The following is a 57,671-nucleotide window of genomic DNA, read 5'->3' on the forward strand; positions in this document are numbered from 1 at the left end:
TTGAACCTTCAGGCTGTCCGCTCGAATCTGGCGGAATCGCAGGAACACGCCCAGCGCGCACTGTCGGTGAAGGACGCGCAGGAATTCCTGGCCCTGCAAACGAGCTATGCCCAGCCGCTGACCGAAAAGCTGCTGTCGTACGGCCGTCATGTGTATGAAATCGCCTCGGCCACCCAGGCTGAGTTTGCGAAGGTCGCCGAAGCCCACTACGAAGAGCAGAACCGCAAGGTTCAATCGCTCGTCGACAACGTCGCGAAGAACGCACCGGCTGGCTCGGAAACCGCAGTTGCCGTGATCAAGTCGGCCATCAACGCCGCGAACACGACCTACGAAACGGTCCACAAGGCTACGAAGCAAGCCGTGGAAATGGCGGAAAGCAACTTCAACGCCGCCACCGCTGCTGCGAGCAAGGCTGCCGCCCAGGCGTCGCGCTCGGCTGCCGCTTCGGCCAAGAAGACGGTCTGAACGTTGCATATTGAACCGGTGCGCTCGCAGAAGCCGCGGCGCACCGTGCGCCGGACCTGAACGCTCCGGCATGCCGCCCGGCATGTCACTTGCCCGGTCGCCGACCGGGAATCTTTTTTTACGCTCCGGCGCCTCTCGTAGCACTCCCGCAGCACCGAGCGTTACCCCAAAAGCAAACGGCGCACTCCTCACGGAGTGCGCCGTTTCTTCGTGCGCGCCGCAACGAGCGGCGCGACACGAACTTACTTCTTCTGCGGCGGCAGGTCGGTGCAGACACCCTCATACAGTTCGGCAGCCATGCCGATCGACTCGCCCAGCGTCGGGTGCGGGTGGATCGTCTTGCCGATGTCGGTTGCGTCCGCGCCCATTTCCACGGCGAGGCACACTTCGCTGATGAGGTCACCCGCGTTCAGGCCGACGATACCGCCGCCGATCACGCGATGCGTCTCTTCGTCGAAGATCAGCTTGGTAAAGCCCTCGTCGCGGCCGTTAGCGATCGCGCGGCCCGAAGCGGCCCACGGGAACACCGCCTTGCCGTACTTGATGCCTTCGGCCTTGCACTGCTCTTCGGTCTTGCCGGCCCACGCCACTTCCGGATCGGTGTAGGCCACCGACGGAATCTGCAGTGCGTCGAAGTATGCCTTCTCGCCGTGCGCCGCTTCCGCCGCCACGTGGCCTTCATGCACGGCCTTGTGCGCGAGCATCGGCTGGCCGACCACATCGCCGATCGCGAAGATGTGCGGCACGTTGGTGCGCATCTGCTTGTCGACTTCGATGAAGCCGCGATCCGTCACCGCCACGCCGGCCTTGTCCGCGCCGATCTTCTTGCCGTTGGGCGAGCGACCCACGGCGACCAGCACGAGGTCGTAGCGCTGCGGTTCGGCCGGCGCCTTCTCACCCTCGAACGACACGTAAATGCCGTCGTCCTTCGCCTCGGCCTTCGTGGTCTTGGTCTTGAGCATGACGTTCGCGAAGCGCTTCGCGTTGTACTTTTCCCAGACCTTCACGAGATCGCGGTCCGCGCCGGCCATCAGGCCGTCGAGCATTTCCACGACGTCGATCTGCGCACCAAGCGTCGCGTAGACAGTCGCCATTTCCAGGCCGATGATGCCGCCGCCGATCACGAGCATCTTCTGCGGAATCTGACGCAGTTCCAGCGCGCCGGTCGAATCGACCACGCGCGGGTCTTCCGGCATGAACGGCAGCTTCACGGCTTGCGAGCCGGCAGCGATGATCGCCTGCTTGAACTTGACGATCCTCTTGCCGCTCTCGCCCACCACTTCCATGTGGTTCGGATCGAGGAACGCGCCCAGGCCCGTCACGACTTCGACCTTGCGCGCCTTCGCCATGCCGGCGAGGCCGCCCGTGAGCTTCTTGACGACGCCCGACTTGAAGTCGCGCAGCTTGTCCAGATCGATCTGCGGCTTGCCGAACGTGATGCCGTGCGAGCCGAGCGCTTCGGCTTCGTCGATCACGAGCGCGGTGTGCAGCAGCGCCTTCGACGGAATGCAACCCACGTTCAGGCACACGCCGCCGAGCGTCGAATAACGCTCGACCAGCACGGTCTTCATACCAAGGTCGGCGGAGCGGAACGCTGCCGAGTAGCCGCCGGGGCCGGCGCCAAGCACGAGCATGTCGCATTCGACGTCGGCGCTGCCGCTGAAGCTGCCGGCTTGCGGTGCCGGCGCTGCAGCTTTCGGCGCTTCGGCAGCCTTGGGCGCTTCAGCGGCCTTGGGCGCTTCGGCCTTCGGCGCAGGCGCGGCCGCGCCAACGGCGGCTTCGACCAGCGCGATCACCGTGCCTTGCGAAGCCTTGTCGCCGGCCTTGATCTTCACTTCCTTGACGGTGCCGGCGACGTCGCTGGGCACTTCCATCGTGGCCTTGTCCGACTCGAGCGAGAGCAGCGTCTGCTCTTTCTCGATGACGTCACCCGCCTTGATGTTGACTTCGATGACGTCGATGTCCTTGAAGTCGCCGATATCCGGCACTTTCACTTCGACGAGACTCATGGTGTCCCCTACCCCTAAAGGATGACCGGCCGCGCCTGCCGCAGCGCACACGTCATGAACGTGCGGCGCGGCGGCGCGAGCCGGTCAGATCGGTTTTACAGAATCACGCGGCGGAAATCGCCGAGGATCGAAGCGAGGTACGCGTTGAAGCGCGCGGCAGCTGCACCGTCGATCACGCGGTGATCGTACGAGAGCGACAGCGGCAGCGTGAGGCGCGGCACGAACTGCTTGCCGTCCCACACCGGCTTCATCGCGCTCTTCGACAGGCCGAGGATCGCCACTTCCGGCGCGTTGATGATCGGCGTGAAATGCGTGCCGCCGATGCCGCCGAGCGACGAGATCGAGAAACAGCCGCCTTGCATCTGGTCCGGCTTGAGCTTGCCTTCGCGCGCGAGCTTCGAGAGCTCGGCCATTTCCTTGGCGATGTCGACAAGACCCTTCTTGTCCGCGTCGCGGATCACCGGCACGACGAGGCCATTCGGCGTGTCGGCGGCGAAACCGATGTGGTAGTACTGCTTGAAGACGAGGTTGTCGCCGTCGAGGCTCGCATTGAACGCCGGGAACTTCTTGAGCGCGGCGACGCAGGCCTTGATGACGAACGCGAGCATCGTGAACTTCACGCCCGCCTTCTCGTTTTCCTTGTTCAGCTGCACACGCAGCGCTTCGAGGTCGGTGATGTCCGCTTCGTCGTTGTTCGTGACGTGCGGGATCATGACCCAGTTGCGGTGCAGGTTCGCGCCCGAGATCTTCTTGATGCGCGAGAGCGGTTGCGTGTCGATCGGGCCGAACTTCGTGAAGTCGACCTTCGGCCACGGCAGCAGGTTCAGGCCCGCGCCGCCGCCCGCCGGAGCGGCAGCAGCCGCAGCCGGTGCCGCCAGCGCGCCCGTCATCACGCCCTTCACGAACGCGGTGACGTCGTCCTGCGTGATGCGGCCCTTGGGGCCCGTGCCCGCCACGCGGCCAACATCCACGCCGAGCTCGCGCGCGAACTTGCGCACGGAAGGCGAAGCGTGGCTCGGACGGCGCGCGCCGCCTTCGCCTGCCGGAATGATCGGCGCCTGTGCGAGCGCCGACGGTGCGGCCGGCGCGGGCTTGGCCGGTGCGGCTTGCGGCGAGTCGGACGGTTGTTCGACCGGCGCTTTCTGCGCGGGTGCGGCGGCCGCAGCCGAAGCGCCTTCGGCTTCGACGATGACGATCTCGGTGCCTTCCGACACGTTATCGCCGACCTTGACCTTGATTTCCTTGACGACGCCAGCCACCGGGCTCGGCACGTCCATCGTCGCCTTGTCCGATTCGAGCGTGACGAGCGACTGCTCCTTCTCGACGCGGTCGCCAACCTTCACGCCGATCTCGATGACCGGTACGTCCTTGTAGTCGCCGATGTCGGGGACCTTGACGGACTGCACGCCGCCGCTCGCGGCAGCGGCGGGTGCGGCGGCCGGTGCGGGTGCGGCGGCCGGTGCGGGTGCAGCGGCGGGAGCCGGGGCAGCGGCAGCCGGTGCCGGGGCAGGCGCGGCAGCAGGAGCCGCAGCGGCGCCAGCGCCGTCGAGGACCAGCACGAGCGAGCCTTCCGACACGTTGTCGCCGACCTTGACCTTCACTTCCTTGACCGTGCCCGACGCCGGGCTCGGCACATCCATCGTTGCCTTGTCCGATTCGAGCGTGATGAGGGACTGCTCTTTTTCGACGGTATCGCCCGCCTTCACCAGCACCTCGATTACAGGAATGTCCTTGTAATCGCCGATGTCCGGCACCTTGACTTCGATCGCTTGACTCATTGTTAGTGTCTCCGGGGCCGCATACGACACGCCTCCCCGCTTCGGGGAGGCGCACATGCCATGCACAGGGGTGATGGGTTAGACGGTCATCGGGTTGGGTTTGGACGGATCGAGGTTGTACTTGGCGATGGCTTCGCCAACCACCTTGCGCTCGATCTTGCCTTCGTCCGCGAGCGCGTTGAGCGCCGCAACCGTGGTCCAGTAACGATCGACTTCGAAGAAGTGACGCAGCTTTTCGCGCGTGTCCGAGCGGCCGAAGCCGTCGGTGCCGAGCACCACGAACTTGCGCGGCACGAGACCACGGATCTGGTCGACCAGCGCACGCACGTAGTCGGTCGAGGCGATGACCGGACCTTGCGTGTCCTTGAGCAGCTTCTCGACGTGCGATTCGCGGCGCGGCTCGCTCGGGTGCAGCAGGTTCCAGCGTTCGACTTCGTGACCTTCACGTGCGAGTTCGGTGAAGCTCGGCACGCTCCAGAGGTCGGCTTCGACGCCCCAGTCGTTCTTCAGCAGGTCGGCCGCGGCAATCACTTCGTTGAAGATCGTGCCCGCGCCCATGAGCTGCACGCGCGGCGCCTTGGCGTTGTCGGCGCCCTTGCGGAACGCGTACATGCCCTTGATGATGTCGGCCGCCACGTGCTCGCCCTGCGGAATTGCCGGGTGCTCGTAGTTCTCGTTCATCACGGTGATGTAATAGAACACGTCTTCCTGCTCCTGCACCATGCGGCGCAGACCGTCCTGCATGATGACCGCGAGTTCATAGCCGAACGTCGGGTCGTAGTTCACGCAGTTCGGCACCGAAGCGGCCCACAGGAGCGAGTGGCCGTCTTCGTGCTGCAGACCTTCGCCGTTGAGCGTCGTGCGGCCAGCCGTGCCGCCCAGCAGGAAGCCGCGCGAACGCATGTCGCCCGCCGCCCACACCAGGTCGCCGATGCGCTGGAGGCCGAACATCGAATAGAAGATGTAGAACGGCACCATGATCTCGCCGTGCGTCGAGTACGACGTCGCGGCTGCGATCCAGTCACACATGCCGCCGGCTTCGTTGATGCCTTCCTGGAGAATCTGGCCCGTCTGCGATTCCTTGTAGAACATCAGCTGGTCGGAATCTTCCGGCACGTACTTCTGGCCTTCCTGGTTCCAGATACCGATCTGGCGGAACAGGCCTTCCATACCGAAGGTACGCGACTCGTCCGGCACGATCGGCACGACGCGCTTGCCGAGCGCCTTGTCCTTCAAGAGGATGTTCAGGATCCGCACGAACGCCATCGTCGTGGAGATCTCGCGGCCTTCGCCCGTGCCCTTGAGCAGCGGCTCGAACGCGTCGAGCGCCGGCACCGGCAGCGACTCGGCCTTCTGGCGGCGAGCCGGCAGGTAACCGCCGAGATCCATGCGCTTCTGGCGCATGTAATCCAGTTCCTTCGAACCCTCCTCGAACGTGAGGTACGGCACGTCGACGATCTGCTCGTCCGTGATCGGCAGGCGGAACTGGTCGCGGAACTTCTTGAGCTGATCCACCTGCATCTTCTTCTGCTGGTGGGTGATGTTCATGGCCTGGCCGGCTTCGCCCATGCCATAGCCCTTGATCGTCTTCGCGAGGATGAGGGTCGGCTGACCCTTCGCGTGCTGGGCTTGATGGAACGCCGCGTAGATCTTGTGCGGGTCGTGGCCGCCGCGGTTCAGGTTCCAGATGTCGTCGTCGGACCAGTCGGCGACGAGTGCCTTCAGCTCAGGCGTATTGAAGAAGTGTTCGCGAACAAACGCGCCCGACTCCGACTTGTACGTCTGGTATTCGCCGTCGACGACTTCCATCATGCGGCGCATCAGCGCGCCCGACTTGTCGCGTGCGAAGAGGGCGTCCCAGCGGCTGCCCCAGATGACCTTGATCACGTTCCAGCCGGCACCGCGGAACTCGCTTTCGAGTTCCTGGATGATCTTGCCGTTGCCGCGCACCGGGCCGTCCAGACGCTGCAGGTTGCAGTTGATGACGAACACGAGGTTGTCCAGGTGCTCGCGGCCGGCCATGCCGATCGCGCCGAGCGATTCCGGCTCGTCCGTCTCGCCGTCGCCGAGGAAGGCCCAGACCTTGCGGCCGTCGGTCTTGGCGATGCCGCGCGCCTGCAGGTACTTCATGAAGCGCGCCTGATAAATCGCCATGATCGGGCCGAGACCCATCGAGACGGTCGGGAACTGCCAGAAGTCCGGCATCAGCCACGGGTGCGGATACGACGAAATGCCGCCGCCGTCCACTTCCTGGCGGAAGTTGTCGAGCTGGTTCGCGCTCAGGCGGCCCAGCAGGAACGCGCGCGAGTAGACGCCCGGCGACGAGTGGCCCTGCACGAACACGAGGTCGCCGCCATGCTCAGCCGAGGGCGCGCGCCAGAAGTGGTTGTAGCCGACGTCGTAAAGCGTGGCCGCCGAGGCGAACGAAGCGATGTGGCCGCCCACGTTCGTGTGCTTGCCCGCACGCAGCACCATGGCCATGGCGTTCCAGCGCGTGTACGAGCGAATGCGGTGTTCGATGTCCTGGTCGCCCGGGTTCTGCACCTGATTGGCGACGGGGATCGTGTTGATGTACGGCGTGTTCGCCGAGAACGGCAGATGCTCGCCATGCACGCGGGCGAATTCGATCTGCTTTTCGATCAGGTAGTGGGCGCGATCAGGGCCGACCGTCGAAATCACGCCATCCAGCGCTTCGAGCCATTCGGCGGTTTCCTGGGGATCCTCGTCCTTGTCGGCGGCAACGTACTTGAGGACTTCGTCGGGTACAGCGGACATGCTCGTCTCCTGGATGTAGGGGAACGCTGTTGATCGGACCATGCGGGCGGCGACGCTTAAGACGTGACCGGGCCAACCGCAGCAGCTTCGGGGCGATTGTAATGACCCCCCTGACCATCGCGCAACAAAATTTTCGAATTGCGAGATGCAATTTTATAATGTGAAAAATTGCTGCAGCGCACGCTTAATCGTTCGTGCCCCTGTGCCGATAACGGCCAGTTTGCACCCGTTTATCGGCGATTTACGGCTTTTTTCACGGCATTTCGGCGTCTTACGCTGAGCTACAATCCTTGCCATGTTGACCGAACGGCTTTTCGCACGCTCGGCGCGGCCGCCCGGAACGCCCGGCGAGTCGTCGCCATCTCGCTGGCACCACGGACCCTGGTGGTCGAATTCCTATTTGCTGACGCCGCTCCTGTCGATCCTCGTGTTTTTGATCGTCATGAGCCTGATCTTGTGGAGCCTGAACCGCCGCGAGCAACAGCAGCAGGAAGACACGCTCTACCGCAACGTGGCGTGGGCCCAGCAGCAGATCCGGCTTTCCATGACAGGCGCGCAGGAGCAGCTGCAGGCGCTGGCTCGCGACCTGGCCGCGGGGCATAGCGACCCGCAGTATTTCCAGACGTCCACCACGGACATCATGCAGGGCCATCCCGAGATCCTCTATCTCAACTGGTACACGAGCCAGGAGGAGCCACGCTGGCCCAACACGGCGATGCCGGTATTCGGCCAGCGACTCGCGAAGCCGAACGACGCGCAAATGGACGAGGCCGTGAAGGCCGCATTCGCCGAGGCGCGCGCCACGCGCCGCCAGGTGTACTCGCCGCTCATTTACGACGACGTCGGTAACGGTTACATCACGCTGCAAACGCCGGTATACCGCGATCGGGAATTTCTTGGTTCGATCGCGGCCGTGTTCTCGGTCGAAGGCATCCTGAAGCACGACATCCCGCCCGAGCTGTCGGCCAAGTACAAGATCTCGATTCTCGACGCGAACAACCGCGAGCTCGCCACCACCTCGACGCGTCCGCGCCTGCCGCGCGACGTCTACTACGACCTGCCGCTCGATCCGCCGGGCCAGGGCGTTTCGGTGCGCGTGTACTCGTACCCGCAGATGACCAACTTCACGAACAACACGCTCGTGTGGCTGGTTGCCGGTCTGTCGTGTTTCGTGCTGTGGAGTCTCTGGAGCCTCTGGAAGCACACGCGCCAGCGTTTCGAGGCGCAGCAGGCGCTCTATGCGGAGGCGTTCTTCCGCCGCGCCATGGAAAATTCCGTGCTGATCGGCATGCGTGTGCTCGACATGCATGGGCGTATCACGCACGTGAACCCGGCGTTCTGCCGCATGACCGGCTGGGACGAAAGCGACCTCGTGGGCAAGAACGCACCGTTCCCCTACTGGCCGCGCGACGCCTACCCCGAAATGCAGCGCCAGCTCGACATGACGCTGCGCGGCAAGGCGCCCTCCTCAGGCTTCGAATTGCGCGTGCGCCGCAAGGACGGCTCGCAATTCCACGCGCGGCTTTACGTCTCGCCGCTCATCGACAGCTCGGGCCGCCAGACCGGCTGGATGTCGTCGATGACCGACATCACGGAACCGAAGCGCGCACGCGAAGAACTCGCCGCCGCGCACGAGCGCTTCACCACGGTGCTGGAAAGCCTCGACGCCGCCGTCTCGGTGCTCGCCGCCGACGAAGCCGAACTGTTGTTTGCGAACCGCTACTACCGCCACCTGTTCGGCATCCGCCCGGACGGCCATCTGGAACTCGCGGGCGGCGGCGGCTTCGATTCGGCCAGCGCTTCCTCGGACTCGATCGACATGGTCGACGCGTTCGCCGGCCTGCCCGCCACTGCGCTCACCGAAAGCACGGCGGACGCCCAGGAGGTGTACGTCGAGAGCATCCAGAAGTGGTTCGAAGTGCGCCGCCAGTACATCCAGTGGGTCGACGGCCACCTCGCACAGATGCAGATCGCGACCGACATCACCACGCGCAAGCAGGCGCAGGAACTGGCACGCCAGCAGGACGAAAAGCTCCAGTTCACGAGCCGCCTGATGACGATGGGCGAAATGGCCTCGTCGCTCGCGCACGAACTGAATCAGCCGCTCGCCGCCATCAACAACTATGCCTCGGGCACGGTCGCGCTTGTGAAGTCGGGCCGCGGCGCGCCCGAGAACCTGTTGCCCGCGCTCGAAAAAACGGCGCAGCAGGCCGTGCGCGCCGGCATGATCATCAAGCGCATCCGCGAATTCGTGAAGCGCTCCGAACCGAAGCGGCAGGCCGCGCGTGTGGCCGACATCGTCGCCGACGCGGTGGGTCTTGCCGAGATCGAGGCGCGCAAGCGCCGCATCCGCATCGTGACCGACATGCGCTCGCGCATGCCCGTGATCTACGTCGATCCGGTGCTGATCGAACAGGTGCTCGTCAATCTGCTGAAGAACGCAGCAGAAGCCATGGCCGATGCGCGGCCGAATGCGATCGACCCGGTGATCCGCGTGATCGTGAAGCGCGAAGGCGGCAACGTGTGCATCAGCGTCGTCGATCAGGGCCCGGGCGTGGACGAAGCCACGGCCGAGCGCCTCTTCGAACCCTTCTACAGCACCAAATCGGACGGCATGGGCATGGGCCTGAACATCTGCCGTTCCATCATTGAATCGCACCGCGGGCGTCTCTGGGTGGTCAACAACGTCGAATCCGACGGCCACATCAGCGGCGCAACGTTCCATTGCAGTCTGCCCATCGGCGAATCGGACACCCCCTCGCGGAACACCGACGAACCGACTCCACAAACCGTTACGGGAGAGCCATGAACAGCCCAGTCACCACCCAGGAAACCGTCTTTGTTGTCGATGACGACGAGGCCGTACGAGACTCCCTGCGATGGCTCCTCGAAGCGAACGGCTACCGCGTCCAGTGTTTCAATAGCGCGGAGGAGTTCCTCGAGGCCTACCAGCCGGCACAACAGGCCGGCCAGATCGCCTGCCTGATTCTCGACGTGCGTATGTCGGGCATGAGCGGTCTCGAATTGCAGGAACGTCTGATTGCCGAAAACGCCGCGCTGCCGACCATCTTCGTGACGGGCCACGGCGACGTGCCGATGGCCGTTTCGACCATGAAGAAGGGCGCGATGGACTTCATCGAGAAGCCCTTCGACGAAGCCGAACTGCGCAAGCTCGTGGAGCGCATGCTTGACAAGGCGCGCAACGAAAGCACGAACGTGCAGCAACAGCGCGCGGCCGCCGAACGCCTCGGCAAGCTCACGGCGCGCGAGCACCAGGTGCTCGAGCGCATTATCGCGGGCCGCCTGAACAAGCAAATCGCCGACGACCTTGGCATCAGCATCAAAACGGTGGAGGCGCACCGCGCCAACATCATGGAGAAGCTCAACGTCAACACGGTCGCCGACCTGCTGCGTCTCGCGCTCTCCAACAAGCCGCAACAGGCGCAGCAGTAAGCGCATCCTTCCCGGGCTGCATTGGCGCGCGCCTCAGCGCGCCAATGCAGCCCGCGGCGTCTCGCCGCGACCCTCCTTCTTCGCCCTTCGTCCGTTCAGGTCAGAGCCCGCCCTGCGCGCGGGTATAATGTCGGCCTTCGAATGGCGCCCGCCCTATGCCGCTCGCCCGCACCCCACGCGCGCCAGCGCTCGCGCGCCCACGAGCCCGCATTGCCCACTCTCGACCCCGACCGACCATGACTGCCACTATCATCGACGGCAACGCCCTCTCCAAGAAACTGCGCGCCGAAGTCGCCACGCGCGCCGCCGCCCTCACCGCCCGCGGCCATCAGCCGGGACTCGCCGTCGTGCTGGTCGGCGACAATCCGGCGAGCGAAGTCTACGTGCGCAACAAGGTCAAAGCCTGCGAAGACAACGGCCTCTACTCGTCGTACGACCGCTATCCCGAGTCGCTTTCCGAAGCCGACCTGCTCAAGCGCATCGACGAACTGAACCGCGACCCGAAGATCAACGGCATTCTCGTGCAGTTGCCGCTGCCCAAGCACATCGACAGCCATAAGGTCATCGAGGCGATCGCGCCCGAGAAGGATGTGGACGGCTTTCACGTCGCCAACGCGGGCGCGCTCATGACGGGCCAACCGCTCTTTCGCCCGTGCACGCCCTATGGCGTGATGAAGATGTTCGAGGAATACAAGATCCCGCTCGAAGGCGCGAACGCCGTGGTGATCGGCCGCTCGAACATCGTCGGCAAGCCCATGGCGCTGCTGCTGCTCGAAAAGGGCGCGACGGTCACGATCTGCCACAGCAAGACTCGCGACCTCGCGAAGCACACGCGCGACGCCGATGTCGTGGTCGCCGCGGTGGGCAAACGCAACGTGCTGACCGCCGACATGATCAAGCCCGGCGCCACCGTGATCGACGTGGGCATGAACCGCGACGACAACGGCAAGCTCTGCGGCGACGTCGATTTCGCGGGTCTGAAGGACGTGGCCGGCTTCATCACGCCGGTGCCGGGCGGCGTCGGCCCGATGACCATCACCATGCTGCTCGTGAACACGATCGAAGCGGCGGAGCGCGCGGCCGCAGCATAAGCATTGCGCGAGCGCGCGTTACAGCATGACGTTCTTATAGCGGCCCATTACGGGCCGCTTTCTTTTTGCGGCGCCGCCCGCGCGTGCCACGCACAGGCAGGGATTTCGCCGCCCTTGCGCCACATCTGTTAATTTGCTCGGATAAGCCGGTTGGAAAGTGCACTTGGCGCCCCAATAACCGAAGTATCGGGCACGCGCGCATGCCGCGCCCCGGTCCCCTAACCCGCGACAGACAGGAACAGGAAGCATCATGGCTACTACCCCCTCCGACAATCCGCTCCTCGATTTCACCGGCCTGCCGCGCTTTGGCGAAATCCGCCCCGAGCATGTGACGCCCGCGCTCGACGTGCTGCTCGCGAACGCAAAGGCCGCGGTGGAGCGCGCCGCGCAGCCCATGACGCCCTCGCAATGGAGCGACGTGGTCGAGCCGGTCGAGCGCGCCAGCGAGCCGCTTTCGCGCGCCTGGGGCGTGGTCGGTCACCTGAACGCCGTCGCCGACACACCCGAGCTGCGCGCCGCCCACGGCGAGAACCTGCCGCGCGTGACCGAATTCTGGTCGAGCGTCGGCCAGAATCTCGAACTGTTCAAGAAGTACAAGGCCATCACGAATCACAACTCGTTCGAACTGCTCTCGGGCGAGCGCAAGAAGATCCTCGACAACTCGCTGCGCGACTTCCGCCTCTCGGGCGCGGAGCTGCCCGAAGACCAGAAGCCGCGTTTCGCCGAACTGCAGGAGCGCCAGGCCGCGCTCGCCAAAGCCTTCTCCGACCACGTGCTCGACGCGACCAATGGCTACGCGTTCTACGCGACGAGCGAAGCCGATCTCGTGGGCCTGCCCGAAGACGTGATCGCCGCCGCGCGCGAAGCCGCCGAGCGCGAGAACAAGGAAGGCTGGAAATTCACGCTGCACTTCCCCTCGTACTTCCCGGTGCTGCAGTACTCGGAAAACCGCGCGATGCGCGAAACGATGTACCGTGCCTACGTCACGCGCGCATCGGAACTCGGTCCCGTCTACGGTGGCGGCAAGGCCGAATGGGACAACACGGCGATCATCGAGGAGCAACTGAAGCTGCGCGCCGAAGAAGCGAAGATGCTCGGCTACAACAACTTCGCTGAAGTCTCGCTCACGCCGAAGATGGCGGAAACGCCGGCCCAGGTGATGAGCTTCCTCGAAGACCTCGCCACGCGCGCGCGTCCGCACGCCGAAAAAGACTGGGAAGAGCTGCGCGAATTTGCCGCGAGCGAACTGGGCCTCGCGCAGATCGAACCGTGGGACATGGCGTTCGCCGCCGAGCGGCTGCGTCAGAAGCGCTACTCGTTCTCGGAGAACGAGGTGAAGCAGTATTTCCCGGAAGACTTCGTACTGCAGGGCCTGTTCAAGGTCACGGAAACGCTGTTCGGCGTGCGCATCCGTGCAGACAGCGCGCCGGTGTGGAATCCCGATGTGCGTTTCTTCCGCGTGGAAAACGCGGACGGCACGCTCGTCGCGCAGTTCTATCTCGATCTCTACGCGCGTGAAGGCAAGCGCGGCGGCGCATGGATGGACGACGCGCGCTCGCGCCGCAAGCTCGAAGGCAACGGCGTGCAAACGCCCGTCGCGTATCTCACGTGCAACTTCTCGGCGCCGGTGGGCGGCCGTCCCGCGTGCTTCACGCACGACGAAGTCATCACGCTCTTCCACGAGTTCGGCCACGGCCTGCACCACATGCTCACGCGTGTGGACGAACTGGGCGTATCGGGCATCAACGGCGTGGAGTGGGACGCCGTCGAACTGCCCTCGCAGTTCATGGAGAACTTCTGCTGGGAATGGGACGTGGTGCGCGAGATGAGCTCACACGTCGAAACCGCCAAGCCGCTGCCGCGCGAACTCTTCGACAAGATGCTCGCCGCGAAGAACTTCCAGAGCGGTCTCGGCACGCTGCGCCAGATCGTGTTCTCGATGTTCGACATGGCGCTGCACGTCGACTTCGACGCTTCGAAGGGCAAGAGCGCGAACGACCTGGCGCGCGAGATCAACGAGCGCTATCACGTCATTCCGCAGACTTCGTTCTCGCGTTGGCCGAACACGTTCAGCCATATCTTCGCGGGCGGCTATGCGGCCGGCTACTACAGCTACAAGTGGGCCGAAGTGCTTTCCGCCGACGCCTACGCAGCCTTCGAGGAAGCCGCGCAGGCCGCGAAGTCGAGCGTGCTCGACGAAGCGACCGGCACGCGCTACCGCAAGGAAATTCTCGAAGTGGGCGGCAGCCGCCCGGCGATGGAGTCGTTCAAGGCCTTCCGCGGCCGCGAGCCGAACATCGACGCGCTGCTGCGTCACAACGGCATGGAGCAGCCGCCGGCACAGTCATGATCACGTGACTCGCTCGTAAGCGATCCGAACTAAAACCGCGCATGGGTGTGCAACCCATGCGGTTTTTTGTTGCCTTTGCGTTTTATCGATGCAGCCTGAAATCGACGCTTTCCGGCCGCCCCTCGAGCGAAAGCGCCGCGCGCTGTGCAGGTTGCCGGCTCACCACCCTGCCCCGGCTCACGACTGCGAGCCGCGCTGCGCGCAACCGGATCGCCTCGATGGGGTCGCGCGCGTCGAGCACGACGAGGTTCGCCGCGCAACCGGGCGCCACGCCGTAGCCTTCAAGGCCAAGGATCGTCGCGGCATTCACGGTCACCGCGTCGAAGCAGGCGCGCGAGGCGTCGGTACCCGTCATCTGCGCGACGTGCAGACCCATATGCGCGACTTCGAGCATGTCGCCCGAGCCGAAGCTGTACCACGGGTCCATCACGCAATCGTGGCCGAACGCGACGGTCACGCCTGCCGCCATCAACTCAGGCACGCGCGTCATGCCGCGGCGCTTCGGATAGGTATCGGAGCGCCCTTGCAGCGTGATATTGATGAGCGGATTCGCAATCGCCGCGACACCGGATTCGCGCATGAGCGGAATCAGCTTGCTCACGTAATAGTTGTCCATCGAATGCATCGACGTGAGATGCGAGCCGGTCACGCGCCCGTGCAGGCCCAGGCGATGCGATTGGGCCGCGAGCGTTTCGATGTGGCGCGAAAGCGGGTCGTCGGATTCGTCGCAATGCATGTCCACGCGCAGGCCCTTTTCGGCGGCGAACTCGCAGAGCAGGCGCACCGATTCGGCACCGTCCGCCATCGTGCGCTCGAAGTGGGGAATGCCGCCGACCACGTCCACGCCCATCGCGATCGCGCGCTTGAGATTGTCGAATGCGCCGGGGCTGCGCAAGACGCCATCCTGCGGAAACGCCACGAGCTGGAGATCGAGATACGGCGCGACACGGCGCTTCACTTCGAGCAGCGCTTCGACCGCGAGCAGCCGCGCGTCGCACACATCGACGTGCGAGCGGATGGCGAGCAGCCCCCGCGCGACGGCCCAGTCGCAGTACTGAAGCGCGCGCTCGACGAGCGCCTCCTGCGTGAGATGCGGCTTGAGCTCGCCCCACAGCGCAATGCCTTCCAGTAGCGTGCCCGACGCATTCACGCGCGGCAGGCCATACGAGAGCGTGGCGTCCATGTGGAAATGCGCGTCGACGAACGGTGCGCTCACGAGCGCACCCTCGGCATCGATCTCCTCGCGCGCCGCCGCCGCGAGATGCGGTTCCACGGCGGCAATGCGCCCGCCGTCGATGCCGATATCCACCGTGGGATACCCAGCGGGATGGGCATGCGCGAGCACCGCGCGGCGAATGATCAGGTCCATCTGCGGCTCCTTGTTCTGGTCGGGCGGCGAGTGCCTTTCGCATCGATTCTAGCGACGCCAGAATAGCGCCGCCATCACCGTAACCGGCATGACCGGCGGCGCGGGGTCGCAAGCATGCGCTTTCGCGGTCCGCGTACTTAACAAACGTACTGTATGCGAGCCGCGCCCATGACCGTACCGCGTCGGATCGGCCTGAGCGTACCTGTACGGCGCGCCGGACGCGCCTATACTCGTGCGGACTGACTAGTCCAAGGGCGTGAGAGGAAAATCGATGAAGACGATCGGCGTGATCGGAGGAATGAGCTGGGAATCGTCGGCCGAGTACTACCGGCTGCTGAACCGCCATGCAAAAGCGCGACTGGGCGGGCATCACAATGCGCGCAGCCTGATGGTGACCGTGGACTTCGCGCAAGTCGAGGAGCTTCAGCGCGCGGGCGACTGGGACGCACTCGGCGTGCAGATGGCCGACGCCGCCCGCCAGCTCGAACGCGGCGGCGCGGACATCGTGCTGCTCGCGACGAACACCATGCACCGCGTATGCGCGGCGATCGAGGCGACAATCTCGATTCCGTTCCTGCATATCGCGGACCCGACCGGCCAGGCATTGCGCGCCGCCGGCGTCACGCGCGCGGCGCTGCTCGGCACGCGCTACACGATGGAGCAGGACTTCTATGTGGGACGGCTGCGCGCAGCACACGGTATTGAGGCGATCGTACCGAACGAACACGATCGCGCGGATGTGCATCGCATCATCTATGACGAGTTGTGTCACGGCAATGTGAATGCGCAATCGCGCCGTGTCTACAAGCGCGTCATAGAAGACCTCGCCGCGCGCGGCGCGCAGGCCGTCATTCTCGGCTGTACGGAAATCACGCTGCTGATTGGCCCGAAGGATTCGACCCTGCCGGTATTCGACACCACCGCGTTACATGCGCAGGCTGCGGTGGATTGGGCATTGGAGGCCTAACCGCACCCCTCGCATCGCGCCGGCTCAGTTCAGCCTGCTTCGCCTGGCGCATCATGACCCGCTGCGAGATGCGTGCGCGGAGGGAAAAAGAAGTCCCTCGGATGACGGCGCAAGCGACTCAACACATCGCCGAGCAGCCGGCGCGTTTCGCCAAAGGTGACGTTGCGCGCGCGCAGCGCGACCCACATCGCAAGACTGAAGCTCACGAACAGGTTAATCGTGCCGATCGCCCAGGTTCCCGCCATGGCGCCCAGGAGCAAGGTCTGGGGTACCCCAAAATCGAGCGATACGCTCGCGAACCCGGAGTACGTGGACGCAAACGCGACGTGCCGGATGTCGAGCGGCAGCCCGAGCAGCATGCCGGCCACCCATACCGCGCTCAACATGAAACCGAATACGAGGTTACCGATCAGCGCACCGAGATTGCCTCTGACATAGTTGGCAATGCGTTGCAGATTGCGCTCGCCAAACACACGCCTCGCCCAGCGGATGTGCGTAATCCGCTCGGGAATGCGCTCGTAGATACACAGGTTGTCGCAGTAGCCGTTGATCTGACCGGCGAAGAAAAGACAGACGCCCGCAAGCGCCGCGTAGACCAGCGTGGACGGTTTGAACGCCACCTCATTGAGCAGTCCCGTGGCCCTGGCCGCGCTGATTAACGGATGCCCTGTTGCCCACCGGTACGCAAGCCCGATCAACATCGCGACCGGCACGGCCAGCGCCACGTTGCCGAAGATCGCCGCGGTCTGGCTGCGCATGGTTCGCACAACCAGCGTCACGAGGTGCTCGAGGTCGCGCCCGCCCTTGCGGCTGCTGTCCTTGATTGCCGCGGCCAGTACGTGGGCCGTCATCGCGGGCTGCTTGGTGGCCACGGTGCCGCGCAGGATGTGAATCAGCACGAAGCCGAGCCCGTAGTTGAGCCCGAAGGCGAACGATTCGTTGAGCGGCGTCCAGCCATACCCCGCAATGATGAACTTGAGCGCCGACATGAAACCGATGATGAAACCGCCGAGCAGCGCCGAACGTAGCAGCGCAAAGTAATCCTTGCGGCTTGCCGCAATATAGTGCTCGCCCGCATGGCCGGCATTCTCGGTCACGCGCAGTGCGATCAACTCGACATTCTGGCGGAAGTAATCGCGCAAATTGTTGCGGCAGCATTCCGCCTGAATGAGCCCGGATGCGAGGTCGGCGATCATCGGCAGCACGATATCGGCCTCGAGTGACTCGCGCAGGGCCGCCACCAGGTCGATCAGCGTTTCGGCACGGGAGAGATGCTGGTTCAAGCGCAGCAGATGCAATGTCAGCGAGACGCTGGTGCCAGCGCGCGCCGCGCGTTTGCGAATCCGGTCGCCAACGGCGCGGCACTGATCCAGCAGCACCGCAACGTGTTGCGAGTCGATGCCAGCGGTGCGTGCGGGCGACGTCTCGAAGCTCGCAATGTAGGCCAGTATTTCCTGGTTTTGTGCGATGAACGGCGAGCGTTCCGATTCGAGCATCGGGTCGTGCCGCAGCATTTCGGGCTCGAGGCCAATGGCGGCAATCCGGTAAGACAGCACGCGCAACGCTTCGAGCACTTGATGCAGAGGCTGCACCGCGCCCGGCGCGTCGCGTGCGCATTCTTCCTCTGCGTCTTCGTCGAATCGCAGCGCGCGCAGCAGGTCGGTCCACGCGTCGACACCCACCTCGCGCACCCACAGATGATCGCTTGCGCGCCCGAAGACTTTGGCGATCACATCGCGCAACTGGCCCAGATCGAGCAAATCGGGCAGCAGCGTGCTGCGAACGAGCCGGTGCGTCACTTCGGTGAAAAAACCGTTGTTCGGGAAAATGCCAACGTCCGTATACAGTGCCACCTGTTTGCGCTCGGTCAGCAGGCGCCGCAGCGCGCCGCGCAGCGCGGCTCGATAGTCGCTGCGATGCTCGAGCAGAAAGCAAAGCGTGTAGACCGCATGTCTGGCCGTCTCGCCATGGAAGGCGCGGCGTGGGCGGATCCTGCTGACGAGGTCGCTCAGAAGCACAATGTCTGACTCGCTCGCATCGACGAAGCCATCCAGAACGCGCTCGAGCGCCGACTGATGGGTATCGGAAGTGACGGGTTTCTTCATGGGGTTGCGGGCAAAACGGTACGCACGTTCGGGGGGCGACAAGGGACGAAAAAGGCTGCCGCCTGCCGGTCGACTGGTCAGCAAGCGCCGGCAGCAGAGAAGGTTAAGGGCTGCTGGACAGCGGACAAAGTCGGAAGTCGCCTCGACTTGTCAGCGGTCAAGTCGGCCCGAACACGCCAGAAACGTCGAATGAATCCACCCTGTGAGCGCTGACGTCATGCGAGCGATGGTGGTCGCTATGCGCGAGTCGGCCGTCTTGATGAGCGGGATGCGTAAGGTAGAAAAAGCCGCTCGCGGCGGTTTCATGGATCGGCACAAAGCCTTGCCGCAACGGGTTACGGAGGAAGCTTCGCGCCTGCGATGCGAGGAAGATGTGTGAGTGGCGACGACTGCCGAGCAGTTCGTACCGGATTTCGCTGGACAACAAAAAACCCGCTCAAGAGCGGGTTCATTTGCGTGACGGCTTGTACAAAACGCCTGATTAGGCTTTGGTTGCGGGGGTAGGATTTGAACCTACGACCTTCGGGTTATGAGCCCGACGAGCTGCCAGACTGCTCCACCCCGCGTCCGTCAGAGAAAAGAAGTATAAGGCTTCGAAGCCATTCCGTCAAACATCTTTTTCATTCAGGTGACACATCACGCCTTCAACCATCATCGAGCGCGCGCTCGTCACACCGAGATTACTTCGGACACCCTGGCAAATTGGACTACGCCTGCGCAGGTTCCACCAGCGGCCACACCTCTTCTGCCCAGGCAAGCCACATCTCCTGCGTATGAATGCCCGCCTTGAGGATCGCATACTGCAACTGCTGCCCGCGCGTGAGCGAAGGCGATCCAAAATCGCGCTGCTCGATCTCCCGATACGTCGCGAGCCGCGCGCGGTTTTCCGCGATGAGCCGCGCGAGTTCCTCGGCGAGGCCGAGCGGCCCGATCACGGCATCGGCACGCAGCTTGAGCAGGAACACGTTGCGCGAGTCGAGATCGAGCACCGTCTCGCGCGCCCAGCGCGCCACCTCATCGCGCCCCACCGGCAACACGCAATACACCTTCTTGCGCGACGCGGCAGCCGTCTCGTCCTCGACGACCGATACCCACCCCGCCTCGACCATGCGGCCCAGTTCGCGATAGATCTGTTGATGCGTGGCATGCCAGAAGTAGCCGATCGCGCGATCGAAGCGGCGAGCGAGGTCGTAGCCCGACGAAGGCTTCTCCAGCAAGGCGATGAGGATGGCGTGCGGCGTCGACATGCGGCGATTCTAAACCACGCCCCACCCAATGCCGGACCTGTTGCGGATCGAATTTTTCCACTATGCAACTGGTTGCATAGTTTCGACGGCTTTGCTATGTTTAAGCCTGCCAGCCGGCGCCAACGCCGGCGCAACGCGTCACGCAACAAATCACGCGACGGCAGCCGCACCCGGCCGCCGCCCCAGTCAAGGAGATATGGATGTCCCTGCCCGCCGTGCTGCGCCGCGGCCTGTCGATTCCGGTCGTCGGCTCGCCGCTCTTCATCATTTCGAATCCCGATCTTGTGATCGCCCAGTGCAAGGCGGGCGTCGTTGGCTCGTTCCCTGCGCTCAATGCGCGGCCCGAGCACGTGCTGGGTGAATGGCTGGACCGCATTACCACCGAACTCGCCGAATACAACGCGAAGCACCCGGACGCGCCGGCGGCGCCGTTCGCCGTGAACCAGATCGTGCACAAGTCGAACGACCGCCTCGAGCACGACCTCGGCGTTTGCGCGCAATACAAGGTGCCGATCGTCATTACGTCGCTCGGCGCGCGTGAAGAAGTCAACCATGCAATTCACGCATGGGGCGGCATCGTGCTGCACGACGTCATCAACAACACGTTCGCGAAGAAGGCGATCGAAAAAGGCGCGGACGGCCTGATCGCCGTGGCCGCCGGTGCCGGCGGCCATGCGGGTGTGCTCTCGCCGTTCGCGCTGATCCACGAGATTCGCGAATGGTTCGACGGCCCCTTGCTGCTTTCGGGCGCGATCGGCAACGGCAACGCGATTCTCGCGGCGCAAGCGGCAGGCGCAGACCTCGCCTATATCGGCTCGGCGTTCATCGCCACGCATGAAGCGAATGCCGTCGACGCGTACAAGCAGATGATCGTCGACGGCGCCGCCGGCGATATCGTCTACTCGAATCTCTTCACGGGCGTGCACGGCAACTATCTGCGCCAGAGCATCGTCGCGAGCGGCCTCGATCCGGAAGCGCTGCCGCAGTCGGATCCGTCGGCGATGAATTTCGGCTCGACGCGCGTGAAGCCGTGGAAGGACATCTGGGGCTCGGGCCAGGGCATTGGCGCGGTGAAGAGCGTCGTGCCGGCCGCCGAACTCATCGAGCGTTTGAAGCGCGAATATCAGGCAGCGCGCGTACGTCTGGGCGTGGCCACCGCACCGCAAGCCGAGGAGCAAGCCGCGCTTTGATGCGCGGCGCGAGGCGGGGGCGATCGTGCAGCGCCCGCCTCGCTTAGTCATGAAGCAGCGCGCGCGTTATGTGCGCAATTTCACGCGCGCGATTTCCTCTTCGACATCGCGCAACTGATCCTTGCCGAAGTACATCTCGTTACCGACAAAGAACGTCGGCGAACCGAATGCGCCGCGCTCGACCGCCGACTGCGTATTCGCCAGCAACGCGGCTTTCACGTCGGCGTCCTGAATCGCCGTTTCAAACGCGGTGGCGTCGAGACCATCTGCCTCGAGCGCTGCGCGGATCACGGCAGCGTCGTCCATCTTGAGCCCCTCTTCCCACATGTGCGCGAACATACGGTCGACGTAGCGTTCGAACGTGCCGTCGCGCTGCGCCGCAACCGCCCCGCGCATGATTTGCAGCGTATTCACCGGAAAGTGCGGATTGCGCCGATAAGCCGTGAGTCCGTGCCGCTCGACGAAGCGCCGCATCTCCAGCATCATGAACTTCTGCTTGTTTTCGACACCCGCGAACGCCTCGCCTGGCGAGCAGTTGCCGCTTAGCTTGAAGAGGCCGCCAAGCAGTATCGGCACATAGTCGAAACGCACGTGCTGGCGCGCCTCGATGTCGCCGATCACCTTATGGCACAGATACGCGTTAGGACTGCCGAAGTCGAACAGAAACTGCACGTTGACGTCACCCATTGTGTCTCCCCTATGTAAATTCGCGCAGCTTTGCCCGCGCGCGCCGACATCCTAAGATACTGGAAACCGCGCTGCCATCAACGACCGCGAGACAAGCACCATGATGCAAAAGAAAGCCGTACCGGTCATCGGCGCAGGCGATAATGGCGCCGAAGTGCACAGCAAGCACACCGTCACCTTATCGAGCCTCACATGAAAATCGCAACGTGGAACGTCAATTCCCTCAAGGTCCGTCTGCAGCACGTCATCGACTGGCTCAACGAGAGCAAGACCGACGTGCTTTGCCTCCAGGAACTGAAGCTCACCGACGACAAGTTCCCCCGCGCCGACCTCGAGGCGCACGGCTATCGCAGCTGGTTCGCGGGCCAGAAGACCTATAACGGCGTGGGCATCCTCGTGCGCGAAGGTCTCTTCGTCGACGAAGCCACGGTCGTGCGCAACATTCCTGGCTTCGAAGATCCGCAGCAGCGCGTGATCGCGACGACCATCGGCGATGTGCGCGTGGTGAGCGCCTATTTCCCGAACGGCCAGGCGCCGGGCACCGAGAAGTTCGCGTACAAGCTGCAATGGCTCGACGCCATGCACGACTGGCTCGCGCAGGAAATGCAGCGCTACCCGAAGCTCGCGCTGCTCGGCGACTACAACATCGCGCCCGAAGACCGCGACGTGCACGATCCTAAGGCCTGGGAAGGCCAGAACCTCGTCTCGCCCGAAGAACGTACGCAGTTCCGCCGGCTGATCGACCTGGGCTTCGTCGACGCGTTCCGCCAGTTCGAGCAGCCCGAAAAGATCTTCACGTGGTGGGATTACCGCATGTTCGCGTTTCGCCGCAACGCGGGCTTGCGCATCGATCACATCCTGCTTTCGCCCGCGCTCGCGGGGCACCTCACCGCATGTGAAGTGGACAAGGTGCCGCGCAAGTGGGAACAGCCTTCGGATCACACGCCGGTCATCGCCACGCTCGATGTTGCCGGCTGAACGGCCGCCTTACCAGCTTCCCGCGAGCGTGGTCCACAGAAAGCGATAGACGAGCGCGTCATATTCCGCGCGCTCGAGCGAGTCGCTGCCGGGGCCGTGGCCGCCTTCGGTGTTCTCCAGATACCAGACGTTCGCGTGCCCCTGCTTCTCCATGCGCGCGACCATCTTGCGCGCGTGCGAGGGGTGGACGCGGTCGTCGCTCGTCGACGTGGTAAACAGCGACGGCGGATACGCAACGCCGGGCTTCACGTGGTGGTATGGCGAGTACGCGGCGAGCGCGCGTGATTCTTCGGCATCCTCAGGATCGCCGTATTCGTCGATCCATGACGCGCCCGCGTGCAGCAACGGGTAACGCTGCATGTCGAGCAACGGCACCTCGCACACCACCGCGCCAAACAGTTCGGGACGCTGCACCATGCACGCGCCCACGAGCAGTCCGCCGTTGCTGCCGCCCTTGATGCCCAGTTGCGCGGCGCTCGTATAGCCGTCGGCGATCAACTGTTCGGCCACGGCGATGAAGTCGTCGAACGAGCGCTGGCGATGCTCGCGCTGCGCCTCGACGTGCCAGGCCGTGCCGTACTCGCCGCCGCCGCGAATGTGCGCGATCGCCACGACACCGCCCTGCTCCAGCCAGCCGATGCCCGAGCCCACCAGATATTGCGGCGTGAGCGCGATCGCGAAGCCGCCGTAGCCCGTGAGCAGGCACGGCGACGCCTGGCGGGACCCGGCTTCCAATACGGCCTTCGGACCGATCACGGTGAACGGTACGCTCGTGCCGTCGGCCGAGCGCGCGTGCGAGCGGATGACCGTGAGCGGTCCGGCATCGAACTGCGTGGGCCAGCGGTCGAGCAATTCCCACTGCTGGAGGTCAGTTTGTGCGAGATCGGCGAGCCAGTATTCCGGCGGCAGCAGGTAATCGTCGACGTCGACGAATACCTCGTCGTTGAGCGTGTCTTCAATCGGCGAGACGTCCACCTGCGAACTCGCACGTGCGGGAAACACGCGAGACTCCCAGCGCCACGCGCCATCCTCCTGCCGCGGCTGCCAGAGCATCGTGCGGCTCTCCACGTCGTCGAGCCACGAAACGATCAGGACGTTTAGCGTATTGGTCCAGTCGCATGCCGACGTAACGGGAGTCGGCGTGAAGAGCGCCGTGAACGCGCGATCGCCTGCGAGGAAAGCGTCCTCGCGAATCACGAGCAACGCGCCGCCCTTGTACGTCACGCCCGCAACGGTCCAGTCGAGGCGCGGTTCGAGCAGCAGCCAGCCATGCCACGCGCCCACCGAGACATGCGTGGGCACGTCGTACACTTGCCAGTCGCCACGCTCATCCAGGCGATAGGTATAGGAATCAAAGAAGTCGACGCTGCGCACCACGTCGTGGCGCTTTTCAACCGGGTCGTAGTCGCCCTCGACGCTGATGTCGTCGAACTCGCCGCTGAATACCACCGGTGCGTCCGCGAGCGCCGTGCCGCGCGTCCAGCGGCGCACCTCGCGCGGGTAGCCAGAGCGCGTGAGCATCTTCTTGCCGCCTTTGCCGCCCGCGTCCCATCCCAGGTACACGCTATCGCGATCGATCCACGAAATGATGTGCTTGCCTTCCTTCGCAATCGCGAAGCCATCGCTCACGAATTCGCGTTTCACGATATCGAACTCGCGCACGATGACCGCGTCGGAGCCGCCATCGGAGAGCTGGATCAGCGCACGGTCGCCGTCCGGGTAAAGGACGTCGATACCCGCGCACACCCATGGCTTCCCTTCTTTCGCACCGAGGGCGTCGAAGTCGATGAGCGTTTGCCACTGCGGCTTGTGAGCGCGCCAGTCGGCCCAGAGCGCGCGGCGCCACAGGCCCTTGGGATTGTCCTCGTCCTCCCACAGGTCGTAGGCCCACTGCTGCCAGCGGCTCGGGATCACGGGCCGCTCGCGAGGCAGGTAGGCCTGTGCGAGGCGCTTTTCCAGCGCCTCGAAACGCGCACCGCCCTGCCACGCGGCGCGCGTGCGCGCATTCTGCGACTCGACCCAGGCCATGACGGCCGGGTCGTCGAGCGATTCGAGCGAAAGGAAGGGGTCGGCCTCGGCGGGCCAGGGAGAAGTCACGGGCATGATCGGTCGTCGACAGGAAAACAGCGTCGATTATGCCCTGTGTGCGCACCGGCGCACTTTGCAACGGGCCGGCTCGCATTGCGCGAGGCCGGCCCGATGCCACATGCTAACGCACGCTCATTCCAGATTGAGTTCCTGGATCTTGCGCGTAATGGTGTTGCGTCCAATGCCAAGACGCTCGGCGGCCTCGACCTTGCGACCGCGCGTGAAGTCCAGCGCCTCGCGGATCACGGCGGCTTCGAAGCGCCGCGAGAGTTCGTCCATCACGTCGGCGCTGTTCTCGCGCAAGAGACGCGCGACTTCCGTGCGCAAACCGCTCTCCCACACGCTCAGCGTCGCGACGGCAGCCGCGGCACCGTTGGACGCGCCGAACGCAGGCGTGCCGAACACCACGCCGCCCGAGACGCCGCCCATGGCGCCAGGCAAGCCCGCGCCCGCCAAAGCACCCGCAACGGGCGATGCAGCGCTCGCGCCATTGGCCGCCGCACTGGCTTCGGCTGCGGCCGATGCATCGCCGAGATGCGCCGCCGCGCCCGCAGAGCCGTGCGCAGGCACGAGGTCAGGCGGCAGATCCTTGATCTCGATGGTCTGCGCGGGCGCCATCACCGTGAGCCAGTTCGCGAGATTCTCGAGCTGACGCACGTTGCCCGGAAACGGCAGCGCGGACATCCAGGCAAGCGCCTCGTCCGAGACGCGCTTGGGCTCCACGCCCAGTTCGCGCGCGCTCTTCTGGAGGAAGTGGCGCGTGAGCAACGGAATGTCCTCGCTGCGTTCGCGCAGCGCGGGCAAACGCAGGCGAATCACGTTGAGCCGGTGATACAAGTCCTCGCGGAAGAGGCCCTGGCGCACACGCGTTTCGAGATTCTGGTGCGTCGCGGCGATCACGCGCACGTTCGCGCGCAGCGGATTGTGTCCGCCCACGCGGTAGAACTGCCCGTCCGAGAGCACACGCAAGAGGCGCGTTTGCAGATCGAACGGCATGTCGCCGATTTCGTCGAGGAACAACGTGCCGTTCTCGGCCTGTTCGAAGCGGCCCTGGCGCATGGCCTGCGCGCCCGTGAACGCACCGCGCTCGTGGCCAAACAGTTCGGATTCCAGAAGATCCTTCGGAATGGCAGCAGTGTTCAGCGCAATGAACGGACCGTTCGCGCGTGGGCTATGTCGGTGCAAGGCGCGCGCGACAAGCTCCTTTCCGGTGCCAGACTCGCCCGTGATGAGCACGGTGGCCGCAGAATGCGAAAGCCGTCCGATGGCGCGGAACATGTCCTGCATGGCCGGCGCCTGGCCGAGCATCTCGGGCGCTTCAGCGGGACGCTCGTCCCACTGCTGCTCGCCGCGCATGCTTTCGTCCACGGCGCGGCGAATCAGCTCGACGGCCTTGTCGACGTCAAAGGGCTTGGCGAGATACTCGAACGCGCCGCCCTGAAACGCGGCGACCGCGCTGTCGAGGTCCGAGAACGCCGTCATGATGATGACGGGCAACCCCGGCACACGCTCGCGCACGGTTTGCAGCAGCTCGAGGCCCGAGCCGCCCGGCATGCGGATGTCGGAGACGAGCACCTGCGGGCTGTCGTGATCGAGCGCGCTCGCGGCTTCGCGCACGTTCGAAAAGCTGCGGGTCGCGAAGTTCTCGCGGGCAAGGGCCTTTTCGAGCACCCAGCGTATCGATTGGTCGTCGTCTACTATCCAGATCGGCTTCATAAGATCGGTCAGAAGTCCTGGTGGCGTGCAGTATCGGTAAATCCGTTAACGACTTGAGTCGTTGTTTGTTCAACTATCAAGCGGCAGCAATATCTGAAACTCAGTGTGGCCCGGCCGGCTATCCACTTCGATGAGTCCGTCGTGCTGCTGGACGAACGTCTGCGCGAGCGTGAGGCCGAGACCGCTGCCATCCTCGCGTCCGGAAACGAGCGGATAGAAGATGCGGTCGCGAATATCCTCGGGAATGCCGGGTCCGTTGTCAGTGATATGCAAGTCCAATGCCAGCTTGCACAGGCGTTTCGAAATCGTGATCTTGCGCGCAACACGCGTGCGCAATTCGATGCGCGCGTCGCCCTGCGAGATGCGCTCGCGCAGCGCCTGCGCCGCGTTGCGCACGATGTTCAGCAGTGCCTGGATCAGCTGCTCCTTGTCGCCGCGCAGGTCGGGCACGCTCACGTCGTAGTCGCGCTCGATCGTGAGGCCGCGCGGGAATTCCGCGAGGATCACGGCGCGCACGCGCTCGCAGACCTCGTGAATATTCACGTCGCCCACGATATGCGGATGGCGGTGCGGCTCCAGCAGCCGGTCGACGAGCGTTTGCAGGCGGTCCGACTCCTTGATGATCACCTGCGTGTACTCGCGCAATTCGTCGCGCTCCAGCGCGCCAAGCTCGAATTCGAGCAGTTGCGCGGCGCCGCGAATGCCGCCGAGCGGGTTCTTGATCTCGTGCGCGAGATTGCGGATCAGATGCTTGTTCACGGCCGTGAGGTCGTGAATGCGCTCCTCGCGATCGCTGCGCAGATGCCGCTCGTTCTCGAACAGTTCGAGCAACACATAGTCGGGCGCGCTTTCGAGAAAGCCCACCACCACATGCACGTTCAGCGGCTCGCGGCCGAGGCGTTCGAGTGAAGCGTCGAGCCGCGTTGCGTGAAAGCGATGCTCGGCGATCGACGCGATCGTCGAAAGCAATTCGTCCGCGTTCGAGAAGAGATCAGACCACGCCATCTGCGCGAGCTGACGGCGCGAGAGATCGAGCATCGCCTCCGCCGAAGGATTCGCGAAGGCGACACGCAGCGTGCGCTTGTCGAGCACGAGCACGACCGTGGGCAGCGCCTCGAAGCCGGGCAAAAGGCCCGACTCGATGAGCGGCGCGTCGCCGGAGAGCGGTTCGGCGTGGCCCTTTCTTGCCTTGATCAGATTCTTGAGCACCATGTTTCAGGCCGGCCGCCACGCGGCGCACCGGCTACGGTCCTGGTCGTTAGTACTGTTCAATGAGCGGGTCGGCGTGCATCAAGCGCCCAACGAAAAAGGGACGGCACCGCCGTCCCTTGGAGACCAACGCCTAAGCGTCCTGCGAGTCGTACAAACTGAACCGGCGCTTCGCTGTATAGCGTGCAGCGAAGCGCCATCGCCAATTACAGCGAGTAGTACAGTTCGAACTCGACCGGGTGCGTGGTCATACGCACGCGTTGCAGTTCGCTTTCCTTCAGCGCGAGGTACGCGTCGATCATGCCGTCGGTGAACACACCACCGCGCGTCAGGAACTCGCGATCCTTGTCGAGCGCTTCGAGCGCCTGGTCGAGGCCGGCGCAAACAGTCGGGATCTTTGCATCCTCTTCCGGCGGCAGGTCGTACAGGTTCTTGTCGGCGGCTTCGCCCGGGTGGATCTTGTTCTGCACGCCGTCCAGACCCGCCATCATCAGTGCCGAGAAGCACAGGTACGGGTTGGCCAGCGGATCCGGGAAGCGCGTTTCGATACGGCGGCCCTTCGGGTTCGACACGTGCGGAATACGGATCGATGCCGAACGGTTGCGTGCCGAGTAAGCGAGCTTGACCGGTGCTTCGAAGTGCGGAACGAGACGCTTGTACGAGTTCGTGCCCGGGTTCGTGATGGCGTTCAGCGCGCGAGCGTGCTTGATGATGCCGCCGATGTAGAACAGCGCGAATTCCGAGAGACCTGCGTAGCCGTTACCCGCGAACAGGTTCTGGCCGTCCTTCCAGATCGACTGGTGAACGTGCATGCCCGAACCGTTGTCGCCAACGACCGGCTTCGGCATGAACGTCGCCGTCTTGCCGTACGTGTGCGCCACGTTGTGGACGATGTACTTCAGTTGCTGCGTCCAGTCCGCGCGCTGAACCAGCGTCGAGAACTTCGTGCCGATTTCGTTCTGGCCCTGGCCCGCCACTTCGTGGTGGTGCACTTCGACCGGAATGCCGATCTGCTCGAGCAGCAGACACATTTCCGAGCGGATGTCCTGGAACGTGTCGACCGGCGCGACCGGGAAGTAGCCGCCCTTCGTGCCCGGACGGTGACCCGTGTTGCCGCCTTCGATTTCGCGACCCGACGACCACGGTGCTTCATCCGAGCCGATCTTCACGAAGCAGCCCGACTGGTCCGTGTTCCACTGGACCGAATCGAAAATGAAGAATTCCGGCTCCGGACCGAAGAAGGCGGTGTCGCCCAAGCCCGTGCTCTTCAGATAGGCTTCAGCGCGCTTTGCCAGCGAGCGCGGGTCGCGCTCGTAGCCCTTGCCGTCGGCCGGCTCGACCACGTCGCAGGTCAGGACCAGCGTCGATTCTTCGTAGAACGGGTCGATGAAGGCCGTGTTCGGGTCCGGCACGAGCAGCATGTCCGAGGCTTCGATGCCCTTCCAGCCGGCGATCGACGAACCGTCAAACGCATGACCCGACTCGAACTTGTCTTCGTCGAATGCCGACAGCGGAACCGAAACGTGCTGCTCCTTGCCGCGCGTGTCCGTGAAGCGGAAGTCGACAAACTTGACGTCTTCGTCCTTGACGAGTTGCATGACGTCGGCCACGGATTTACTCATAACCTATTCTCCTGATTAACGATTTCGGCGAACGCTGCCGCCGTCCCAATCTTGTTGATCCTCGCCGGCCGCCTCCTTCCCAGGTCCGTCCTGCTGACCTCGGCTGGCCGGCTGCGAATCGATCGAGACATATAAAGCAGCTTCCGTGCCATGCATGCGCCAACGTGGCGCAAATCCCTTTCGCGACACACACTTGCAATCAAAAATCGTGCGCCGCGCTTTTGTGGAGCCACCAAGGTGGCGACTCATCGGCACCAAATTCGTGCAATCCCGAATTTGGCGCGCGAATCTCTCTTTATTATGGTGCAAAACGCCTTGCATGCACCAACTTAATGCATTCCGCCCTTTATGTTGGTCAAGCACCGCGCGGTTGCGGATTTGCATTGCCCGGACCGGCCTCCTCGCTCCGTCCCCACGCGCTAGAATGGTTTCTTGGTCCAACGCGAAACAGGAGATCCGTTGTCATGAGTACGCTCGAACAGTTGTACGCCCAGGCCGAGAAGCGCCGCGTCGAGAACCAGCTGCCCTACGCGGGCGCGGTATCGCCCGCAGAGGCATTCGAGCTTCTGCAGCTCGACCCCCGTGCGCGCCTCGTCGACGTGCGCACGCGCGCTGAACTCGACTGGGTCGGCCGTCCCGTCGTGGGCGACGGCCAATACTCGCACGTCGAATGGACCCGCTATCCGGGCGGCGTGCCCAACGCCGAGTTCCTCACCCAGCTCAAGAGCGCCGTGGAAACCGACGCACCCGTGCTGTTCCTGTGCCGCAGCGCCGCACGCTCCAAGCTCGCTGCCATCGAAGCCGCAAAGGCCGGCTTCACGAAAGCCTATGACCTGCTCGAAGGTTTCGAGGGCGACAAGGACGGCCAGGGACACCGCAAAACCGTCACAGGCTGGTGCTTCCGAGGCCTGCCGTGGATCGGCGCGTAAAGCCCTGAAACCGCCCCGCTGCAACCCAACGGGCCACTCTGAGCGCCCCGTGTGACACGCCGATGATGCGCCGCCAGCCCTACCGCGCTATGCGGCGCACCTTGACTCGCTGACTCAAAACCCGGCGCGCGGCCCGCTGCGGCGCTCGCGATCGGGCGCGCCCTCGCCCGGCGCCGCCGGCTCGACCACATCGCCGCCCAGTTCGTGCACGCCTTCGCGCAGCTTCACGAAGGCGGCCGCCACGGCCTCGGGCTCGCCCTTCACGCCCAGATCGATATGCCGGCGCGCGTAAATGCCGCCGCGCTCCGTATCGCCCACGCTCGGCAGGCTGAACACGCGCACGCCCGGAAAATCGCGCTCGATGCGCTCCATGAGCGGCGTGAGCGTCGATTCCGGCAGCTCGAACACGAGCAGCGACTTCTCGGCGTGCGGCGTCTGGTGATGCAGGTGCGCGTACTTCGTGTCGAGCACCCACTCGATCATCGGCCAGGCCATCACGGGGAAACCGGGCACGAAGTGATGATCGCGAATCGAAAAGCCCGGAATCTTGTTGTACCCGTTCGGAATAATCTCGCAGCCCTGCGGGAACGTGCCCATCTGGAAGCGATGCAGATTCTCGGGCGACTGAAAGTTCACGGGATCGGCGCCCGTGTGCATGTCGCGAATCCGCTCGCGGATCGCCGCCTCGGCATCCGGATGCAGCGCGAGCGGCACGCCCAGCGCCGCGGCCGCGCACTGGCGCGTGTGGTCGTCCGGCGTCGCGCCGATGCCGCCCGTCGAAAATACGATGTCGCCCGAAGCGAACGAGCGCCGCAGCGTCTCGGTGATGCGCTCGGGGTCGTCGCCCACGTACTGGGCCCACTCGAGCGAGAGGCCGCGCGCGCCGAGCAATTCGATGACCTTCGGCAGATGCTTGTCGGAGCGGCGCCCCGAGAGAATCTCGTCGCCGATGATGATGACGCCAAATGCCATGTGTCGCCTCGCTGAATTGTCTTGAGTGTGGAGCGTGTTAGTGCACGATCGTCACGTCACCGGATGCCTGCTGCACTTCATGCGCGCGCATGCGCTGAAGCGCGCGCAGACAGTAGTGCCCGAACCAGAGTGCCGTGAACACCAGAATGAACGCGTAAATCCAGATGGTCACCGCCGCGAGCACCGGAAAGAACAGCAGCAGCCACGCGGAGACGGCCCAGATCGCCGTGGGCAACGAGCCGAGCAGCCCGCTCACCACGCCGATCACGAGCAGCGGCAGGCGGTGGCTGCGCACCAGCGCGCGGCGCTCCTCGACGGTTGCGTGCAGCGCTAGCGCGTCGTAGGTCATCACACGATACGTGAGCCAGCCCCACAAGAGCGGCGGAATGAGCGCGAAGAACGGCGGGATGAGCCAGAGCGGCAACGTCACGATCATGACGATCAGGCAGACGAGGGTCGTGACTAGCGAATAGAACAGACTGCCGTACCAGCTGCCGCCGCGCCGCATCTCGAGCATCGGATACTGGCGCTTCGAAAGATGGCCGATCACGCGCGGCATCGAAATCGCGACGATCAGCAGCAACACCGAAATCACGATGAGCGGAATCGTCAGGATGATGACCAGAAACGGCGCGATCGTCGCGCGCAGCCAGCCAAAGCCGAGTGCGTCAAAGAGATGGTAGAGGTAGGCCGTGGACGACCAGTTCGCGAGCGCGCCGCGCATGAGGTCGAGCAGCGGCTGCCAGAACACATAGAGCACGGCGCCCCACACCGCCGCCGCCACGAGAAACGGCACGAAGGTGAGGAGCAGCATGGCGGGATGGAACACGCTCGCGAGCGCGCGTCCGAACGAGCGCAACAGATCATTCATGCGAGCGGAATAAGGCGAAAAGGACGGGTGGAGAACACGGTGTCGGCGAAATCGGTGCGACCAAGCCGACAGCATAAACCACCGCGCGTACGGCGGGTAAGACGGGTGCGATGAAGGGGAAAGACGCCGCGCCGGCGTTCAGGTCACGGTGGCGTCGTCGCGTGCCTCGGCCCGCGCGGCAGTGGCCGCATGGGAACCCGAACGCAGGCGCCGCGCGATGCGGTTGAACGCATAACCCTGTTGCGCCCAAAAGCCTTCGCCATAGCGCGCGCCTTCGAGCTGGTCGCGAATACCCGTGGGCTCGATCTCGCGATTGAACGACGCGCTGCCGAACATCATGTCCCACCAAGGGAACAGCACGCCGAAGTTGCAGCCGTAGTGGGTGCCTTCATGGCCATAGCCAATGGCGTGATGGCGGCGGTGAAAACGCGGGCTCACGACCAGCCGCTCGCCGAGCCAGCCGAAATGCACGCGAATATTGGCGTGCTGCACGCTCTGCATGAAATTCGTGAGCGCCACCAGCACCACGAATTGCGCGGGCGGCACGCCAATCACGAGCGCGACGACGGCGAACATGCACGATTGACCGACCACGTCGAGCAGATGGTTGCGGTCATCGCACCAGAGCGACATCTTGCGCTGGCTGTGATGCACGGCATGCAGTTCCCACCAGATGCCGTAGCGATGCGAAAGCCGGTGGTACCAGTAGCTGAAGAAGTCGAGCACCACGAGGTAGATGGCGAATGCCACGAGCGGCTGCGTGGTCACGCCCGGCCAGAGATTGTCGAGATCCACCGTTTTCACGCCCATGAGCCGCAGCGCGCTCTGCGCGCGGTCGAAGAACGGCTGCATCGTGAAGAAGAACAGCAGGTTCAGAATGCCGAGGCGCGTGATCCAGGTGTAGAGCGCATCCACCCCTACCCCCTTGCGGTCACGCCACTTCTCCGCGGGCAGGAGCGCTTCGAGCGGGCGCAGCAAGGCGTACATCAGGCCCACTTCGAGCACACCCACGATCACCCAGTAGAGCGCGTCGTAGGTGTCTTCGTCCACGTCCATCATGCCGACGTGGAAAAGCAGCGGCTGAATCGCATTGACGTAGAGAAGCGTCTGGAGCCACGACACGAGGTCGTCCGCACCCGCAACCACGGCCTGCCCCGCGTGCGCGATCACCGCCAGCCCAGACGCCACCATGTCCACACGTCCTCCCGTTCTTCAGGCCCCGTTCGGCGCCGTCACGGGCGCGCGATCGTAGAAGTAGATGCCATGCGGCGAGCGGCCCACGGCGATGGTCTTGATGAGCTTCTTCGACTGCATGTCGATGAGGCCGATGTGCTTCGCGAAGCGGAACGTCACCCAAAGATAACGCTTGTCGGCGGTAAGTTCCATGTCGTCCGGACCGGGCATCAGGCCGCTGATCTCACCGGTCTTTTCGAGCGTTTCCTCGTCGATGATGCTAATGACGTTCGCCACGCGGCTCGACACCAGCACGTGGCGGCCGTCCACGAGCGAGCGGAAGTTGTGCGCGGCCTTGCCCACCTGGATCGTCTTGACGATTTTCTGGTTGCGCCAGTCCACGACCGCCACATAGTCGGCGCCGGTCATGCCGACGAGCAGGTACTTGTCGCCGGGCGTGAGCCACAGGCCGGCCGGTGCGGAACCGACCTTCATTTTCCAGAGCACCTTCTGCGTGGGCAGATCGACCGCTGCGATTTCGCCCGACACCTGCAGCGAAACGAACACGGTGCGGCTGTCGTTGGTGAACGCCAGGTGGCTCGGCATGGCCGAGAGCGGCAGGCGCTTCGCGAGCGTGATATTGCTGCCGCCCGCGTAGTTGTAGATGTCGAGACGGTCGAGGCGCAGCCCCGTGGTGACGAACCACTTGCGGTCGGGCGAGAAGCCGAGCTGATACGGGTCCTCGACGTTTTCGACCCAGCGCTGCGGCTTGCCGGTTTTCGGATCGACGAACAGCAGGTTGTTCGACACCGAGTTCGCGACGATCAGCGAAGTGTTGTCCGGCGTGGGAAAGAGGTGATGCGGTTCCTTGCCTGTGGGCACGGTGCCGACGACTTCGTGCGTCTTGTCGTCGATGAGGCTCAGCGTGGCTTCGCCGGAATTGAGGACGATAATGTTGTTCGCGTGCGCGGCCGTTGAAACCAGCGCGGCACAGGCGAGTGCGGCGGCAGCGGCCTTGGTGGCATAGCGGCCAAATGAGCGGCCAAATGAGCGGCTAAATGTGTTGTGGTTCGGCATGAAGAATCGTTCCCGGGCAGATTCGTGATTGTAGAACGTCTACCTGCACGCAAGGTTGACGTAGGGCCCTTGAAATATGAAAGGGGCGCAATAAAGCGCCCCATTTCGAACAAGTGTTATGGCCCGCAATACCGAAAATACGCCGGCAATGGCGGGCAGGTGCGGCTTATCGCTGCATCGATTCCCAAACCTTGTACAGACGCTTCACGGAAACCGGCATCGGCGTGCGCAACTCCTGGGCGAAGAGCGAGATGCGCAGTTCCTCGAGCAGCCAGCGGAACTCCGAGAGACGCGGATCGAAGACACCGCCGCGCTGCGAGAGCGCGCGCTGATACTGCTGCGCGAGCGGCTGAAACTCGGCGGCCTGGCGCGCGTCGCGTGCGGGGTCGGCACGCAGCTTGTCGATGCGCAGCGCGACGCCCTTCAAGTAGCGCGGGAAATGCACGAGCTGCGCATAGGGCGTTTCCAGAATGAAGCGCTTGCTGATGAGCGCGTCGACCTGCGCCTGCATGTCCGCTGCGGGCGCACCGAACGCCTTGGCCTGCACGAGCTTCTTCGCGAGCGACGCATACTCGGCGAGGATCTGGCCCACGAGCCGGGCAATTTCCTGCGCGAGCAGCGACAGACGTCCGCGGCCTTCGTCCTTGCGCGCGTGGAAACTCGCGTCGTCGTCGGGCAGCGGATCTTGCAGGCAGGCGCGGTCGAGCGCGAGTTCGACCAACTGGTCGCGCAGCTCCTCCTGCGTGGCGCGCGCCATGAACTGCATCGCCATCTCGCGCAGGCCCGGCAGATTTTTCTCCAGGTAGCGGATCGGCTCACGCAGCTGCAGCGCGAACAATCGACGCAGCCCCGCGCGATGAATCCGCGCGGCCTCCTCGGGCGAATCGAACACTTCGACATCGCAATGCGTGCCGCGGTCGACGAGCGCCGGATAGCCGAACAGCGTCTGTCCGCCGCGGCGGATTTCCAGCAGCTCGGGCAGCTTGCCGAAATTCCACGTCGTGAGGTTTTCGTAGAGCGCGGTGGCGGGCGCGGCATCTCCCGGCGCGCTCGTGAGCGGCACGTTGCTCTTTTGCGGCGCGTTGGCGCTCGCCCCGCGTTCGGCCTGGGCGATCTGCGCGACATCCCCGCCCTGCGCGTGCGTTTCCAGCGCAGCCAGCGCCGTCGCGCTCGCGAGCTTCTGGAATTGCTGCTGTGCCTGCGCACCAAGTTCGGCGCGCAGTTGCGCAAGGTTGCGGCCCATCGCGAGCTGGCGACCGTGCTCGTCGATCACCTTGAAGTTCATGAAAAGGTGGGCGGCCAGCGTTTCCAGCTTGAAGTCGGCGGATTTCAGCGCGACCTGCTTCTGCTCGCGCACGTCGGCGATCAACGCCTCCAGCAGACCGCCCGCGCCGAAGCGCTCGCCGCCCACACGCTCGGCAAAGCCAGCCGCGTACTCGGGCAACGGCACGCAATGCCGGCGCAGCTTCTGCGGCAGCGACTTCAGGAGCAATTGCGCCTTCTCCTTGAGCATGCCCGGCACGAGCCATTCGCAGCGGCGCGCGTCGACCTGATTGAGCGCGTAGAGCGGCACCGCGAGCGTCACGCCGTCGCGCGGCGAGCCCGGCTCGAAGTGATACGTGAGCGCCATCGCCACGCCCGACATCGTCATGCGCTTCGGGAACAGGTCGGTGGTCACGCCGGCCGCTTCGTGACGCATCAGGTCGTCGCGAGAGAGGTACAACAGACGCAGCTTGTCCTCGGGCTGGCCGCCCTTCCTCACCTCGTCGCGATACCAGCGCTCGAACGACGCGCCCGAGTAAATGCCCTCGGGTATCGCCTGATCGTAGAAGCCGTAGATCAGCTCGTCGTCGACGAGCACGTCCTGGCGGCGCGACTTGTGTTCCAGCTGCTCGATATCGGCAAGCAGCTTGCGGTTATGCGCGAAGAACGCGAGTTTCGTGTCGAATTCGCCTTCCACCAGCGCGCCGCGAATGAAGAGCTCGCGCGCACGCGCCGGGTCCTGCTTGCCGAACGCCACGCGCCGGCGCTGGTACACCGGCAGGCCATAAAGCACCCCGCGCTCGAACGCGCTCACCTGCGCCGCGCGTTTTTCCCAATGCGGCTCGGAAAGCGACTTCTTCAGCAAATGCGCGCCCACCTTCTCGAGCCACTCGGGCTCGATCTTCGCGATGCAGCGCGCGTAGAGGCGGCTCGTTTCGACGAGTTCCGCCGCCACCACCCAGCGCCCCGCCTTCTTCACGAGCGCCGAGCCCGGCCACAAGTGGAACTTGATGCTGCGCGCACCGAGGTAATGCGGCTCGTCGTCGGCCTTCAGGCCGATGTTGCCGAGCAGGCCCGTGAGCAGCGCGTGATGGATCTGCTCGTAGGTCGCGTCGGCTTCGTTGATCCGCCAGCCATGCTCGCGCACCACCGTCAGCAATTGTGAATGCACATCGCGCCATTCGCGCAGACGCAAGTGCGAAAGGAAGTTCGCGCGGCACGCATCCAGCAATTGCCGGTTGGACTTCTTGTGCGCGACGGCCTCTTCGAACCAGGCCCAGATCTTGAGCCACTGGAGAAACTCGGAGCGCTCGTCGGCGAAACGGCGATGCGCCTGATCGGCCTGCTCTTGCGCCTCGATCGGCCGGTCGCGCGGGTCCTGCACCGAAAGCGCGCTCGCGATGATGAGCACTTCGCGCAGCGCCTGCTCGTCGCGTGCGCCGAGAATCATGCGACCCACGCGCGGGTCGAGCGGCAGGCGCGCGAGTTCGCGGCCAAGCGGCGTGAGCGCGTTGTCGTCGTCGACTGCGCCCAGCTCGTTGAGCAGCTGATAGCCGTCGGCGATCGCGCGGCCCGGCGGCGGCTCGATGAACGGGAACGTCTCGATCTCCGTGAGATGCAGCGACTTCATGCGCAGAATCACGGCGGCGAGCGAGGAGCGCAGGATTTCCGGATCGGAGAATCGCGGCCGCGCGATGAAATCCGATTCCTCGTAAAGCCGGATGCAGATGCCATCGGCCACGCGACCGCAGCGACCCGCGCGCTGGTTCGCGGCCGCCTGCGAGATCGATTCGATCTGCAGTTGCTCGACCTTGTTGCGGTACGAATAACGCTTCACGCGCGCGAGGCCGGTATCGACCACGTAGCGGATGCCCGGCACCGTGAGCGAGGTTTCGGCCACGTTGGTCGCGAGCACGATACGGCGCGCGTTCGAAGGCTTGAACACGCGCTCCTGCTCCTGCGCGGAAAGGCGCGCGAATAGCGGCAGGATTTCCGTGTGCGGCGGATGGTGCTTGCGCAGCGCCTCCGCTGCGTCGCGAATTTCGCGCTCGCCGGGCAGGAACACGAGCACATCGCCCGAGCCTTCGCGGCAGAGCTCATCGACGGCGTCGACGATCGCTTCCATGAGGTCGCGATCGGTGTCGCGTTGCGACTTCGCGCCCTTTTCACTGCGCTCGCGGCCCGTCGTGCCCTGCGCATTCTTCACCGCCGGGCTGTCCTCCTGCACCGGCCGGTAGCGCACCTCGACGGGGTACAGCCGCCCGCTCACCTCGATCACCGGCGCAGGCTTTTCCTCGCTGCCGAAGTGGCGCGCGAAGCGATCGGCATCGATCGTCGCCGAGGTGACGATCAGCTTGAGGTCGGGCCGGCGCGGCAGGATCTCCTTCAGATAGCCGAGCAGGAAGTCGATGTTGAGACTGCGCTCGTGCGCCTCGTCGATGATGATCGTGTCGTAGGCCTTGAGCAGCGGATCGGTTTGCGTCTCCGCGAGCAGAATGCCGTCGGTCATGAGCTTGACCGAGGCGCCCGGCGAGAGATTGTCGGTAAAGCGCACCTTGTAGCCGACCACTTCGCCGAATGGCGTATTGAGTTCGTCGGCAATACGGCGCGCCGTGGCCGAAGCCGCGATCCGCCGCGGCTGCGTATGGCCGATCAGACCCGTGCCGCCCGCGCCGAGGCCGCGGCCCAGCGCGAGCGCGATTTTCGGCAACTGCGTGGTCTTGCCCGAGCCCGTTTCACCGCTCACGATCACGACCTGATTCTGCGCAATCGCACGCGCGATTTCCTCGCGGCGGCCCGAGACTGGCAGCGCTTCGGGGAACGTGATGGGCGGGACCTTGTTCGGCTCGACGTTGGCGCGCGGAGCGCGCGCCGGACGTTCGCCGCGCGGCTTGCGTTCGTTCGCTACGGCCGGTTCGGCCATTTCATTCGTTACGGCCGTTTCGTTGCCAGCTCGCGCGGCGCGCTGCTGCGCCGATGGATCGCGTTCGCGCGCAGCTTGCGGCCGTGGCGCGCGTTGCGGTTGATGTTGCGTCGGCTTTTGCTGCTGGGAAGGATCACGCGGGGCATTGCGCGACGGCTTCTGCGATGTGTTATCCGAAGCGTCGCGCGGTGCACGTTGCGTTTGCGCGCGGGCATCACGCTGCGCGTCTGGCTTGCGCGGCGCGCGTGCCTCGCCCTGCTGCGCGCGTTGTCCGCTTTGCGGCGCGCGATTTGGCTCCCCGCGCGCCGGCTGCGCCGCCGCTGGCTGAGAAGCGCTTCGCGCTTCATGAGACTGCTCAGGCTTGCGTGTTTCGCCATGCCCGCCTGGCGCGTCCTTCGGACTCGCGGGCTGCGCTGGCGCGGGCTGTGCCGCACGCTTGTCCTGCACGCGCGCGCCGCCCAGCGCGCCGCCGCCCATGAGCGCGGCAAGCTTGTCCGACGACGCGAGCTTTTCCCCGTCGCCATACTTCTGCGACGCGCTTTTCGCTTTCGCGCCGTCCTGCGCCGTTTCCTGCCCGGCCGGGGTGTTGCTGCCCTGCGCCGAGGCAGGTCTTTTGGGTACATTCGACATGGGGGCGCATTATAATCCCGGGCATGAATTCCCAAACCGACCTCGTCCCCGCCACCGCCAGCGCGCCGGCCTCCGCCGCCGCTGCGGATTCCGACTCGCAGATCATGGCGCAGCACGCGCAATTCGTGGATTGGATGCGATCGGTCGCACCCTACATCCACGCGTTCCAGGGCAAGACATTCGTCGTCGGTTTCGGCGGCGAAGTCGTGCACCAGAATCTGCTCAATGCGCTCGTTGCCGACATCGCGCTCCTGCAGGCCATGGGCATCCAGATCGTGCTCGTGCACGGTTCGCGCCCGCAGGTCGAAGAGCAGATGAGCCTGCACGGCGTCGAGTCCGAGTTCTCGCACGGCATGCGCATCACCAATGCCCGCGCACTCGAATCGGCGAAGGAAGCGGCCGGTGAAGTGCGTCTCGACATCGAGGCCGCGATCAGCCAGGGTCTGCCGAATACGCCCATGGCGCACGCGCACATCAGCGTGGTGTCGGGCAACTTCGTGACGGCGCGTCCGGTCGGCATTCTCGACGGGGTGGACTTCCAGCACACGGGTGTCGTGCGCAAGATCGACGCCGATTCGATCCGCCACTCGCTCGCGAGCCGCAAGCTCGTGCTGCTCTCGCCGCTCGGCTTTTCGCCCACCGGCGAGGCGTTCAACCTGTCGATGGAAGACGTCGCCTCGGCGGCGGCCATCGCGCTGCGCGCCGACAAGATCATTTTCCTCACGGAAACGCAGGGCCTGATCGACGAGGAAGGCGAGCTGATCCGCGAAATGTCGCTCGACGACGCCTACAAGCTGCAGGAAGGCGGCACCGTGCTCGGCGACGAGGGCTTCTATCTGAAGCACTCCATTCGCGCCTGCCGCGGCGGCGTGGGCCGCGCGCACATTATTCCCTACGTGCTCGACGGCGGCTTGCTGCTCGAACTGTTCCTGCACGACGGCGTGGGCACCATGATCTCGTACGAGAACCTGGAAAGCCTGCGCGAAGCGACCCCCGACGACGTTGGCGGCATTCTCACGCTGATCGAGCCGCTCGAAACCGACGGCACGCTCGTGCGTCGCGGGCGTCACCAGATCGAGCGCGACATCGACCATTTCTCGGTGATCGAGCACGACGGCGTGCTCTTTGGCTGCGCGGCGCTGTACGCGTATTCGCAGGAGCGTATCGGCGAGATGGCGTGCCTCACGGTCTCGCCCGAAGCCCAGGGCTCCGGCGACGGTGAGCGACTCCTGCGCCGTATCGAGCAACGCGCGCGGGCACGCGGCCTCACGCGCATTTTCGTGCTCACGACGCGCACCGAACACTGGTTCCTGAAGCGCGGCTTCGTCAAGGCCACGGTGGACGACCTGCCCGAAGACCGTCGCCGCCTCTATAACTGGCAGCGCAAGTCGCTCGTGCTGATGAAACAGCTCTGAACGTTCCCGTCTGCACCGTCCGCAGACAGGGCGCGCCGCCACCCCACACATACGACTAAGGAGAAGCACAGCATGGCCCGTATGATCCAATGCGCGAAGCTCGGCAAGGAAGCCGAGGGACTCGACTTTCCCCCGCTGCCGGGCGAACTCGGCAAACGCATCTACGAAAGCGTCTCGAAGGAGGCGTGGCAGCAATGGCTCAAGCAGCAGACCATGCTGATCAACGAAAACCGCCTGAACATGGCCGATCCGCGTGCGCGTCAGTATCTGATGAAGCAGACGGAGAAGTTCTTCTTCGGCGAAGGCGCCGACCAGGCGTCGGGCTACGTGCCGCCGACCGAAGGCTAAACACCCTTCCGTTGCACGGCGGGATCTGTCCCTGACAGACGAAAAACGCCGCGCCGATCCCCGCAAAAACCGCGCCCCCGGCGCGGTTTTTTTATGCGCTTCATGCGCTTTCCAGGCGGCGGAAACGGTTCCATCGAATCGCGCCAATCCCCCGCCACACGGGGCTTCCAGCCCGCGCCCCAATCCCCGCAGTTGCGGGCGTTTGCGCGATCTTCCGTTATCGTGCTATCATAACGCTTCGTTCAACAGGCATTAGCCATCAATTGCATTCTGGAAGGCGCCCAAAAACGCCGTTGATCCGAATGCGCAGATGACAAAAGGAACGCTCCGCCACGCGGGCTTCTTTTTCGTTTCAGCGGCGCTTTACCGTGCACCTCATGCCGGTCCAGCGTCCTCATGCGCCCTGCCCCCCTTCCACGGCCACGCAGGCGCTACGTTAAACACAATTCGTCCGAGTGTCGTTTCGCGACACCTCAGCATTGCTTTCGTGCGCCGCGCGCCTTGTGCGATGCATCATCGGCCCGCCCTCGTCCCTGACGACATGCGGCGCGCCGTGCGCGAAATGTCGCCGCTATCGCGAAACGGCACTCTCCGGCAACCGTGGCGGGCTCGCGTGGGGCTCGTCGCAGTCATTGGAGATGCAGACCTTGACCGCTTCCACTTCCGGCTCGTCGGCCCAGACCGACCTTACCCTCGACGACATCACGATCGTCGACAAAAGCCTCCTCAAACGCGCCGTCGGCGCCATGGCGCTCGGCAACGCCATGGAATGGTTCGACTTCGGCGTGTACAGCTACATCGCCGTCACGCTCGGCCAGGTGTTCTTCCCGTCGAGCAGCCCATCGGCACAGCTCATCGCCACGTTCGGCACGTTCGCGGCCGCGTTCCTCGTGCGCCCGATCGGCGGCATGGTGTTCGGGCCGCTCGGCGACCGCATCGGCCGCCAGCGCGTGCTCGCGATGACCATGATCATGATGGCCTGCGGAACCTTTGCCATCGGCCTGATTCCTTCGTACCACTCGATCGGCATTGCAGCGCCCGCGCTGCTGCTGGTGGCGCGCCTCGTGCAGGGCTTCTCGACCGGCGGCGAATACGGGGGCGCTGCGACCTTCATCGCCGAATTCGCCACCGACAAGCGCCGTGGCTTCATGGGCAGCTTCCTCGAATTCGGCACGCTGATCGGCTATGTGTTCGGCGCGGGCACGGTTGCGGTGCTGACCGCCATGCTCTCGCACCAGCAACTGCTCGACTGGGGCTGGCGCGTGCCGTTCATGATCGCGGGCCCGCTCGGCCTCGTGGGTCTGTATATCCGCACGAAGCTCGAAGAAACGCCAGCGTTCAAGCGCGAAGCGGAACTGCGCGAAGCCGAAGAGCACGCCCGCCCGAAGCTCACGCTGCACTCGCTGCTCACGCAGCATCTGCGCCCCTTCCTGCTGTGCGTGGGTCTCGTGCTGATCTTCAACGTGACCGACTACATGGCGCTGTCGTATCTGCCGAGCTATCTTTCGGCCACGCTGCACTTCAACGAAACACACGGCCTGTTCCTCGTGCTGATCGTGATGGTCCTCATGATGCCGATGACGCTCGCGTTCGGCCGCCTCTCCGACGCCGTGGGCCGCAAGCCGGTCATGCTCGCGGGCTGCGTGGGCCTGATCCTGCTGTCGATCCCGTCGCTCACGCTGATCCAGACGGGCGAGCTCGTGCCGGTATTCTTCGGTCTCCTGATTCTCGGCGCGCTGCTCTCGTGCTTCACGGGTGTGATGCCCTCGGCGCTGCCGGCACTGTTCCCGACCGCGATTCGCTACGGCGCGCTCGCCATCGGCTTCAACGTGTCGGTGTCGCTGTTCGGCGGCACGACGCCGCTCGTGGCGGCATGGCTCGTCGAGCACACGCAGAACCTCATGATGCCCGCGTACTACCTGATGGGTGCGGCGGTGATCGGCATCATCTCGGTGCTGGCGCTGCATGAAACGGCGCGCCGACCGCTGCCGGGCTCCGCGCCGAGCGTGAGCACCAAGGCGGAAGCGCATGCCGTGCTGCGCGGCGTGCGTCTCGCACGCGAACTCGACGAGGAGTACGCCGTCGGCAACGCAGTGCGCGCCTGATACGGCACCGCTGAAACGCAAAAAGGCCAGCTTCGCGCTGGCCTTTTTTCTTGCGCGCTCGTTTCGTTATTCCACGAGATTGACGTGTTCGACGTGCACTGCGCCGTCCTTCCCGATCGTCAGCGTCGCCGCCGAGATGGGCAGCTTGAAGCGGCGCGGCCCCGCGCTGCCAGGATTCACGTACAGCACGCCCTCGCGCGTTTCCAGCGCAGGCTTGTGCGAATGCCCGCTCACGACTACGGCGATGCCTTCGCCGGCAGGATCGCCGTGCAGATCCGGCAGTTCGTGGACCACCGCAAGTCGAACACCGCCAAGCTCGACGACGGTCTGCACGGGCAACGCCTCGGCCCACGCGCCATGATCGTTGTTGCCGCGCACGGCAGTGAGCGGCGCGATGGCCGCGAGCGTGTCGAGCACGCGCTGATCGCAGATGTCGCCCGCGTGCACGATGGCATCCGCGCCCTCGACGAAAGCGAGCAACTCGGGACGCACGAGATTGTGCGTGTCGGAAACCAGAGCGACGCGCAGGGGATAGTTCGTGGGCATGACATTGCGTATCGGTTCAATAGTGCCGATTATCGCCGCGCTCACGCCTCGCTGTCGCCTTCACCTTGCGCCGCGCCGATATACACCGCGAGCCATACGCTCGGCACGCTCGGATCGGTCCACGACACGCGATGGCGGCAGTGCGCCTGAATATGCACGTAGTCGCCAGGCAGCAGGCGTCGCGGCGGCTGCGCCGTATCTTCGAATTCCAGCGTCGCCGCGCCAGCGAGGAGCGCCACCCACTCTTCGCGCGCATCGTCGTACCAGAAGCCTCGCGGGCTCGCCTGGCCTGTGGAGACGATGCGCTCGATCAGCACCCCGTCGCGCGAAACGAGCGTATCGAAGCGCTCTTCAGTGGCGTCCGGGTTGATGCCTGCAAAGAGGTTGCCAAACGCGGCGCTGTTCGGTTCGTTCATGCAGATGCACTCATTCAAGCGGTTTCAGGCCGTCGAGCAACGTGGGCACCAGTTCGCTCACAGTCGGGTGCACGTGCATCGCGTATTGCAGCGTCGTGTAGGGCGCGTCGGCTGTCATCGTGTCGATGAACGTGTGGATCGCCTCGTCGCCCTCGATGCCGAATATCGCCGCGCCGAGAATGCGCTGCGTTTGCGGATCCACCAGCGCCTTCATGAAGCCGTCGGTCTCGCCGCGTTCGCGCGCGCGGCCCACGCGCGACATCGGCATCGTCGCGATGAGCGCGGGTTTGCCGCGCTCGCGCACGTCGCGCTCGCTCATGCCAACGCGCGCAAGCGGCGGATCGACGTACACGGCGTAAGCGGGAATGCGTGTGTCGGCGCTGCGCGATTTGCCGTCCAGCAGATTCGCCGCGACGATCTGGAAATCGTCGTATGACGTGTGCGTGAACGCGCCACGGCCGTTCACGTCCCCCAATGCCCAGATGCCCTCAACGCGCGTGCGCAATTGACCATCCACAGCGATGAGCCCGTGAGCGTCACGCTCGATGCCAGCGGCGTCGAGCCCCAGATCGTCGGTATTCGGCAGGCGCCCCGTTGCAAAGAGCAGATGCGAAACGTCGAGCGGACCGCTGTCGAGCGCGATGCGCACGCCCGCCTGCCCATCGAGCGGCGCGACGCTGCGCGGTTCTGCGCCGAAGCGAAATTCCACGCCTTCGCGCGCAAGCACGTCCTGTACGGCGCGCGAGAAATCGTCGTCCTCGCGAGCGAACACGCGTTGCCCGCGCACGAGCACCGTCACGCGGCTGCCGAAGCGGCGGAACATTTGCGCGAATTCAAGCGCCACGTAGCTGCCGCCGCAGATCGCCAGATGCGCGGGCAGTTGCTCGAGCGCGAGCAGCGTCGAATTGGTTTCGTAGCGGATCGTCTCGAGGCCGGGAATGGCGGGAATTTGCGCGCGCGTGCCCGTGTTGATGAAGATCTCGGGCGCTTCGAGGTCGATCTGCGTACCGTCGTGCGCAGCGACGCGCACCGCGTGCGCGCCCGTAAAGCGCGCGTGCCCCGTGAACACGGTGACGTTCGGCGTATGGCGCAGCCAGCTTTCGACGCCATCGCGCGACGCGGCGATGATGCGCTCCTTGCGCGCCTTCACGAACGCGAGATCGACACGAACGTCGCCCGGCTGCGCGCCGTTTCCGGGTTGAACGCCGAAATCCGCCGCATGGCGCACCACGTGCGCGGCACGCGCGCAAGCGACGTATGCCTTGGTCGGCGTACAGCCCACGTTCACGCAGGTGCCGCCGAACGACGCGCGCTCGATCACCGCCGTCTTGCGGCCGCTCTCGCCAAGCCGCACGGCGAGCGGCGGCCCGCTCTGCCCCGTGCCGATCACGATCGCATCGAAACGCTGTGCCATGCCGCCCTCCTTTGCCGTTGACCCGAGTTGAGCGCCAGTGGAACCGCGAATGGCGCCTGAGCCGATCCGCCGCGCGCCGTGAACGAGCGGCAGATCGCGCCATCTTACGCGCGACGAATGGCCACCGCCCCCAGTGTGATTCAGCGAATCGGGTCGGTATCGGCGCGCACCGCGATGGACAACGATCGCGCAAAAAAAGAGCCGCCTCACACGTCGAGGCGGCTCACAGGGTGACGTCACAACAGCAAACGGGCGAAGCCGCTGCGCGTCAGGGGGATCGGCGAACGTCAGTGCGCGCTTGCGTCAGGCGTTCGGTGAAGAGGTGATCGGAGATTCAGTCGTTAAAGTCGGACAAATTCAGTGCACGTGCGATCAGTGCACGCAATCGGCGGCCGCACCTTCCCCATGACCCGCGCTCCACAGTTCGCGCGAGCGCTGGAATGCCGCACGCGCGCCGCGCGTTGCCACCATCAGCCCGACTTGCCCCAAGTTGAAGTCGACCGACACCATCAACTGCATCAGGTCCACCATCGGCAGAACCAACGCTGGCTGATACAACTGTCGTTCGATAAAGGATTTCATGACCGCTCCCGCTGCATGCCCCGCGTCCTCCTGACGCAGGGTCATTCGATGGTTGTCATTCTAGGAATGCAGCGTGCGCTGATAAATGGGCCGTCCGCGAAGTCACTTGTCGAAAATCGCAAACAATCGAAACCTGTGTGCAGGCACTGGGGCTCGGCGGCACGCCTGGCCCCGCCACACGGCGCTTTGCGCGAGCGCCGGCTGGCGCGAATGCGCTTCAGTCGAGCGGCGTGGCAACGAATTCCGGCAACGTCTCGGCGCGCGCAGAAAGCGCGGCTATTGCCGGATATCGGGCAGGATCGGCGCAGCCAGGCAGGATGTACTGGTTGAAACGCCACGCAACGGCCGCGGTAATGTCGGCTTGCGTGATACGGCCCGCGCACAGCCAGCCGTCGCGGCCCGCAACGAGCTGGTCGAGCACGGCCCACGCCGCGTGCATCTGGGCGTTCACGCGCTCGAACCACGGCTCGTGCTGGCGCTCGGCGGGGCGCAATTCGCGCTCGTAGACCTGCTGCACCGTCTTTTCCATGGCCGCGAGCGCGAAACCGTTCACGCGCAGTGCAAAAGTCCGCTCCTGGGTCTCCTGCGGCATGAGCCGCTGCCCGGCGGGCACCTTGTGGTCCAGGTAGTCGAGGATCAGCGTCGAGTCGATCAGCTGCGTGCCGTCGTCGTCGATAAAGGTGGGGGCCTTCACGACGGGATTGATCTGGGCAAATTCGTCGTACTGCCGAAAAACCGAAATGCTGCGGTGCTCGAACGGCAGACCGAGCACATGAAGCGAAATCGCGACGCGACGCACATAGGGGGAGTCCATCATGCCGATCAACTGCATGGGTTCACCTCGCACAGGAAAAAAGGGTTCGGGCGTCGATCTTGCAGGAAGCCCCGCCGTATTTCAAGCCAGCCGGGCGCAGCGGGGTCGGGCGTCATGCCGCGGCCCGTGCATGGCGTTCCCGCGCTTCCTCGTTTGTAGCGGGCGGAAAAACAGTGCCGCATGGTGGTTTTCCCGCGGCGCGTTGTGCAAAAACACACCGTGTCGATGTGCCACGTCCAGCTCTGCGCACAACGGAGCTACATTTGTTAGCAGACGTCGAATCTGACGCGTCGCGGCATTGTTGCGACGCAGCGCCCGGCCCTGCGTTTGAGCGCTTTTTTGCCGTGCCACGCTACTCAAGGCACAGCGGCACGAAAGCGCCAAGCGAAGGAGGCCGAAGCATTACGCAGACCACATGAAAGTGCGTTTTTATGCGCCACATGTGCTGCAGTGCATCGCCGGGAAACTCCTGGATTCGGACGCCGAACGGCTGAGATAGTCTGAATGCACAAGGAGACGAAATCATGAGACAAGCATTCAATGTTGGTGTTGTCATCGTCCTCGCACTCCTCCTCGCGAATCGGGCCATGACACGTGTGCAGGCTCACGAGGCTGGCTCGCTGACCTGCGCCCAAGGCTCCGCACTCGTCAAGGCCGAAGCGCTCGTGCGCGGATTCGGCGAGCGCGGCGCGAACAGCCAGAGCGAAAACTTCCTCTCTTCCTGTCTCGTGTCGGGCCAGGGTCAAGTCGGCGACCTGATCGCCCACGACTGATTGCCTTGCGCCGCGCGCCCATCCGGGCGCGTTGCGCGGCGCGGGCGCCGTTCGACGGCGCCGCACGCAGTGCTATGCTCGCTCGCGGACCCACCGCCGGAGCGCGCTCATGAGCAACCCGCCCAACGCCGTACACCACTCGGCTGAACAGGGCTACACGCCCGCCGCAGTTGACCACTACGCGCGCGGCCGCCCCGATTACCCGCCCGAAGTCAACGCCTGGTTGCGCGACACGCTCAGCCTGGGCCCCGGCGCGACAGTCGTCGATCTGGGCGCCGGCACTGGCAAATTCACTCGACGCTTGCTGGAAACCGGCTCCCACGTGATCGCCGTCGAGCCCGTAGCCGCCATGCTGGCGAAGCTTGCCGCCGCGTTACCCGCAGTCGACACCTGTGCGGGTACGGCAGCCTCGCTCCCGCTCGGTGACGCCAGCGTCGACGCGATCGTGTGTGCGCAGGCTTTCCATTGGTTCGCCAACGCGGCCTCGCTCGCGGAAATGCTGCGTGTGCTCAAACCCGGCGGCCGCCTCGGCCTGATCTGGAACCTGCGCGACGCGAGCGTCGACTGGGTCGCGCGGCTCGACGCCATCGTCAACCGCGCCGAAGGCGACACGCCGCGCTACTACACGGGCCAGTGGCGCAATGCCTTCCCGTTTGCCGGATTCGGGCCGCTGCACGAGCAGCACTTCGTGCAAGGCCACACCGGTTCGCCAGAGGACGTCATCGTCGCGCGGGTGAAATCCACGAGTTTCATTGCGGCCTTGCCGCCCGAGGAGCAGGCCCGCATCGAAGCCGAACTGCGCGCACTGATCGATTCGGAGCCCGAGTTGCGCGGGCAAACTGTCGTGACGGTGCCCTACGGCACGGCAGCGTTCCACTGCATCAAGCAACCCTAACGAGCCGAAGCGGAGCCGAAGCGCATTGCTTTGGGTTGCCAATGCCCCGGGTTGGCGGCGAGAATGCTCGCGGACCACGGAGAATCTATGAAAGGTTACGTCCTGTTGTTTGTAATCAGCATGCTGACGGCGTGCACATCGGTGACTGCCGTCAATTCGAGACAGGATGGCCATCTCACCGTCACGAGCCGCGCGCGCTGGGATCTGGTTTCGTGGAATCACGTGCGCGCCGTCGGGCTCAGCGAAGCCGAGGACTACTGCGAAAAGCAGAAGAAGCAGCTACACACGGTCGAGATCCATAGCGAAGGCTTGCGCGGCGTGACGTCACAGACAGTAGAGGTAATCTTCGACTGCATCTGATGCGATCCGCACAGTCTTTTCGCCTACCCGCGCCAGACGGGCGTGACAGCCCGTTTCCCCCAGCGTTGAGGACTCAATTCCTTGCGATAGCGCAATAGTTTGTTGTCGTTCACCCTGATACCCAAAGCGCATGACCGAGCTAAACTGACGATACATTTTGTTACGTTTAGGGCCGAGTCATGTTGACCGCATTCTTCATCGCCTGCCCCTTCGGCATTGCGGCATTGTTCGGATTCGCAAGGCTGATCAATCCCATCACCGGGAAGATCGGCAATCGTTGAGTGCGCAAGCGCCTTGTTGCGGCGCAGCGCCCGACTGATTCACGCGCCGCCATTTCGCGCGGCTGCCATGAGCTTATTCCCGCCTCCTTTCTCTCTTCCCTTCGCCGCAACCGCTCCCCTTTCGTGCGTCCGCGCGGATTTAGCCGTGCAAATAAAAAACCCGCGAAGCTGAACGCTATCGCAGGTTTCAGGATTCCAGCGGAATCCACTGGAACAACATCTGGTGCCGGGGACCGGACTCGAACCGGCAAGCCGTTAGGCGGCGGATTTTCGTCACACCACGTCTTTCGACGCCACGCGTGCCTGTACGGACGCGCGTTCGTGCGCTGGACTATGCCTTCGCCGTCGCGAAGCGCCGCGTGTGTCACGCCGCGCGCGCCTTAGGCGCCCCCCGTCTAGTCTCTACACCTTCCTGACCGCCGCTTTGCGCAGCAGCCGGCTTGGCTCGGCGTTGCCTCGGCGCCTCGCGCGCAACGCGCTTGATGGCCCAGGGGGTTCGCCGAATTTGAGGGGTTCTGCACCGGCCGTTTCCGGTCGGGCACTCAATCGTTTTTTAAGTCCGCTATGTTTACCAATTTCATCACCCCGGCAGGGCGGACGCGATTCTACCATTGTGCGGCGCATGCCCCAAAGCCACGACCGGCTAGCGCGTCCGTCATCTGCCGGTCATACGCATTTTTCATAATCGGCCCCATCGAAAACGTTTACAACGACGCCGGGGCCGCTCGCATGACACCAACCATCAAGGATGTCGCCGCACACGCCGGATTCTCCATCGCCACGGTGTCACGTGCGATCAATGCACCGCACACCGTCAACCCCATCACGCTCGCGCGGGTGCGCGAAGCCATCGACGCGCTGAAGTTCCGCCCGAACCCGCTCGGCCGCCAGTTGCGCGGCGAGCGCACGCGGCTCATCGGCGTGGTGCTGCCCACGCTCGCCAACCCAGTGTTCGCGGAGTGCCTGCAAGGCATCGACGAGCTTGCCTGCGCGCAGGGCTTTCGCCTCATGCTGATGACCACGCAGTACGACGCCGATCGCGAGCGCCACGCAATCGAGACGTTGCGCGCGCAACGTGTCGAGGGCCTGATCCTGACTGTCGCCGACGCCGACACGCACCCGTTGCTCGACGAACTCGACGCCGACGGCCCACTTTACGTGCTGATGCACAACGACACGAAGCGCCGCCCCTCGGTATCGGTCGACAATCACCAGGCCGCCTGCGACGGCGTGCGCATGCTCATCGCGCACGGCCATCGCCGTATCCTCATGCTGGCCGGCACGCTGGCCGCCTCCGACCGCGCGCGCCAGCGTCATGCCGGCTATGCCCTCGCGATGCAGCAGGCCGGCCTCACGCCTGCGCCGGCCCTTGAAATCGATTTCAACGCGCAAGAGCTCGCGCCTTCGGTGCTCGCACATTTGACGAGCGGGCCTGCGCGCCCCACGGCCCTCTTCTGCAGCAACGACCTGCTCGCCATGGTCGTGATGCGCGGGCTGCGCCGCGCACGCCTGCGTGTGCCGCAAGACATGTCGATTCTCGGCTTCGACGGCCTCGCGATGAGCGAACTGCTCGCGCCGCCGCTCGCGAGCATCGGCACACCGAACCGCGACATTGGCCGCGAAGCGTGGCAATGCCTGATGGCGCGCATCGGCGGCCAGTACGCGGGAGCGCTCGCCAATACGCTGCCGCACACGTTGCGCGCGGGCGGCACCATCGCGGCGATCGCCCACGCGCCGCTCGGCGCGCGCGGGGTTGCGATCGATCGCAACCTCGAACTCGGCGGCGCGCTTTCGTGAGCCGCTTTTGCAGAACCATCAGCAGGCCTTAGTAACACACCGAACAACCTGAACAATCCGGGCCGTGCACGCACGCGGCCCTCATCCACCAGTACGCTCTCGCAACCGACCTGGAGACCTGCCGTGACCCGCCGACTCGCCTTTGCCGGCCCGCTTTCGCTTGTACCCGTGCGCGCTGCCCTGCGCACGCTAGCTGCGCCGTTGCGGCGCTTGACTCACCTCTCCCGTACCCTGCCGCTCGTCGCAACCGCCGCCGCCCTCGTGGCCGGTCTTGCTGCGCCGCTCACGGCACAGGCCGATCAAACCGCGATCTGCTACAACTGCCCGCCCGAATGGGCCGACTGGGCAAGCCAGATCCAGGCGATCCAGAAAGAGACCGGCATTCGCGTGCCGTTCGACAACAAGAACTCCGGCCAATCCATCGCACAACTGATGGCCGAGCAGAAAAGCCCAGTCGCCGACGTCGTCTACCTCGGCGTGTCGTCGGCATTCCAGGCGAAGGACAAGGGCGTGATCACGCCGTACAAGCCCGCGCACTGGAGCGACATTCCTGCTGACCTGAAGGACCCGCAAGGTTACTGGTTCGCCATCCACTCGGGCACGCTCGGCTTCTTCGTCAACAAGGATGCGCTCGAAGGCAAGCCGGTCCCGCGCTCGTGGGCCGATCTGCTCAAGCCCGAGTACAAGGGCATGGTTGGCTACCTCGATCCGTCGAGCGCATTCGTGGGCTATGCGGGCGCAGTGGCCGTGAATCTCGCGCTGGGCGGCACGCTCGACGACTTCCAGCCCGCCTTCGAATGGTTCGGCAAGCTCAAGGCCAACCAGCCGATCGTGCCGAAGCAGACCGCCTACGCGCGCGTGCTCTCGGGTGAAATCCCCATCCTGCTCGACTACGACTTCGACGCCTACCGCGCCAAGTACAAGGACCACGCAAACGTCGAATTCGTCATCCCGAAGGAAGGCACGATTTCGGTGCCCTACGTGATGAGCCTCGTGAAGAACGGGCCGCACGAAGCGAACGGCAAGAAGGTGCTCGACTTCGTGCTCTCCGACGAAGGCCAGAAGCTCTGGGCGAATGCTTACCTGCGCCCGGTGCGCGCGAGCGCGCTCTCGCCGGAAGCGGCTTCGAAGTTCCTGCCCGCGAGCGACTACGCGCGTGCAAAGCCGGTGGACTTCGCGAAGATGGCGGCGCAGCAGCAGGCGTTTGGCGAGCGCTATCTGCAGATCATGCACTGAGACTTCGGCTGATCACTTCCATGCATGACCTCACTTTTCCGTTGCGCTGGCGCGTGGCGCTCGTCGCGCCCGCGCTCGCGGTGTTCCTCGCATTCTGGCTGCTGCCGATGATCGCGCTCGTGCAGGTGAGCGCCGACGGACACTTCATCGAGACTTATCGCACGCTGCTCACGAATGGCCGCTACATGAGAAGCCTCGCCGCGACCATCGCGCTCTCGGCCGCCGTCACCGCGGCCACGCTCGTGATCTCCACGATCTGCGGCCTTCTGCTCGCAAGGCGCACGTTCGCGGGGCGCCGTGCGCTCGTCGCGCTGCTCACGTTTCCGCTTGCGTTTCCGGGCGTGGTAGTCGGCTTCATGGTCATCATGCTCGCAGGCCGCCAGGGACTCATCGGCGCGCTTTCGCTGCGGCTCACCGGCGAGCGCTGGGTCTTCGCCTACTCGATGGCGGGACTCTTCGCGGGCTACCTGTACTTTTCGATTCCGCGCGTGATCGTGACCGTGATGGCCTGCGCAAGCCAGCTCGACGGCTCGCTCGAAGAAGCCGCGCGTTCGCTTGGCGCGTCGTCGTGGCGCGTGCTGTGCGATGTGATCCTGCCCGCGCTCGCGCCCGGCCTCGTCGCTGCAGGGGCGATCTGTTTCGCGACCGCGATGGGTGCGTTTGGCACGGCGTTCACGCTCGCCACCGACATCGACGTTCTGCCGATGACCATCTACACCGAGTTCACGCTCAACGCCAACATGGTGACGGCGGCGGGCCTGTCCATCGTGCTCGGTCTCGTCACGTGGGCGGTGCTCACGCTCGCGCGCAGCGTGACGGGTGCGGCCGTCGCGGCTACGGCATGAGCACAGTGGTTTTGAGGATTCCAGAATGAATTCGGTCGTCAATTCCGCAGCTTCGGCAGCGCAAGACATGCACGAGGCGCCGGGCCAGCCGCCTGCCGCGCGGCGGCGCGTCGCGCTGCCCTCGGCGCGCGCGTGGATTACTTGCGCGCAATGGCTCGTCACGCTCGCCACGTGCGCGTTTCTCATCGTGCCTGTCGTGATGTCGATCGTCGCGGGGCTCACCGTCAACTATTTTCGTGGCGTGGCGAGCGGCCTCACGCTGCGCTGGCTCGACCAGGTCTGGACGCAGTATCACGCGAGCGTATTCCTCTCGCTCGAAGTGGCGGCCGCCACGCTCGCCATCACGCTCGTGACCGGCGTGCCCGCGGGCTATGCGCTCGCACGCAGCCGCACGCGCCTCTCGCGTTTCATCGAAGAGTTGCTCGTGCTGCCCGTGGCTCTGCCCGGCCTCGCTTCGGCGCTCGCGCTGCTCGTGGTGTACGGCGGCTTCAGCACGTTTCGCATGAGTGCGGCGTTCATCGTGGTCGGCCACGTGGTGTTCACGCTGCCGTTCATGGTGCGGCCCGTGGCGGCCGTGTGCGCGTCGGCAGACCTGCGCACGCTCGAGGAAGGCGCCGCGAGCCTCGGTGCGCGCTTCTGGCAGCGCTTCACGACCATCGTGCTGCCCAACGCGCGCCCCGGCATCGTGGCAGGCGCGCTCGCGGTGCTCACGCTCTCGATCGGCGAATTCAACCTCACGTGGATGCTGCACACGCCCGACACCAAAACGCTGCCAGTGGGCCTCGCGGACACCTACGCATCGCTGCGCATCGAAGTGGGCAGCGCCTACACGATACTCTTCTTCCTCATGACGATGCCGCTGCTCGTGGCAATGCAATGGCTCGGCGTGGACGTACCTGGCGCCTCAGGAAAGCCAACTGGCAAGCCGCGTCTCGCAGGCCAGCAAAGGAACAACAAGGATTCCGAATGAAACTCGAACCGATCCCGATTACGCTCACGCGCTGCGCGAAAACGTTTCGCGGCACGCGAGTGCTCGAACCGCTCGACCTCGCGATCGGCGCAGGCGAAACGCTCGTGTTGCTCGGCCCTTCGGGCTGCGGCAAGACCACCACGCTGCGCATGATCGCGGGTCTGGAAACGCCCGACGCCGGCGGCCGTGTCGCTTTCGGCGACGAGGACGTGACCGCGCAGCCTATCGAGCAGCGCAAGGTCGGCATGGTGTTCCAGAACTACGCGCTCTTTCCGAACCTCGACGTGCGCGGCAACATCGGTTATGGCCTGAAAATCCAGCGCGTCCCCGCCGCCGAGGCGCGCGCACGTGTCGACGAACTGCTCGCGATGATGCGCCTCGAAGCGCACGCGGCCAAGCCCATCAACCAGCTTTCGGGCGGCCAGCGCCAACGCGTGGCGCTCGCGCGCGCGCTGGCGCCGCACCCGCGTGTGCTGCTGCTGGACGAGCCGCTCACCGCGCTCGATGCACGCCTGCGCGACACCCTGCGCGGCGAGATGAATGCGCTCTTGCGCGAACTGGGCGTGACGACGGTCTATGTCACGCACGATCAGGCCGAGGCGATGGAACTGGGCGACCGCATCGTCGTGATGAGCGCGGGCCGCATCGAGCAGATCGGCACGCCGCGCGAGATCTACTTCCAGCCTGCGAGCCGTGCAGTCGCGCAGTTCGTCGGCACGCTTAACCGGATCGCCGGAGAATGGCAAGGCGGCATGCTGCGCACGAGCGGCGGCGCCGTGCCGGCCAACGCGTCCCAAACGACCGGCGCCGCCGAACTGTATTTCCGCCCCGAAGACGCCACGCTCGCCGACCCGGTCGGCGCACAACTGCGCGGCGTAATCGAACAGGCGACCTTTCTCGGCGAGCGCACGCGCCTGACCATCGGCGGCGCCGCGCCCGATGCCCTGCTCGTCGACGTGGCGGGCCGCATCGAGCTGGCGCGCGGCACGCCGGTTGGCATCTCGATCGCCCCTGAAGCACTCATTGCGCTTGCGTAAATCTTACAAAACGAGGACTACCATGCTGCTCGCCCAGATCAGCGACCTGCACATCAAGCCACCGGGCGCGCTCGCCTATCGCCGCGTCGATACGGCCGCGAGCCTTGCACGCACCATCGCCAGGCTCAATGCGCTCACGCCGCGCCCGGACGCGGTGCTCATGACCGGCGACCTCGTCGATCAGGGCTCGCTCGAAGAATACCGGCACCTCAAAACGCTGCTCGACACGCTCGAGATTCCGTACTGGCTCCTGATCGGCAACCACGACGCGCGCGGGCCGCTGCGCGAAGTGTTTCCCGATCGGCCCGAACTGCGCGAGGGCGGCGAGTTCGTCCAGTACGCGGTGGACCTCGGCGCGCTACGCGTGATCGCACTCGACTCCATGCAGCCGGGGCAAAGCGCGGGCACGCTCTGCGAAGCGCGTCTTGCGTGGCTCGCGCAGCAGCTCGAGGCGGCGCGCGGCAAGCCCGTGGTGGTCGCGCTCCATCACCCGCCGTTCGACTGCGGCATTGGTCACATGGATGCAATTCGCCTCGACGACCGAGCCGCGCAGGCGCTCGAAGCGCTCGTGGCACGGCATCCCAACGTCGAGCGCGTGCTGTGCGGTCACGTGCACCGGCCCATGTTCGTGCGCTTCGGCGGCACGATTGCCTCGGCCGTGCCCGCGCCCGCTCACCAGGTCACGCTCGACCTCGCGCCCGATGCGCCCTCCACCTTCACGCTCGAGCCGCCCGCCTTTGCGCTGCATCGTTACGATCCGAACGGCGGGATCGTGACGCACCACGAGTACGTCGAGACGTTCGACGGCCCGTATCCGTTCTACGAGCCCTCGGGCGAGCTGATCGGCTGAATGCGCAGCTAGACGCACGCCTGGCGGCGCGTTCCCGCGCCGTCAGCGCGATTGCGCGCGCTCCGGTATGATCGGCACGCTCGAAGCTTGTCTTCCGTCTGACCGGGCGCCACCCGCATTTCGCTCATGTCCACACCTGATTCCGCAACCGCTGGCGAAAGCCAGTCGCTGCGCGGCCTGCTGCTCCTGCTCGCGACCATCGCGGGCGTCACGGTCGCGAACATCTACTTCAACCAGCCGCTGCTAGACGACTTCCGCCAGAGCTTCCCGGCCGGCGCGGCGTGGATCGGCGCCGTGCCGGCGGGCACCCAGCTCGGCTACGCAGCCGGCATGCTGCTGCTCGCGCCGCTCGGCGACCGCTACGACCGCCGCCGCATCATCCTGCTGCAAACGGCCGGCTTGTGCGTCGCCCTGCTCGTCGCGGCCACCGCGCCGTCACTTGCCGTTCTGGTCGGCGCGAGCCTCGCGATCGGCATCCTCGCCACCATCGCACAGCAGGCCGTGCCGTTTTCCGCCGAACTCGCGCCGCCCGAGGCGCGCGGCCACGCGGTCGGCACCGTGATGAGCGGGCTCTTGCTCGGCATTCTGCTCGCGCGTACGGCGGCCGGGTTCGTCGGACAGTACTTTGGCTGGCGTGCGGTGTTCGGCGCGTCGATTGTCGCGCTGCTCGTGCTTGCGGTCGTGATCGTGAAAAAACTGCCAAAGAGCCAGCCCACCTCGCAGCTCGGCTACGGCAAGCTGCTCGGCTCGATGTGGCATCTCGTGCTGGAGCTGCCCGGCCTGCGCGAAGCGTCGGCAACGGGTGCTTGCCTCTTCGCCGCGTTCAGCCTCTTCTGGCCCGTGCTCACGCTGCTGCTCGCGGGCGAGCCGTTCCATCTCGGGCCGCAGGTGGCGGGGCTTTTCGGCATCGTCGGCGCGGCGGGCGCGATGGCCGCGCCCATGGCGGGCCGCTCGGCCGACAAGCGCGGGCCGCGCGCGGTCATCACGATGTCGATCGTGCTGATGGCGCTCGCGTTCGTTATCTTCGCGTTCTCCGGCAAGAGCCTGATCGGCCTCGTGATCGGCGTGATCGTGCTCGACGTCGGCGTGCAGGCCGCGCAGATCTCGAATCAGTCGCGCATCTACGCGCTGCGCCCCGAGGCGCGCAGCCGCGTGAATACGGTGTTCATGGTCTGCTACTTCATTGGCGGCGCAACCGGCTCCGCCGTGGGCGTGACGGCCTGGCATGCGTTCGGCTGGATCGGCGTGTGCGTGGCCGGCATTGCGTTCACGGCTCTCGCGGGCTGGATTCACCATGCAACGCGCCCGCGCGTGGGCACGGGCGCACAGGCTTCTTCCTGAGGGCGAGTCTGCGCGCTATTTGTGCGCGTACAGCAGGTCAGTCATGTCGTCGGCGTGTTCCTCTTCCGTCGCGAGGATTTGCTCGAAGATGCGCCGCGTGGTCGTGTCATCGTGGCCGAGATAGTTGATGATCGCGCGATAGCTTTCGATCGCGATGCGCTCCGCGATCAGATTCTCGCGGATCATGTCCTTCAGGCCGGCGCCTTCCTTGTATTCCGAGTGCGAGCGCTCGACCAGCGTCGACGGCGAGAAGTCAGGCTCGCCGCCGAGTTGCACGATGCGCGCCGCGAGCATGTCGGCGTGCTGCTGCTCCTCGTTCGCGTGCTGAAGAAACTCGGCCGCCACCGACTCGGACTCGATGCCCTTCGCCATGAAATGGTGCCGCTTGTAGCGCAGCACGCACACGAGTTCCGTGGCGAGCGAATCGTTGAGCAGCTTGAGCACGGTCTGGCGATTCGCGGGGTAGTCCGGCGTGACCGATCCCTGGTCGAGATTGCGGCGCGCTTCATCGCGCACGCGTTTGAGATCGAACTCGAACGAAGCGTGTGTCTTCGACATCTGACTCTCCTTCAAACATGGCATGCATGAACGGGGTGGTGCGCAGCGGTTTGGCATTGCGTGCGTCATCCGTGCATCACGCCTAGCAATAGCGTGACCACGAAGACCACGAGGAAGATGTAGAACAGGATCTTGGCGATTTCGGCCGCGC

46 protein-coding genes and 1 tRNA gene (2 of these 47 only partly in view) are annotated in these 57,671 nt (G+C 64.8%); 22 read left to right on the plus strand and 25 right to left on the minus strand.

The window, feature by feature from the left end; genetic code table 11:
• Positions 1-465 carry the 3' portion of a phasin family protein gene (locus U5A58_RS12645; RefSeq protein WP_042264853.1) on the plus strand. Its footprint begins 108 nt before the window's first position, so only the last 465 of its 573 coding nucleotides appear in the window; the start codon falls outside the window, past its left edge; the stop codon is at positions 463-465.
• A gap of 242 nt (positions 466-707) precedes the next feature.
• Here the strand turns inward: U5A58_RS12645 and lpdA are convergent, their stop codons facing one another.
• The 3 genes from lpdA to aceE all read right to left on the minus strand — a co-directional run bounded on the left by lpdA (position 708) and on the right by aceE (position 7,027).
• Positions 708-2,474: a dihydrolipoyl dehydrogenase gene (lpdA, locus tag U5A58_RS12650; RefSeq protein WP_321961668.1), complete on the minus strand. Its 1,767-nt coding sequence runs from the start codon at positions 2,472-2,474 to the stop codon at positions 708-710.
• A gap of 95 nt (positions 2,475-2,569) precedes the next feature.
• Positions 2,570-4,252, minus strand: a complete 1,683-nt coding sequence (gene aceF / locus U5A58_RS12655; protein WP_321961669.1) for a dihydrolipoyllysine-residue acetyltransferase — start codon at positions 4,250-4,252, stop codon at positions 2,570-2,572.
• 78 nt (positions 4,253-4,330) lie between these two features.
• Positions 4,331-7,027 (minus strand): pyruvate dehydrogenase (acetyl-transferring), homodimeric type, encoded by a 2,697-nt coding sequence (gene aceE / locus U5A58_RS12660; protein WP_321961670.1) that lies wholly within the window; start codon positions 7,025-7,027, stop codon positions 4,331-4,333.
• A gap of 295 nt (positions 7,028-7,322) precedes the next feature.
• Between aceE and fixL the strand changes: the two genes are divergently transcribed.
• The 4 genes from fixL to U5A58_RS12680 all read left to right on the plus strand — a co-directional run bounded on the left by fixL (position 7,323) and on the right by U5A58_RS12680 (position 13,921).
• Entirely contained in the window at positions 7,323-9,836 is a 2,514-nt protein-coding gene (gene fixL, locus U5A58_RS12665) for an oxygen sensor histidine kinase FixL (protein WP_321908987.1), read from the plus strand.
• Positions 9,833-10,480 carry an oxygen response regulator transcription factor FixJ gene (gene fixJ / locus U5A58_RS12670; RefSeq protein WP_158757559.1) on the plus strand — a complete coding sequence of 216 codons (648 nt, stop codon included), beginning with the start codon at positions 9,833-9,835 and terminating at the stop codon, positions 10,478-10,480. The genes fixL and fixJ overlap by 4 nt, the downstream gene beginning before the upstream one ends.
• A gap of 236 nt (positions 10,481-10,716) precedes the next feature.
• Positions 10,717-11,571 carry a bifunctional methylenetetrahydrofolate dehydrogenase/methenyltetrahydrofolate cyclohydrolase FolD gene (folD, locus tag U5A58_RS12675; protein WP_321961671.1) on the plus strand — a complete coding sequence of 285 codons (855 nt, stop codon included), beginning with the start codon at positions 10,717-10,719 and terminating at the stop codon, positions 11,569-11,571.
• Between the two features lie 250 nt (positions 11,572-11,821).
• Positions 11,822-13,921, plus strand: coding sequence for a M3 family metallopeptidase (locus U5A58_RS12680; RefSeq protein WP_321908991.1), 2,100 nt, complete (start codon positions 11,822-11,824; stop codon positions 13,919-13,921).
• Between the two features lie 82 nt (positions 13,922-14,003).
• On the opposite strand, the gene U5A58_RS12685 is transcribed toward U5A58_RS12680, so the two are convergent.
• Positions 14,004-15,290 carry an amidohydrolase family protein gene (locus U5A58_RS12685; RefSeq protein WP_321961672.1) on the minus strand — a complete coding sequence of 429 codons (1,287 nt, stop codon included), beginning with the start codon at positions 15,288-15,290 and terminating at the stop codon, positions 14,004-14,006.
• Between the two features lie 271 nt (positions 15,291-15,561).
• On the opposite strand from U5A58_RS12685, the gene U5A58_RS12690 reads away from it, so the two are divergent.
• On the plus strand, positions 15,562-16,257 hold the full coding sequence (locus tag U5A58_RS12690; RefSeq protein ID WP_321961673.1) for an aspartate/glutamate racemase family protein: 696 nt from the start codon (positions 15,562-15,564) through the stop codon (positions 16,255-16,257).
• A gap of 29 nt (positions 16,258-16,286) precedes the next feature.
• Here the strand turns inward: U5A58_RS12690 and U5A58_RS12695 are convergent, their stop codons facing one another.
• The 3 genes from U5A58_RS12695 to U5A58_RS12705 form a co-directional block, all read right to left on the minus strand.
• A complete protein-coding gene (locus tag U5A58_RS12695; protein WP_321961674.1) occupies positions 16,287-18,362 on the minus strand; it encodes a site-specific recombinase in 2,076 nt (691 codons plus the stop codon).
• A gap of 489 nt (positions 18,363-18,851) precedes the next feature.
• A tRNA-Met gene (locus U5A58_RS12700) sits at positions 18,852-18,928 on the minus strand.
• A 141-nt stretch (positions 18,929-19,069) separates the two neighbouring features.
• Positions 19,070-19,609 (minus strand): PadR family transcriptional regulator, encoded by a 540-nt coding sequence (locus U5A58_RS12705; RefSeq protein ID WP_321961675.1) that lies wholly within the window; start codon positions 19,607-19,609, stop codon positions 19,070-19,072.
• A 200-nt stretch (positions 19,610-19,809) separates the two neighbouring features.
• Here U5A58_RS12705 and U5A58_RS12710 point away from each other — a divergent pair, with 200 nt between their 5' ends.
• Positions 19,810-20,799, plus strand: a complete 990-nt coding sequence (locus U5A58_RS12710; protein WP_321961676.1) for a nitronate monooxygenase family protein — start codon at positions 19,810-19,812, stop codon at positions 20,797-20,799.
• A 66-nt stretch (positions 20,800-20,865) separates the two neighbouring features.
• On the opposite strand, the gene U5A58_RS12715 is transcribed toward U5A58_RS12710, so the two are convergent.
• Positions 20,866-21,486, minus strand: coding sequence for a 2-hydroxychromene-2-carboxylate isomerase (locus U5A58_RS12715; RefSeq protein WP_321961677.1), 621 nt, complete (start codon positions 21,484-21,486; stop codon positions 20,866-20,868).
• A gap of 192 nt (positions 21,487-21,678) precedes the next feature.
• On the opposite strand from U5A58_RS12715, the gene xth reads away from it, so the two are divergent.
• Positions 21,679-22,464, plus strand: coding sequence for an exodeoxyribonuclease III (gene xth, locus U5A58_RS12720; protein ID WP_321961678.1), 786 nt, complete (start codon positions 21,679-21,681; stop codon positions 22,462-22,464).
• Positions 22,465-22,473: 9 nt separating this feature from the next.
• Here xth and U5A58_RS12725 read toward each other — a convergent pair whose 3' ends face one another.
• The 5 genes from U5A58_RS12725 to U5A58_RS12745 all read right to left on the minus strand — a co-directional run bounded on the left by U5A58_RS12725 (position 22,474) and on the right by U5A58_RS12745 (position 29,483).
• A complete protein-coding gene (locus U5A58_RS12725) occupies positions 22,474-24,567 on the minus strand; it encodes a prolyl oligopeptidase family serine peptidase (protein WP_321961679.1) in 2,094 nt (697 codons plus the stop codon).
• Between the two features lie 117 nt (positions 24,568-24,684).
• On the minus strand, positions 24,685-26,268 hold the full coding sequence (gene ntrC, locus U5A58_RS12730) for a nitrogen regulation protein NR(I) (protein ID WP_321961680.1): 1,584 nt from the start codon (positions 26,266-26,268) through the stop codon (positions 24,685-24,687).
• 69 nt (positions 26,269-26,337) lie between these two features.
• Positions 26,338-27,480, minus strand: a complete 1,143-nt coding sequence (gene glnL / locus U5A58_RS12735) for a nitrogen regulation protein NR(II) (protein WP_321909009.1) — start codon at positions 27,478-27,480, stop codon at positions 26,338-26,340.
• A gap of 203 nt (positions 27,481-27,683) precedes the next feature.
• A complete protein-coding gene (gene glnA, locus U5A58_RS12740; RefSeq protein ID WP_042264808.1) occupies positions 27,684-29,099 on the minus strand; it encodes a type I glutamate--ammonia ligase in 1,416 nt (471 codons plus the stop codon).
• Positions 29,100-29,114: 15 nt separating this feature from the next.
• Complete coding sequence (locus U5A58_RS12745; RefSeq protein WP_321961681.1) at positions 29,115-29,483, minus strand: hypothetical protein; 369 nt, start codon at positions 29,481-29,483, stop codon at positions 29,115-29,117.
• A gap of 80 nt (positions 29,484-29,563) precedes the next feature.
• Here U5A58_RS12745 and U5A58_RS12750 point away from each other — a divergent pair, with 80 nt between their 5' ends.
• Positions 29,564-30,028: a rhodanese-like domain-containing protein gene (locus tag U5A58_RS12750; protein ID WP_321909010.1), complete on the plus strand. Its 465-nt coding sequence runs from the start codon at positions 29,564-29,566 to the stop codon at positions 30,026-30,028.
• Positions 30,029-30,142: 114 nt separating this feature from the next.
• Here U5A58_RS12750 and U5A58_RS12755 read toward each other — a convergent pair whose 3' ends face one another.
• The 5 genes from U5A58_RS12755 to hrpA all read right to left on the minus strand — a co-directional run bounded on the left by U5A58_RS12755 (position 30,143) and on the right by hrpA (position 38,937).
• A complete protein-coding gene (locus U5A58_RS12755; RefSeq protein ID WP_321961682.1) occupies positions 30,143-31,000 on the minus strand; it encodes a competence/damage-inducible protein A in 858 nt (285 codons plus the stop codon).
• Between the two features lie 37 nt (positions 31,001-31,037).
• Positions 31,038-31,871, minus strand: a complete 834-nt coding sequence (locus tag U5A58_RS12760) for an EI24 domain-containing protein (RefSeq protein WP_321909013.1) — start codon at positions 31,869-31,871, stop codon at positions 31,038-31,040.
• A gap of 138 nt (positions 31,872-32,009) precedes the next feature.
• Positions 32,010-33,062, minus strand: a complete 1,053-nt coding sequence (locus U5A58_RS12765) for a sterol desaturase family protein (protein WP_321961683.1) — start codon at positions 33,060-33,062, stop codon at positions 32,010-32,012.
• Positions 33,063-33,083: 21 nt separating this feature from the next.
• The gene (locus U5A58_RS12770) at positions 33,084-34,121 is read right to left on the minus strand and encodes a beta-propeller fold lactonase family protein (RefSeq protein ID WP_321961684.1); all 1,038 of its coding nucleotides are present in this window, start codon (positions 34,119-34,121) and stop codon (positions 33,084-33,086) included.
• Positions 34,122-34,287: 166 nt separating this feature from the next.
• A complete protein-coding gene (hrpA, locus tag U5A58_RS12775; RefSeq protein ID WP_321961685.1) occupies positions 34,288-38,937 on the minus strand; it encodes an ATP-dependent RNA helicase HrpA in 4,650 nt (1,549 codons plus the stop codon).
• A 23-nt stretch (positions 38,938-38,960) separates the two neighbouring features.
• Here hrpA and argA point away from each other — a divergent pair, with 23 nt between their 5' ends.
• The 3 genes from argA (at position 38,961) to proP (ending at position 42,805) form a co-directional block, all read left to right on the plus strand.
• Positions 38,961-40,352, plus strand: a complete 1,392-nt coding sequence (gene argA, locus U5A58_RS12780) for an amino-acid N-acetyltransferase (RefSeq protein ID WP_321961686.1) — start codon at positions 38,961-38,963, stop codon at positions 40,350-40,352.
• Between the two features lie 72 nt (positions 40,353-40,424).
• On the plus strand, positions 40,425-40,700 hold the full coding sequence (locus U5A58_RS12785; protein ID WP_069268157.1) for an oxidative damage protection protein: 276 nt from the start codon (positions 40,425-40,427) through the stop codon (positions 40,698-40,700).
• A 647-nt stretch (positions 40,701-41,347) separates the two neighbouring features.
• A complete protein-coding gene (proP, locus tag U5A58_RS12790; RefSeq protein ID WP_321909022.1) occupies positions 41,348-42,805 on the plus strand; it encodes a glycine betaine/L-proline transporter ProP in 1,458 nt (485 codons plus the stop codon).
• A gap of 66 nt (positions 42,806-42,871) precedes the next feature.
• Here proP and U5A58_RS12795 read toward each other — a convergent pair whose 3' ends face one another.
• From U5A58_RS12795 to U5A58_RS12815, 5 genes are all read right to left on the minus strand, one after another.
• Positions 42,872-43,351 (minus strand): metallophosphoesterase family protein, encoded by a 480-nt coding sequence (locus tag U5A58_RS12795; RefSeq protein ID WP_321961687.1) that lies wholly within the window; start codon positions 43,349-43,351, stop codon positions 42,872-42,874.
• 41 nt (positions 43,352-43,392) lie between these two features.
• Positions 43,393-43,767 (minus strand): cupin, encoded by a 375-nt coding sequence (locus U5A58_RS12800; RefSeq protein WP_321961688.1) that lies wholly within the window; start codon positions 43,765-43,767, stop codon positions 43,393-43,395.
• A gap of 10 nt (positions 43,768-43,777) precedes the next feature.
• Positions 43,778-45,181: an FAD-containing oxidoreductase gene (locus tag U5A58_RS12805; RefSeq protein ID WP_321961689.1), complete on the minus strand. Its 1,404-nt coding sequence runs from the start codon at positions 45,179-45,181 to the stop codon at positions 43,778-43,780.
• Between the two features lie 372 nt (positions 45,182-45,553).
• Positions 45,554-45,808 carry a hypothetical protein gene (locus tag U5A58_RS12810; protein WP_415774213.1) on the minus strand — a complete coding sequence of 85 codons (255 nt, stop codon included), beginning with the start codon at positions 45,806-45,808 and terminating at the stop codon, positions 45,554-45,556.
• Positions 45,809-45,980: 172 nt separating this feature from the next.
• Positions 45,981-46,595 (minus strand): glutathione S-transferase family protein, encoded by a 615-nt coding sequence (locus U5A58_RS12815; protein ID WP_321961690.1) that lies wholly within the window; start codon positions 46,593-46,595, stop codon positions 45,981-45,983.
• A 506-nt stretch (positions 46,596-47,101) separates the two neighbouring features.
• Here U5A58_RS12815 and U5A58_RS12820 point away from each other — a divergent pair.
• The 10 genes from U5A58_RS12820 (at position 47,102) to U5A58_RS12865 (ending at position 56,962) form a co-directional block, all read left to right on the plus strand.
• Entirely contained in the window at positions 47,102-47,350 is a 249-nt protein-coding gene (locus U5A58_RS12820; protein ID WP_321909028.1) for a hypothetical protein, read from the plus strand.
• Positions 47,351-47,459: 109 nt separating this feature from the next.
• Positions 47,460-48,245, plus strand: a complete 786-nt coding sequence (locus U5A58_RS12825) for a class I SAM-dependent methyltransferase (protein WP_321961691.1) — start codon at positions 47,460-47,462, stop codon at positions 48,243-48,245.
• Between the two features lie 87 nt (positions 48,246-48,332).
• Positions 48,333-48,605 carry a hypothetical protein gene (locus U5A58_RS12830; RefSeq protein ID WP_321909031.1) on the plus strand — a complete coding sequence of 91 codons (273 nt, stop codon included), beginning with the start codon at positions 48,333-48,335 and terminating at the stop codon, positions 48,603-48,605.
• Between the two features lie 1,010 nt (positions 48,606-49,615).
• A complete protein-coding gene (locus tag U5A58_RS12835) occupies positions 49,616-50,683 on the plus strand; it encodes a LacI family DNA-binding transcriptional regulator (protein ID WP_321909033.1) in 1,068 nt (355 codons plus the stop codon).
• Between the two features lie 201 nt (positions 50,684-50,884).
• Positions 50,885-51,919: an ABC transporter substrate-binding protein gene (locus U5A58_RS12840; protein WP_415774217.1), complete on the plus strand. Its 1,035-nt coding sequence runs from the start codon at positions 50,885-50,887 to the stop codon at positions 51,917-51,919.
• Positions 51,920-51,939: 20 nt separating this feature from the next.
• A complete protein-coding gene (locus U5A58_RS12845; RefSeq protein ID WP_321961692.1) occupies positions 51,940-52,764 on the plus strand; it encodes an ABC transporter permease in 825 nt (274 codons plus the stop codon).
• Between the two features lie 25 nt (positions 52,765-52,789).
• Entirely contained in the window at positions 52,790-53,734 is a 945-nt protein-coding gene (locus U5A58_RS12850) for an ABC transporter permease (protein WP_415774214.1), read from the plus strand.
• The gene (locus tag U5A58_RS12855) at positions 53,731-54,771 is read left to right on the plus strand and encodes an ABC transporter ATP-binding protein (RefSeq protein ID WP_321961693.1); all 1,041 of its coding nucleotides are present in this window, start codon (positions 53,731-53,733) and stop codon (positions 54,769-54,771) included. The genes U5A58_RS12850 and U5A58_RS12855 overlap by 4 nt, the downstream gene beginning before the upstream one ends.
• 22 nt (positions 54,772-54,793) lie before the next feature.
• Positions 54,794-55,621 (plus strand): phosphodiesterase, encoded by an 828-nt coding sequence (locus U5A58_RS12860; RefSeq protein WP_321961694.1) that lies wholly within the window; start codon positions 54,794-54,796, stop codon positions 55,619-55,621.
• 126 nt (positions 55,622-55,747) lie between these two features.
• Entirely contained in the window at positions 55,748-56,962 is a 1,215-nt protein-coding gene (locus U5A58_RS12865) for an MFS transporter (protein ID WP_321961695.1), read from the plus strand.
• 15 nt (positions 56,963-56,977) lie between these two features.
• On the opposite strand, the gene U5A58_RS12870 is transcribed toward U5A58_RS12865, so the two are convergent.
• Both U5A58_RS12870 and U5A58_RS12875 read right to left on the minus strand, forming a co-directional pair.
• Complete coding sequence (locus tag U5A58_RS12870; protein ID WP_321946915.1) at positions 56,978-57,520, minus strand: ferritin-like domain-containing protein; 543 nt, start codon at positions 57,518-57,520, stop codon at positions 56,978-56,980.
• 65 nt (positions 57,521-57,585) lie between these two features.
• On the minus strand, positions 57,586-57,671 hold the 3' portion of the coding sequence (locus U5A58_RS12875) for a DUF1328 family protein (protein ID WP_158757523.1). The gene runs 76 nt beyond the window's last position; only the last 86 of its 162 coding nucleotides appear in the window; its start codon lies beyond the right edge, outside the window; it ends in the stop codon at positions 57,586-57,588.

Source organism: Paraburkholderia sp. J7 (genome assembly GCF_905220155.1).
Classification (GTDB): domain Bacteria; phylum Pseudomonadota; class Gammaproteobacteria; order Burkholderiales; family Burkholderiaceae; genus Paraburkholderia.

Coding starts and splice junctions, on each gene's coding strand:
- U5A58_RS12855 (WP_321961693.1), top strand. CDS start 53,731: ATGAAACTCGAACCGATCCCGATTACGCTCACGCGCTGCGCGAAAACG.
- U5A58_RS12800 (WP_321961688.1), bottom strand. CDS start 43,767: ATGAACGAACCGAACAGCGCCGCGTTTGGCAACCTCTTTGCAGGCATC.
- U5A58_RS12815 (WP_321961690.1), bottom strand. CDS start 46,595: ATGCAGTTGATCGGCATGATGGACTCCCCCTATGTGCGTCGCGTCGCG.
- folD (WP_321961671.1), top strand. CDS start 10,717: ATGACTGCCACTATCATCGACGGCAACGCCCTCTCCAAGAAACTGCGC.
- lpdA (WP_321961668.1), bottom strand. CDS start 2,474: ATGAGTCTCGTCGAAGTGAAAGTGCCGGATATCGGCGACTTCAAGGAC.
- U5A58_RS12770 (WP_321961684.1), bottom strand. CDS start 34,121: ATGCCGAACCACAACACATTTAGCCGCTCATTTGGCCGCTCATTTGGC.
- hrpA (WP_321961685.1), bottom strand. CDS start 38,937: ATGTCGAATGTACCCAAAAGACCTGCCTCGGCGCAGGGCAGCAACACC.
- U5A58_RS12745 (WP_321961681.1), bottom strand. CDS start 29,483: ATGCAAATCCGCAACCGCGCGGTGCTTGACCAACATAAAGGGCGGAAT.
- U5A58_RS12795 (WP_321961687.1), bottom strand. CDS start 43,351: ATGCCCACGAACTATCCCCTGCGCGTCGCTCTGGTTTCCGACACGCAC.
- U5A58_RS12825 (WP_321961691.1), top strand. CDS start 47,460: ATGAGCAACCCGCCCAACGCCGTACACCACTCGGCTGAACAGGGCTAC.
- U5A58_RS12705 (WP_321961675.1), bottom strand. CDS start 19,609: ATGTCGACGCCGCACGCCATCCTCATCGCCTTGCTGGAGAAGCCTTCG.
- U5A58_RS12750 (WP_321909010.1), top strand. CDS start 29,564: ATGAGTACGCTCGAACAGTTGTACGCCCAGGCCGAGAAGCGCCGCGTC.
- U5A58_RS12835 (WP_321909033.1), top strand. CDS start 49,616: ATGACACCAACCATCAAGGATGTCGCCGCACACGCCGGATTCTCCATC.
- U5A58_RS12690 (WP_321961673.1), top strand. CDS start 15,562: ATGAAGACGATCGGCGTGATCGGAGGAATGAGCTGGGAATCGTCGGCC.
- U5A58_RS12755 (WP_321961682.1), bottom strand. CDS start 31,000: ATGGCATTTGGCGTCATCATCATCGGCGACGAGATTCTCTCGGGGCGC.
- U5A58_RS12765 (WP_321961683.1), bottom strand. CDS start 33,062: ATGGTGGCGTCTGGGCTGGCGGTGATCGCGCACGCGGGGCAGGCCGTG.
- U5A58_RS12830 (WP_321909031.1), top strand. CDS start 48,333: ATGAAAGGTTACGTCCTGTTGTTTGTAATCAGCATGCTGACGGCGTGC.
- U5A58_RS12785 (WP_069268157.1), top strand. CDS start 40,425: ATGGCCCGTATGATCCAATGCGCGAAGCTCGGCAAGGAAGCCGAGGGA.
- aceE (WP_321961670.1), bottom strand. CDS start 7,027: ATGTCCGCTGTACCCGACGAAGTCCTCAAGTACGTTGCCGCCGACAAG.
- argA (WP_321961686.1), top strand. CDS start 38,961: ATGAATTCCCAAACCGACCTCGTCCCCGCCACCGCCAGCGCGCCGGCC.
- U5A58_RS12820 (WP_321909028.1), top strand. CDS start 47,102: ATGAGACAAGCATTCAATGTTGGTGTTGTCATCGTCCTCGCACTCCTC.
- U5A58_RS12870 (WP_321946915.1), bottom strand. CDS start 57,520: ATGTCGAAGACACACGCTTCGTTCGAGTTCGATCTCAAACGCGTGCGC.
- U5A58_RS12860 (WP_321961694.1), top strand. CDS start 54,794: ATGCTGCTCGCCCAGATCAGCGACCTGCACATCAAGCCACCGGGCGCG.
- fixJ (WP_158757559.1), top strand. CDS start 9,833: ATGAACAGCCCAGTCACCACCCAGGAAACCGTCTTTGTTGTCGATGAC.
- U5A58_RS12850 (WP_415774214.1), top strand. CDS start 52,790: ATGAATTCGGTCGTCAATTCCGCAGCTTCGGCAGCGCAAGACATGCAC.
- U5A58_RS12805 (WP_321961689.1), bottom strand. CDS start 45,181: ATGGCACAGCGTTTCGATGCGATCGTGATCGGCACGGGGCAGAGCGGG.
- U5A58_RS12845 (WP_321961692.1), top strand. CDS start 51,940: ATGCATGACCTCACTTTTCCGTTGCGCTGGCGCGTGGCGCTCGTCGCG.
- U5A58_RS12715 (WP_321961677.1), bottom strand. CDS start 21,486: ATGGGTGACGTCAACGTGCAGTTTCTGTTCGACTTCGGCAGTCCTAAC.
- U5A58_RS12760 (WP_321909013.1), bottom strand. CDS start 31,871: ATGAATGATCTGTTGCGCTCGTTCGGACGCGCGCTCGCGAGCGTGTTC.
- U5A58_RS12865 (WP_321961695.1), top strand. CDS start 55,748: ATGTCCACACCTGATTCCGCAACCGCTGGCGAAAGCCAGTCGCTGCGC.
- xth (WP_321961678.1), top strand. CDS start 21,679: ATGAAAATCGCAACGTGGAACGTCAATTCCCTCAAGGTCCGTCTGCAG.
- U5A58_RS12725 (WP_321961679.1), bottom strand. CDS start 24,567: ATGCCCGTGACTTCTCCCTGGCCCGCCGAGGCCGACCCCTTCCTTTCG.
- fixL (WP_321908987.1), top strand. CDS start 7,323: ATGTTGACCGAACGGCTTTTCGCACGCTCGGCGCGGCCGCCCGGAACG.
- U5A58_RS12695 (WP_321961674.1), bottom strand. CDS start 18,362: ATGAAGAAACCCGTCACTTCCGATACCCATCAGTCGGCGCTCGAGCGC.
- U5A58_RS12810 (WP_415774213.1), bottom strand. CDS start 45,808: ATGACCCTGCGTCAGGAGGACGCGGGGCATGCAGCGGGAGCGGTCATG.
- U5A58_RS12710 (WP_321961676.1), top strand. CDS start 19,810: ATGTCCCTGCCCGCCGTGCTGCGCCGCGGCCTGTCGATTCCGGTCGTC.
- U5A58_RS12680 (WP_321908991.1), top strand. CDS start 11,822: ATGGCTACTACCCCCTCCGACAATCCGCTCCTCGATTTCACCGGCCTG.
- U5A58_RS12685 (WP_321961672.1), bottom strand. CDS start 15,290: ATGGACCTGATCATTCGCCGCGCGGTGCTCGCGCATGCCCATCCCGCT.
- glnL (WP_321909009.1), bottom strand. CDS start 27,480: ATGGTGCTCAAGAATCTGATCAAGGCAAGAAAGGGCCACGCCGAACCG.
- aceF (WP_321961669.1), bottom strand. CDS start 4,252: ATGAGTCAAGCGATCGAAGTCAAGGTGCCGGACATCGGCGATTACAAG.
- glnA (WP_042264808.1), bottom strand. CDS start 29,099: ATGAGTAAATCCGTGGCCGACGTCATGCAACTCGTCAAGGACGAAGAC.
- ntrC (WP_321961680.1), bottom strand. CDS start 26,268: ATGAAGCCGATCTGGATAGTAGACGACGACCAATCGATACGCTGGGTG.